Source organism: Providencia sp. PROV076, from assembly GCF_028483405.1.
Taxonomy (GTDB): domain Bacteria; phylum Pseudomonadota; class Gammaproteobacteria; order Enterobacterales; family Enterobacteriaceae; genus Providencia; species Providencia huaxiensis.
Window position 1 is genome coordinate 1 of the sequence record NZ_JAMPRR010000019.1, and the last position, 57,671, is coordinate 57,671.

The 57,671-nt window shown below is 37.9% G+C and carries 49 protein-coding genes (1 of these 49 running past the window's edge); 35 read left to right on the top strand and 14 right to left on the bottom strand.

Features of this window, described 5'->3' with window-relative positions; all coding sequences use genetic code 11:
• Nucleotides 1-108: 108 nt before the first annotated feature.
• Nucleotides 109-456: a RidA family protein gene (locus tag PSF67_RS13430; RefSeq protein ID WP_102140284.1), complete on the bottom strand. Its 348-nt coding sequence runs from the start codon at nucleotides 454-456 to the stop codon at nucleotides 109-111.
• A gap of 151 nt (nucleotides 457-607) precedes the next feature.
• Between PSF67_RS13430 and PSF67_RS13435 the strand changes: the two genes are divergently transcribed.
• The 9 genes from PSF67_RS13435 (at nucleotide 608) to PSF67_RS13475 (ending at nucleotide 14,043) form a co-directional block, all read left to right on the top strand.
• Nucleotides 608-2,533 (top strand): ATP-dependent DNA helicase, encoded by a 1,926-nt coding sequence (locus PSF67_RS13435; RefSeq protein ID WP_272677075.1) that lies wholly within the window; start codon nucleotides 608-610, stop codon nucleotides 2,531-2,533.
• 94 nt (nucleotides 2,534-2,627) lie between these two features.
• Nucleotides 2,628-3,326, top strand: a complete 699-nt coding sequence (gene tsaB, locus PSF67_RS13440; RefSeq protein WP_272677076.1) for a tRNA (adenosine(37)-N6)-threonylcarbamoyltransferase complex dimerization subunit type 1 TsaB — start codon at nucleotides 2,628-2,630, stop codon at nucleotides 3,324-3,326.
• 247 nt (nucleotides 3,327-3,573) lie between these two features.
• A complete protein-coding gene (locus PSF67_RS13445; RefSeq protein WP_102140665.1) occupies nucleotides 3,574-4,176 on the top strand; it encodes a Slp family lipoprotein in 603 nt (200 codons plus the stop codon).
• Between the two features lie 429 nt (nucleotides 4,177-4,605).
• On the top strand, nucleotides 4,606-6,294 hold the full coding sequence (gene fadD, locus PSF67_RS13450) for a long-chain-fatty-acid--CoA ligase FadD (RefSeq protein WP_272677077.1): 1,689 nt from the start codon (nucleotides 4,606-4,608) through the stop codon (nucleotides 6,292-6,294).
• A gap of 85 nt (nucleotides 6,295-6,379) precedes the next feature.
• A complete protein-coding gene (gene rnd, locus PSF67_RS13455) occupies nucleotides 6,380-7,501 on the top strand; it encodes a ribonuclease D (protein ID WP_272677180.1) in 1,122 nt (373 codons plus the stop codon).
• A gap of 436 nt (nucleotides 7,502-7,937) precedes the next feature.
• Nucleotides 7,938-8,681 carry a Slam-dependent surface lipoprotein gene (locus tag PSF67_RS13460; protein ID WP_272677078.1) on the top strand — a complete coding sequence of 248 codons (744 nt, stop codon included), beginning with the start codon at nucleotides 7,938-7,940 and terminating at the stop codon, nucleotides 8,679-8,681.
• Nucleotides 8,682-8,768: 87 nt separating this feature from the next.
• Nucleotides 8,769-10,181: a surface lipoprotein assembly modifier gene (locus PSF67_RS13465; protein ID WP_272677079.1), complete on the top strand. Its 1,413-nt coding sequence runs from the start codon at nucleotides 8,769-8,771 to the stop codon at nucleotides 10,179-10,181.
• A gap of 18 nt (nucleotides 10,182-10,199) precedes the next feature.
• A complete protein-coding gene (locus PSF67_RS13470; protein ID WP_272677080.1) occupies nucleotides 10,200-13,211 on the top strand; it encodes a TonB-dependent receptor domain-containing protein in 3,012 nt (1,003 codons plus the stop codon).
• A gap of 67 nt (nucleotides 13,212-13,278) precedes the next feature.
• Nucleotides 13,279-14,043 carry a TonB family protein gene (locus tag PSF67_RS13475; protein WP_272677081.1) on the top strand — a complete coding sequence of 255 codons (765 nt, stop codon included), beginning with the start codon at nucleotides 13,279-13,281 and terminating at the stop codon, nucleotides 14,041-14,043.
• Between the two features lie 88 nt (nucleotides 14,044-14,131).
• On the opposite strand, the gene minE is transcribed toward PSF67_RS13475, so the two are convergent.
• From minE to minC, 3 genes are read right to left on the bottom strand one after another with little or no spacing between them, the layout of a single operon-like run.
• Nucleotides 14,132-14,416 carry a cell division topological specificity factor MinE gene (minE, locus tag PSF67_RS13480; RefSeq protein WP_102140659.1) on the bottom strand — a complete coding sequence of 95 codons (285 nt, stop codon included), beginning with the start codon at nucleotides 14,414-14,416 and terminating at the stop codon, nucleotides 14,132-14,134.
• Between the two features lie 3 nt (nucleotides 14,417-14,419).
• Entirely contained in the window at nucleotides 14,420-15,235 is an 816-nt protein-coding gene (minD, locus tag PSF67_RS13485) for a septum site-determining protein MinD (RefSeq protein ID WP_125894818.1), read from the bottom strand.
• Nucleotides 15,236-15,258: 23 nt separating this feature from the next.
• The gene (minC, locus tag PSF67_RS13490) at nucleotides 15,259-15,960 is read right to left on the bottom strand and encodes a septum site-determining protein MinC (protein ID WP_102140657.1); all 702 of its coding nucleotides are present in this window, start codon (nucleotides 15,958-15,960) and stop codon (nucleotides 15,259-15,261) included.
• 129 nt (nucleotides 15,961-16,089) lie between these two features.
• On the opposite strand from minC, the gene PSF67_RS13495 reads away from it, so the two are divergent.
• The 11 genes from PSF67_RS13495 (at nucleotide 16,090) to PSF67_RS13545 (ending at nucleotide 26,481) form a co-directional block, all read left to right on the top strand.
• Nucleotides 16,090-16,359 carry a YcgL domain-containing protein gene (locus tag PSF67_RS13495; RefSeq protein ID WP_102140656.1) on the top strand — a complete coding sequence of 90 codons (270 nt, stop codon included), beginning with the start codon at nucleotides 16,090-16,092 and terminating at the stop codon, nucleotides 16,357-16,359.
• Between the two features lie 48 nt (nucleotides 16,360-16,407).
• Complete coding sequence (locus PSF67_RS13500) at nucleotides 16,408-17,496, top strand: lytic murein transglycosylase (RefSeq protein WP_231068996.1); 1,089 nt, start codon at nucleotides 16,408-16,410, stop codon at nucleotides 17,494-17,496.
• Nucleotides 17,497-17,515: 19 nt separating this feature from the next.
• The gene (locus PSF67_RS13505; RefSeq protein ID WP_102140654.1) at nucleotides 17,516-18,172 is read left to right on the top strand and encodes a fumarylacetoacetate hydrolase family protein; all 657 of its coding nucleotides are present in this window, start codon (nucleotides 17,516-17,518) and stop codon (nucleotides 18,170-18,172) included.
• Nucleotides 18,173-18,192: 20 nt separating this feature from the next.
• On the top strand, nucleotides 18,193-18,636 hold the full coding sequence (locus PSF67_RS13510) for a YcgN family cysteine cluster protein (RefSeq protein WP_102140653.1): 444 nt from the start codon (nucleotides 18,193-18,195) through the stop codon (nucleotides 18,634-18,636).
• A gap of 31 nt (nucleotides 18,637-18,667) precedes the next feature.
• A complete protein-coding gene (locus tag PSF67_RS13515) occupies nucleotides 18,668-18,790 on the top strand; it encodes a hypothetical protein (RefSeq protein WP_256372924.1) in 123 nt (40 codons plus the stop codon).
• A gap of 322 nt (nucleotides 18,791-19,112) precedes the next feature.
• A complete protein-coding gene (locus PSF67_RS13520; RefSeq protein WP_102140652.1) occupies nucleotides 19,113-19,322 on the top strand; it encodes a hypothetical protein in 210 nt (69 codons plus the stop codon).
• A 421-nt stretch (nucleotides 19,323-19,743) separates the two neighbouring features.
• Complete coding sequence (locus tag PSF67_RS13525; RefSeq protein WP_102140651.1) at nucleotides 19,744-19,977, top strand: putative hemolysin; 234 nt, start codon at nucleotides 19,744-19,746, stop codon at nucleotides 19,975-19,977.
• 1,602 nt (nucleotides 19,978-21,579) lie between these two features.
• Entirely contained in the window at nucleotides 21,580-22,158 is a 579-nt protein-coding gene (locus PSF67_RS13530; protein ID WP_272677083.1) for a fimbrial protein, read from the top strand.
• Between the two features lie 109 nt (nucleotides 22,159-22,267).
• Nucleotides 22,268-22,969, top strand: a complete 702-nt coding sequence (locus PSF67_RS13535; protein ID WP_102140365.1) for a fimbrial biogenesis chaperone — start codon at nucleotides 22,268-22,270, stop codon at nucleotides 22,967-22,969.
• Nucleotides 22,970-22,978: 9 nt separating this feature from the next.
• Nucleotides 22,979-25,459 (top strand): fimbria/pilus outer membrane usher protein, encoded by a 2,481-nt coding sequence (locus PSF67_RS13540; protein WP_272677085.1) that lies wholly within the window; start codon nucleotides 22,979-22,981, stop codon nucleotides 25,457-25,459.
• Nucleotides 25,450-26,481: a fimbrial protein gene (locus PSF67_RS13545; protein WP_272677086.1), complete on the top strand. Its 1,032-nt coding sequence runs from the start codon at nucleotides 25,450-25,452 to the stop codon at nucleotides 26,479-26,481. Before PSF67_RS13540 ends, PSF67_RS13545 begins: the two co-directional genes overlap by 10 nt.
• Before the next feature lie 101 nt (nucleotides 26,482-26,582).
• On the opposite strand, the gene PSF67_RS13550 is transcribed toward PSF67_RS13545, so the two are convergent.
• Nucleotides 26,583-26,885, bottom strand: a complete 303-nt coding sequence (locus PSF67_RS13550) for a helix-turn-helix domain-containing protein (RefSeq protein WP_102140367.1) — start codon at nucleotides 26,883-26,885, stop codon at nucleotides 26,583-26,585.
• A gap of 486 nt (nucleotides 26,886-27,371) precedes the next feature.
• Nucleotides 27,372-27,962, bottom strand: coding sequence for a DJ-1/PfpI family protein (locus PSF67_RS13555; protein WP_166267495.1), 591 nt, complete (start codon nucleotides 27,960-27,962; stop codon nucleotides 27,372-27,374).
• Nucleotides 27,963-28,161: 199 nt separating this feature from the next.
• On the opposite strand from PSF67_RS13555, the gene grxB reads away from it, so the two are divergent.
• Nucleotides 28,162-28,800: a glutaredoxin 2 gene (gene grxB / locus PSF67_RS13560; protein WP_195698664.1), complete on the top strand. Its 639-nt coding sequence runs from the start codon at nucleotides 28,162-28,164 to the stop codon at nucleotides 28,798-28,800.
• A 70-nt stretch (nucleotides 28,801-28,870) separates the two neighbouring features.
• Here grxB and PSF67_RS13565 read toward each other — a convergent pair whose 3' ends face one another.
• The gene (locus PSF67_RS13565) at nucleotides 28,871-29,308 is read right to left on the bottom strand and encodes an META domain-containing protein (RefSeq protein ID WP_102140370.1); all 438 of its coding nucleotides are present in this window, start codon (nucleotides 29,306-29,308) and stop codon (nucleotides 28,871-28,873) included.
• Nucleotides 29,309-29,322: 14 nt separating this feature from the next.
• Nucleotides 29,323-30,321, bottom strand: a complete 999-nt coding sequence (locus PSF67_RS13570; RefSeq protein ID WP_102140389.1) for a 2-hydroxyacid dehydrogenase — start codon at nucleotides 30,319-30,321, stop codon at nucleotides 29,323-29,325.
• 234 nt (nucleotides 30,322-30,555) lie between these two features.
• Here PSF67_RS13570 and PSF67_RS13575 point away from each other — a divergent pair, with 234 nt between their 5' ends.
• From PSF67_RS13575 to PSF67_RS13585, 3 genes are read left to right on the top strand one after another with little or no spacing between them, the layout of a single operon-like run.
• A complete protein-coding gene (locus PSF67_RS13575) occupies nucleotides 30,556-33,153 on the top strand; it encodes a YdbH family protein (protein ID WP_272677088.1) in 2,598 nt (865 codons plus the stop codon).
• Nucleotides 33,154-33,164: 11 nt separating this feature from the next.
• A complete protein-coding gene (locus tag PSF67_RS13580; RefSeq protein ID WP_102140371.1) occupies nucleotides 33,165-33,377 on the top strand; it encodes a YnbE family lipoprotein in 213 nt (70 codons plus the stop codon).
• Nucleotides 33,374-33,703: a YdbL family protein gene (locus PSF67_RS13585; protein ID WP_125894796.1), complete on the top strand. Its 330-nt coding sequence runs from the start codon at nucleotides 33,374-33,376 to the stop codon at nucleotides 33,701-33,703. Before PSF67_RS13580 ends, PSF67_RS13585 begins: the two co-directional genes overlap by 4 nt.
• A gap of 80 nt (nucleotides 33,704-33,783) precedes the next feature.
• Here the strand turns inward: PSF67_RS13585 and PSF67_RS13590 are convergent, their stop codons facing one another.
• Nucleotides 33,784-34,383 carry an FMN-dependent NADH-azoreductase gene (locus tag PSF67_RS13590; RefSeq protein WP_166267493.1) on the bottom strand — a complete coding sequence of 200 codons (600 nt, stop codon included), beginning with the start codon at nucleotides 34,381-34,383 and terminating at the stop codon, nucleotides 33,784-33,786.
• 214 nt (nucleotides 34,384-34,597) lie between these two features.
• Here PSF67_RS13590 and hrpA point away from each other — a divergent pair, with 214 nt between their 5' ends.
• Nucleotides 34,598-38,497 (top strand): ATP-dependent RNA helicase HrpA, encoded by a 3,900-nt coding sequence (gene hrpA / locus PSF67_RS13595; protein WP_239979184.1) that lies wholly within the window; start codon nucleotides 34,598-34,600, stop codon nucleotides 38,495-38,497.
• Nucleotides 38,498-38,793: 296 nt separating this feature from the next.
• Here hrpA and PSF67_RS13600 read toward each other — a convergent pair whose 3' ends face one another.
• Nucleotides 38,794-40,134 (bottom strand): basic amino acid/polyamine antiporter, encoded by a 1,341-nt coding sequence (locus PSF67_RS13600; RefSeq protein WP_375373121.1) that lies wholly within the window; start codon nucleotides 40,132-40,134, stop codon nucleotides 38,794-38,796.
• 352 nt (nucleotides 40,135-40,486) lie between these two features.
• Nucleotides 40,487-41,437, bottom strand: coding sequence for a DUF1471 family protein YdgH (gene ydgH, locus PSF67_RS13605; protein ID WP_102140376.1), 951 nt, complete (start codon nucleotides 41,435-41,437; stop codon nucleotides 40,487-40,489).
• 385 nt (nucleotides 41,438-41,822) lie between these two features.
• On the opposite strand from ydgH, the gene pntA reads away from it, so the two are divergent.
• Nucleotides 41,823-43,352: a Re/Si-specific NAD(P)(+) transhydrogenase subunit alpha gene (gene pntA / locus PSF67_RS13610; RefSeq protein WP_102140377.1), complete on the top strand. Its 1,530-nt coding sequence runs from the start codon at nucleotides 41,823-41,825 to the stop codon at nucleotides 43,350-43,352.
• A gap of 13 nt (nucleotides 43,353-43,365) precedes the next feature.
• A complete protein-coding gene (gene pntB, locus PSF67_RS13615; RefSeq protein ID WP_102140391.1) occupies nucleotides 43,366-44,754 on the top strand; it encodes a Re/Si-specific NAD(P)(+) transhydrogenase subunit beta in 1,389 nt (462 codons plus the stop codon).
• 93 nt (nucleotides 44,755-44,847) lie between these two features.
• On the opposite strand, the gene uspE is transcribed toward pntB, so the two are convergent.
• Nucleotides 44,848-45,795: a universal stress protein UspE gene (gene uspE / locus PSF67_RS13620; RefSeq protein ID WP_102140378.1), complete on the bottom strand. Its 948-nt coding sequence runs from the start codon at nucleotides 45,793-45,795 to the stop codon at nucleotides 44,848-44,850.
• Between the two features lie 125 nt (nucleotides 45,796-45,920).
• Complete coding sequence (locus PSF67_RS13625; RefSeq protein WP_068443675.1) at nucleotides 45,921-46,676, bottom strand: FNR family transcription factor; 756 nt, start codon at nucleotides 46,674-46,676, stop codon at nucleotides 45,921-45,923.
• A 364-nt stretch (nucleotides 46,677-47,040) separates the two neighbouring features.
• Between PSF67_RS13625 and PSF67_RS13630 the strand changes: the two genes are divergently transcribed.
• The 5 genes from PSF67_RS13630 to PSF67_RS13650 all read left to right on the top strand — a co-directional run bounded on the left by PSF67_RS13630 (nucleotide 47,041) and on the right by PSF67_RS13650 (nucleotide 52,648).
• Complete coding sequence (locus PSF67_RS13630) at nucleotides 47,041-48,051, top strand: NAD(P)H-quinone oxidoreductase (protein WP_102140379.1); 1,011 nt, start codon at nucleotides 47,041-47,043, stop codon at nucleotides 48,049-48,051.
• Between the two features lie 404 nt (nucleotides 48,052-48,455).
• Complete coding sequence (locus PSF67_RS13635; protein ID WP_166267508.1) at nucleotides 48,456-50,396, top strand: pyridoxal phosphate-dependent decarboxylase family protein; 1,941 nt, start codon at nucleotides 48,456-48,458, stop codon at nucleotides 50,394-50,396.
• A 20-nt stretch (nucleotides 50,397-50,416) separates the two neighbouring features.
• Entirely contained in the window at nucleotides 50,417-51,625 is a 1,209-nt protein-coding gene (gene tyrP, locus PSF67_RS13640) for a tyrosine transporter TyrP (protein ID WP_102140380.1), read from the top strand.
• A gap of 275 nt (nucleotides 51,626-51,900) precedes the next feature.
• The gene (locus PSF67_RS13645) at nucleotides 51,901-52,443 is read left to right on the top strand and encodes a PadR family transcriptional regulator (RefSeq protein WP_125894386.1); all 543 of its coding nucleotides are present in this window, start codon (nucleotides 51,901-51,903) and stop codon (nucleotides 52,441-52,443) included.
• A 1-nt stretch (nucleotide 52,444) separates the two neighbouring features.
• The gene (locus PSF67_RS13650; RefSeq protein ID WP_102140382.1) at nucleotides 52,445-52,648 is read left to right on the top strand and encodes a DEAD/DEAH box helicase; all 204 of its coding nucleotides are present in this window, start codon (nucleotides 52,445-52,447) and stop codon (nucleotides 52,646-52,648) included.
• Between the two features lie 223 nt (nucleotides 52,649-52,871).
• Here the strand turns inward: PSF67_RS13650 and PSF67_RS13655 are convergent, their stop codons facing one another.
• A complete protein-coding gene (locus tag PSF67_RS13655; RefSeq protein ID WP_272677089.1) occupies nucleotides 52,872-54,617 on the bottom strand; it encodes an ABC-F family ATP-binding cassette domain-containing protein in 1,746 nt (581 codons plus the stop codon).
• A gap of 413 nt (nucleotides 54,618-55,030) precedes the next feature.
• Between PSF67_RS13655 and PSF67_RS13660 the strand changes: the two genes are divergently transcribed.
• The 3 genes from PSF67_RS13660 to rbbA form a co-directional block, all read left to right on the top strand.
• Nucleotides 55,031-55,507, top strand: a complete 477-nt coding sequence (locus tag PSF67_RS13660) for a GNAT family N-acetyltransferase (protein WP_102140384.1) — start codon at nucleotides 55,031-55,033, stop codon at nucleotides 55,505-55,507.
• Nucleotides 55,508-55,873: 366 nt separating this feature from the next.
• Nucleotides 55,874-56,944 (top strand): HlyD family secretion protein, encoded by a 1,071-nt coding sequence (locus PSF67_RS13665; protein ID WP_166267483.1) that lies wholly within the window; start codon nucleotides 55,874-55,876, stop codon nucleotides 56,942-56,944.
• Nucleotides 56,941-57,671: the start of a ribosome-associated ATPase/putative transporter RbbA gene (rbbA, locus tag PSF67_RS13670; RefSeq protein WP_272677091.1), read on the top strand. 2,026 nt of this gene lie beyond the right edge of the window; 731 of the gene's 2,757 nt are visible here — the first part of the coding sequence; the start codon lies at nucleotides 56,941-56,943; the stop codon falls past the right edge of the window. Before PSF67_RS13665 ends, rbbA begins: the two co-directional genes overlap by 4 nt.

Consider the following 57,671-nt stretch of genomic DNA (forward strand, 5'->3'; position numbering starts at 1 on the left):
TCTAGTCGCATACTTATGTAATTAGTTATATTCTCAAATTATAGCTATTCAAAATAAAATGGGCGCTCATAACTGGCGCCCATTTCAATTAAGTTAAAATTTGCCTAATCAATCAATTGCAGCAACAATCTTAATTTCGACTTTATATTCAGGCTTCATTAGTAATGCTTGGACAGTACAACGGACAGGCGCACTTCCAGCAACAACCCATGCATCCCATGCTTGGTTCATACCTGCAAAATCGGCTTTATCAGCGAGAAAAATAGTCGCATCAAGGATTTTACTTTTGTCTGAGCCAACACGCTCAAGCATGACATCAATCGCTGCAAGCGTGTTTGCTGTTTGGGCAACAATGTCAGCATCAAGGTTTTCAGGAACACTGGTGTAGTAAATTACATCATTGTGAATAACAGCTTCCGACCAACGATTATCTGGGTCAATGCGTTTGATAGTCATAATTATTCCTTATTATACATGTAGCTCAAGAATAACAGTTTGTAGGTAGGATGAAAATCAGTTGTTCAACGAAACAATAATTACCTCAGCAGGGTTAATAAACTCATGGTAAAGTGTGGGCCCTCATTATTACTCATAAATAGGTCTTGTAGTGCACGACGATTTTTCTGCGGATGGCTTTTTAGCCAGAACAATTCCCGGTTTTCAGCCTCGAGAAGCACAAGTTACTATGTCAAACGCAGTAACCGAGTCGATTGAGCAGCAGCATGTGCTAGTGGCGGAAGCTGGTACTGGAACAGGAAAAACTTATGCGTATTTAGTTCCTGCATTGCGTAGCGGAAAAAAAGTTATTGTTTCAACGGGCTCAAAGGCCTTACAAGATCAACTGTATCACCGGGACTTACCAACAATTATTGAGGCCATGAATTACACTGGGCGCACAGCCTTGTTAAAAGGGCGTTCGAATTATTTATGTCTAGAGCGATTAGACCAACAATCCCTCGGGGGTGGTAGTCTTGAGCCTGAGATATCGTCAGCGGTTGTGAGGCTACGCAGTTGGTCCATCGAATCTGAGCTAGGAGATACAAGTACTTGCCATGATATCGCTGAAGATAGCTCAGTTTGGCCATTGGTAACCAGCACTAATGATAATTGCCTTGGCAGTGATTGCCCGCGTTATCAAGACTGTTTTGTTTTAAAAGCACGACGCAAAGCATTAGAAGCCGATATTGTTGTTGTGAATCACCACTTATTTATGGCTGATAGAGTGGTGAAAGACACAGGTTTTGGTGAGCTAATCCCCCAAGCAGAAGTCATGATTTTTGATGAAGCGCACCAAATTCCTGATATAGCCAGCCAATATTTTGGCCAGCAACTTAGTAGTCGCCAATTGCTGGATCTGGCGCGCGATATGATTATGACCTATCGAACAGAGCTAAAAGACCAAGTGCAGCTACAAAAAAGTGCAGATAGACTCACGCAAAGCACGTTAGACTTTCGGCTCAATTTGGGTGAAAACAGTTTCCGTGGCAATTTACGTGATTTACTGAAACGTCCTGAAGTACAAAGGGCGTTGACGCTCCTTGATGATTCCCTTGAACTTTGTTACGAAGTGATTAAAACCACTTTAGGCCGCTCACAGAGCTTAGACTCTATTTTTGAGCGCGTCACAATATACCGAAATCGTTTAAACCGTTTAAAAGATGTGACAATTGCGGGTTACAGCTATTGGTTTGAAAGTTATGGTCGCCATTTTTTATTGGCACTAACACCCTTAACGGTTGCAGATAAATTCAGTGAAATGATTGCAAGTACGCCGGCCAGTTGGGTATTTACATCAGCGACGTTGTCAGTAAATGAGAAACTAAATCACTTCACTGACCGTTTAGGTTTAGTTACTGCAAAAACGTTATTATTAGCCAGTCCATTTGATTATCAAAGCCAAACTTTATTATGCGTTCCTCGCTTTTTACCAGAACCCAATCAACGAGGTTTAGCACAAAAATTGGCAACAATGCTACGACCTATGATTGAAAAAAATCGGGGGCGCTGCTTCTTTTTATGTACCTCACATCTGATGATGCGCGAATTGGCGGAAGAATTTAAATCTTCATTGACATTGCCGGTCTTAATGCAGGGGGAAAGTAGTAAGAATAAACTATTGTCTCAGTTCATTTCAGCGGGGAATGCCGTGTTAGTCGCGACGAGTAGTTTCTGGGAAGGGGTTGATGTGCGAGGGGATGAACTCACTTGTGTCATTATTGATAAACTCCCATTTACGGCACCGGATGACCCGTTATTAAGAGCCCGCATCGAAGATTGTGAATTACGGGGGGGAGATCCATTCTCGGATGTTCAATTACCCGATGCCGTTATTACTTTAAAACAAGGTGTGGGCCGGTTAATTCGTGATACCAGTGACTATGGTGTCATCGTCATTTGTGATAACCGTTTAGTGACTCGCCCTTATGGTGAGGTTTTTTTACGTAGCCTTCCGCCATCACCACGGACAAGAAGTATACAAAAAGCAATTGCATTTCTTGAAGAAAAAAGGCAAGAAGCAGATAGAGCAAGCTAAATCCTATCTTGTTTTTCTGCTATTCCTACAGCCGTTTGTGCTAATATAAACGGCATCTTTTAATCAAAAACTATTAATTTGCCGGAGTTTAGGCATGTCGAGTCGTATTCTTGCTGTTGATACAGCAACAGAAGCCTGTTCAGTCGCGCTTTGGAGTGATGGTGACATTATTTCGCGTTTTGCTATTTCTCCTCGCGAGCACACGCAAAAAATTTTACCAATGGTTGAGGACGTTCTTGCAGAAGCAGGAATGGGGTTGAGCCAGTTAGATGCATTGGCTTTTGGGCGTGGTCCTGGCAGTTTCACGGGTGTTCGTATTGGTGTTGGGATCGCACAAGGGCTAGCATTAGGGGCTAATTTGCCTATGATCGGCATTTCCTCTTTAATGACACTTGCAGAAGGCGCCTTTCGTATTGAGGGCCATGAACAGGTATTAGTGGCTATAGATGCACGGATGTCAGAAATCTATTGTGCCCAATATCAGCGAACAGCTGAAGGTCGATGGCTAGGTGAAGACACTGAAGCCGTTTTACTTCCCGATGATTTTGAAAGTAAATTTGCCAAACTTTCAGGGCGTTGGGGTTATGCAGGCACAGGGTGGGAAGCTTATCCTTCATTATTGAATGCATCAGCTACATTAGCTAACAGCCATATAACGCTGCCTGATGCGCAAGATATGTTACCCATTGCAGCTCAATTATGGCAACAGGGAAAAGTGGTTGCCGTTGAAAATGTCGAACCGATTTACTTACGTAATGAAGTTACATGGAAAAAATTGCCTGGTCGTGAATAAGATACAGGAAGTTAATTGATATCGAATTGGCTATATCTCGTGATATAGCCAATTTTTTTATATTAAACATAAAACCAATCAAATATTGATTATAAAAAATACAAATCGAATCATTTAATAATTTAGGGTATTATTAGGCAGTAATAGAACTATTATGGCGACTTTTAACATATCGTGTTTTTGTTTGCTAAATGCTATTTAAAACTGTATTACCTGAATTTATAATATAGCTAATCGGAGGTGGTCTATGAATATTGAATTAAACTGCCGTAATGCACTTAAAGGCCTTTTTGTTGCAAGCGTATTAGCACTAACAGGGTGTGTTTCTATACCAGCTTCAATTCAAGGTTCGGTTCAAAACCCAACAGATAACTTAACATCTGTACAAAATGCCCCTGAAATGTATATTGGTCAGGAGGCGCGTTTTGGTGGAAAAGTCCTTGCCGTTGAAAATGAAGCTGCAAGAACACGTTTAGAAATTGCGGTGATGGCATTAAATAAATATGATGCAGCGCCAGAACTTAATGCGCCTTCTATTGGGCGTATTTATGCTTATCTAAATGGCTTCCGTGAACCAAGTGATTTTACTAATCGTTATATCACTGTAGTGGGGAAAATCACGGGTGAGCAGCAAGGGAAAGTAGGGCAAGTTCCTTATAAGTACGTCACGTTAGATGTTACTGGTTTCCAACGCTGGAATGTTGCTCAAAGTGTTATGATCCCACCATCTGGCCCGTGGGGTTATGGTTATTACGGAGACCCATATTTTTATAATCACCCATGGGGTTATGGTTATGGATACGGTTACCCTGGGGGACCAGTACCCGTACAAACTTATTTAACAGAATAACACTCCCGTATCTGTTTAAAGGCCCTGCTTATAGCAGGGCCTTTTTGCTAGCACAAAAAAGAATATCCAAATAAGCGTTAATAGATAAAAGTACGCAATAGAAACATTAATTAAAATATAATTCCAATAAAAGTGACTTCGGTTAACGTAATAGGCTAAATCCCTTCTTAAGTGGCTAGATAACCACTCCAAAAATCACGTAACATCATGTATAATTGCGCAATCTTGTACAGATTTACATCTGTTTAACTAATTTAAGACAAACTAGGCGGCTTAGTCCGCCTAGTTTTTTCTTGAAGGAACAAAATTTATTTAGTGATAGACCTCTCAACCTTGACATTGTCTGTTTTTCAAACTGGTACGCTGAGTTAATAATTTGTTAAAAGAGATGTTGAGTATAATAACTTCACTAAATTCAGGAGTAACATTTTGGAAAAAATCTGGCTAAAAAATTACCCTGCTGATGTGCCGGAAGAAATCAATCCTGATAGCTTCGCTTCTCTAGCAGAGTTACTTGAAAATGCGGTCTCTCAATTTGCCGACCAACCTGCATTCATTAACATGGGCGCGGTGATGACTTATCGGAAACTTGAAGAGAGAAGCCGCGCTTTTGCTGCCTACTTACAAAATGGACTTGGCCTTAAAAAAGGGGATCGTGTCGCGTTAATGATGCCAAACCTATTACAATATCCGATAGCCTTGTTTGGGATATTACGTGCAGGTATGGTTGTCGTAAACGTTAACCCACTTTATACCCCAAGAGAATTAGAGCATCAATTAAATGATAGCGGTGCAACAGCAATTGTCATTGTGTCGAATTTTGCGCATACATTGGAAAAAATTGTTTTCAATACCAAAGTGAAACACGTCATTTTAACTCGGATGGGTGACCAGCTTTCACGCCCTAAAGCTACAATTGTTGATTTTGTCGTCAAATATGTAAAACGCTTAGTCCCTAAATATAATTTACCCGATGCGATCTCCTTTCGCCGTGCCATGCATTATGGCTATCGTATGCAATATATTAAACCTAATATTACTGGCGATGACTTGGCCTTTTTGCAATATACGGGTGGAACGACGGGGGTTGCTAAAGGAGCGATGTTAACTCATCGCAACATGCTAGCAAACATTGAGCAGGCAAGGGCAGCTTACGGGCCTGTATTGAAATTTGGCGCTGAATTTGTTGTCACTGCGTTACCGCTGTATCACGTTTTTGCATTGACAGTAAACTGCTTACTGTTTATCACTGTAGGGGGCGTTAACTTATTGATTACCAACCCTAGAGATGTGCCCGATACCGTAAAACAATTAGGACGTTATCCCATTACATCAATTACGGGGGTTAATACCTTATTTAATGCATGGCTGCACAATGAAGAGTTTAAAAAACTGGATTTTTCACGTTTACGCCTTTCAGTTGGCGGCGGCATGCCTGTTCAAAAAGCAGTTGCAGAAAAATGGCAAAAGCTCACAGGAAAACATTTACTCGAAGGATATGGTTTAACAGAATGTGCCCCACTAGTAACCGGTAATCCTTATAATTTAACCAGTTATAGTGGAAGTATTGGTTTACCTGTTCCGTCAACAGATGTTAAATTTCTTGATGATGAAGGCAATGAAGTTGCTATTGGTGAGCCAGGTGAAATGTGGGTAAAAGGTCCTCAAGTCATGAAAGGCTATTGGAACCGGCCTGATTCCACCGCTGATACGATAGTGGATGGTTGGTTAGCAACGGGGGATATCGCTGAAATAGATAGCGAAGGGTATATCCGCATTGTTGATCGTAAAAAAGATATGATTATCGTTTCGGGTTTTAACGTCTATCCTAATGAAATCGAGGATGTTATTTCTGCACATCCTGATGTTATAGAGTGTGCTGCAATTGGCGTACCAAGTGAAAATACCGGCGAAGCGGTTAAAGTTTTCGTTGTAACGAAAAATGCGAATTTAACGGGTGATGAGCTAAAAACCTTTTGCCGTCGTTCATTAACCGCGTATAAAGTCCCTAAGATATTTGAATTTCGTGATGAATTACCAAAATCTAATGTGGGTAAAATTCTGCGTAAAGACCTACGTGATGAAGAAAAATTGCAAAGAGAAAAATCACAAGTATGATTGTGGTTCAGTCTTAAACTATGAATAGATGACGCCGGTTTTAGCCGGCGTCATTGTGATGAAAATAAAAAAAGAGAAACTTGTTTTGAATTATCGTTTAGTAACTACAGATAGCGAATTAGCCCAAGTATGCCAAGAGGCGAGTAATGCACCATGGCTCGCTTTGGATACCGAGTTTGTTCGTACCCGAACATATTACCCACAACTAGGTTTGCTACAACTATATGATGGAAAACAAGTTTCGTTAATTGATCCATTATTAATGACGGATTTTAGCCCGTTCAAAGCACTTCTGACGAACTCTGCGCAACTTAAATTTTTACATGCAGGGAGTGAAGACCTTGAAGTGTTCATGCATGATTTTGATTGTGTTCCTGAGCCGATGATCGATACACAAATTGTAGCGGCATTTTTAGGTTATCCAATTTCTTGTGGCTTTGCGTCATTGGTTGCTGAGCATTTAGGCATTGAACTAGATAAAAGTGAATCACGGACAGACTGGCTTGCGCGCCCACTGAGTGAAAAACAATGTGATTATGCTGCTGCTGATGTGCTGTATTTACTACCATTAGCTGAAATTCTGATGGAAAAAGTGACTGAAGCGGGCTATTTGGAAGATGCTAAAGATGAGTGCCAACGTGTTGTGGCCCGCCGGCAAAAAGCGTTAAAGCCTGAAAAAGCCTACATGAATATTCATAATGCATGGCAGCTACGTGATGAGCAGCTCGCCTGTTTGCAATTATTAGCCCAATGGCGTTTAAATCAAGCAAAAGCCCGCGATATGGCGGTTAATTTTGTGGTAAAAGAAGAGCACCTGTGGAAGATCGCCCGTTATTTACCGGGTTCGCTCGGTGAACTCGATGCGCTTGGTTTAACGGGGCAAGAAATTCGTTGCCATGGTAAGCGCTTATTATCAATTGTCGAACAAGCTAAACAACTCGATGAGAGCCAATACCCAGCTCCTGTGTCGAATATTACTGAACAGAGCCAATACAAAAGCGTATTTAAAGAAATTAAAACAGTAGTCAAAGATATTGCTGAAAACGAAAAATTTAATGCAGAGCTATTGGCCTCTAGGCGGCAAATTAACCAATTACTGTCTATTCATTGGGGATTAAAGTCTTCGGCTACACCTCCTGAGCTGTTGGCGGGCTGGAGAGGGCGGTTACTTGCAGAACCCATCGCAAAGTTATTAGCGAACGTATAATGCATTCAGGTACAAGAAGAGTGCTCCTTGTACCTAATTTAAATACCTGAGTCTATTTATCTTTATCTTTATCTTTATCTCCATTATTCATTCAATAAACTTATAAAAACATATATCTTATTTGTTTTTAAATATGTTTATTTGTTTTTTTAATTAAAAACTGTAATTAGTCTTAAAAATCAAATCAATTATTAATGTAAAAAGTAATAAATAAAACCACTTATTTCAGGGTTTTTAATTAACCAATTAAAAAATAAAAAGTTATTTTATTTTAATGCTTTAATAATGAAAGGTTGAATTATATTTCTTACATTTGTAAATGAAAATTATTTTTATATACTGAATCTCGAGCATTAAAGGAAAGAGTAATCTTTTATTTAATGTGTTCCTTTAATAAACCAACCTAATTCAAACTTCTATTTAAGAGGGTGAATAAATGAAAAAATTATCACTAATTACAGTCGCAGTATCTTTCTCTATATTCTCTGTTGGTGTTATGGCAGAAACGGAATCAGCGCAAAGCTTAAGTTACGTAGATAATGAAACAAATATTATTGTTGATAAAACCCAATCAACCATGGGGCCACACGGCGGTAGTATTGGTGCACCGGGTATCGGTTCTCGCTTTATGAGAGATGGGAAAACGATTTCATTTTCAGGTTTAAAAAACTTAGTCACGCAAAAGCCAGACAATGTTTATGTTTTGGAAAGTGGCGGTAGCCCGCACGGCGGAATGGGTAAGTTCCAATTTAGCCAGGTTGCAGATGCTGAGGTATATTTCGGTGATTGGTCACAAACTGGGGAAGCCGATGACGCAATGCACACGGTTTATTTCTCCGGTGAAAATGCAACGACAGAAGTGCCAACCAGTGGCCAAGCGACTTATACTATAGCGGGTATTAACCAGTTTGCAGGTGAAGCAAAACAGACGGGTTGGTTTAATGCTGATTTTACAGATAAATCATATACAGGTTCATTAGAAGGAACGAATAGCCACTCCATGGCGGGGGATATTAAAGAAGACGGTAAATTTAGCGGTACTGCCATTGCCAATGGAATACACCAAGGTGATAGTATGGGGCAACTCTTTGGGGATAATGCAGAACAAGTGGCGGGTATTCTCTCTTATGAGAATAACCGTGAGTTAGACACGGCATTTGGTGGCCAGAAAGACGAATAATTACTGAACATATAATAAGCTAAAAAAAGTAGGCAAAAGTGATTTTGTCTACTTTTTTATTTTTGTCATTAAAATGGTAGCCTAATCATGTTAATTTTTAATAAAAAAACAGATTTAATATATTTGAGTTTATTATTATTTTTTTCTCTTCCTTCGGTATTGTCAGCTCAAGAGCTAAAAGGAGGAGTTATCGGTAATTTAAAAGATTATAGTAACGAAAAACTTCAATCAGAAATAAATAATATTAAATATAGTAAAAAAAATATCGACGAACTTGGTTTTATTCTTTATGATCTCATTCAGAAAAAAGATTTCGATAAAATAAATGGAATTATTGGTAATTACGTTAACCACAAAGACCACGATAAAGAATTGGTTAAATACATTCATTCTGAGAAGGCAATGTTAAATAAGCAGTATGATTTAGCAATTAGCCTATATAATGAGATTTTGATTCACAAACCTAATATGTTGTTGGTTGAGTTAAAATTTGCACAAGCACTAATCTATGTTAAACATTATGAATCAGCATTGTCAATATATCAAAATATAAAAACAAAATATAAAGGAAGAATATCAATTCGATTAACTGAATTTATTAAAAATAAAATAATAGATTTAGAAAATAAAAATCATTGGCAAGGTACAATTAAGCTAGGTTCAAGTTATGATTTTAATTTAAATGAAGCATCAAATAGCCGTGAGATGTACTGTTTTCGTCGTAAATGTATGAATAGTAGTAACCAGTCTATCGCTGGTGGAAAGTGGCATTATTATACTAAATTATCAAAGCGTTTTCCTCTAGTAGGAAACCACTCAACGGTACTCTCATTAGGTATAGTTGGGGTAGAGCCAATGAAAACAGTCGCGGTTAGAAAAACAAATATATATGCTACTGGGGAGTATCAATTTGATAACGCGAATACAACGTTCCATATACAGCCCACCCTTGAGGCTAAATGGTATGATAACCAATACTATAATTTAAGCCTAGGAGGAAAAATAGCGACAGAATACACGTTAAATCATCGGGTGACCTTGTTAGGTAATATTGAATATAAAAATAAAACTTACCCTTATAAGTATAGTTTTAATAACGGCGATAAATGGGTTTATTCAGTTACTGGTACCTATTTAATAAACCCTCGATTAATGGTTTTTGGCAGTTTTTATGGAGCTAATAGGAAAAAGCAATACGATAGTGATAGCTATGTACAATATGGGGTTAGAGCTGGTTTTTTAAAAGTAACCGAACTGTGTGACCTACTTATTGCAATAGGTTATAAGCAAACAAACTTTGAACGGTTTGATGCATTTTTGAATGTAAAAAGAAAAGATCATAATGGGTATTTAAATAGCCAATTAACGTTTGATAAAAATAAGATATTAACTTTTACGCCTTCTATTTATTTTAATAGCCAAGTGAATAAGAGCACGGCAGATATTATTTATTCTTTTAAGCAAAGTGAAGTCGGTGTCAATTTCACCAAGAAATTTTAATTTTCACCGGAACAGATAATGAAAATCAAAACAGTGATAGCCATTAATATCGCGACAGGGTTATCTATTGGCAGTATTGCAAATTCAGTCTATGGACAACAAAGTGCAAATATTGGCTCTATTGTAGTTAATGATAAAGCAACAACTATCAAAGAGCGTGATAGAAAAGGGGCGGATGACCAATATGATAAAGACGAGTCAAATATTTATATTAGTAAAGAAGAAATTGATCGTTATAAAGGCACTAACCCTGCAGACACCATTAATCATGCAGTAGGGGTATATAGTGGTGACGCCCGTAATAGCGGGGCAATAGACCCCAATGTACGAGGGATACAGGGGCAAGGGCGTGTCCCGGTGACTGTAGATGGTACAGAGCAAGCTATCACTGTTTGGCGTGGTTATAATGGCGCGAATAATCGTAACTATATCGACCCGAATATGATTAGTAGCATTAAGGTAATGAAAAGTGCAACGCTAGACCGCAATGTACGTACATCGACAGGCGGTGGAGTTGCCATAACAACGCTAGGCATTGATGACGTTGTGGATAAATACAGCAAGTTTGGTTTTGATATTAAATTAGAAACATCGAGTAACTCGACAAAACCGAGGGTTAATCAATTAAGCCACGGTATAGATTACCGTGATGATAAGCGGCTATTGAATACGTTAGACATGCAGAAATTTCGTGGGATTTATTTTAAAGATCACGAAATGCTTGTTGATCCTCGGAGTAAAGGTAACGCTAATTTCTTTAATCTGCAAGATAACGCAGCGCGTATTGCCATTGGGACACGGCAAGAAAAGTTTGATTTGATGCTGGCATACAGCTATCGCAACCAAGGTAATTATTTTGCTGGGCGCCGAGGGGCGGGTAAATTTTATGACGACATCATTACTTATGACCCTAATAGCCCAAATAAAGCGATAGACCCATATATGCCCTTCGTTGCTAGGATTTATGGGCCAAACAAAGAGGTGGCGAATACATCAAATGAAATGTCGACATTGTTGGCTAAATTAAACGTGATGCTACCTAATTCACAGGACTTATCCCTTGGTTATATGCATACATCAAGTCATTATGGCGAAATCATGCCATCGCAAATTCGGTATCATGATTTAGAGGGAAAAATTCCACAATGGCCTTTAGCTAACTTGGCGCTAAATACTTTTTACGCCAATTATTCGTTCAAACCTGAGTCCATTGGTTGGATTGACTTTCGATTAGGCTATTGGTTGACAAAAACGGATTTAAATTCAAATACCGCAGGTGGCCAACCTAGGGAACCAATGGAAAGGGATTGGAATTATGAATTTGGTCGAGATAAAAATGTAGCTAAAAATCCTGCTATCAATGGCACCTTAGTTGATGGGATTAAATTAAACCAACTAAACGATCGCTATGGTGTTTCATTATCTAATAAATTTCAAATTACACCTGAATTTAAAGTAACGTTAATGGGGAGCTTAATTGATGAAACCATTGGTAGCCGTGAAGATATCTTTAATTCGGATTCTAGCCCAAAGGGTAACATGTTCCGAGCTATCCCTAGGGAAGGTAAACGTCGGGAATATAATGGGACTATTCGCTTTGATTGGCAGCCTACTGATTGGTTAAGTCTGAATGCAGGCGCTCAATATATTAGCTACTGGTCAAGGGATTTATTAAAAGAGAGACGCATTGTGGCTAAAGATATAAATTATGCACCTTATAGCCATATAACGGCGAGAAATTTTCGACTCTCTCGTGTATTAAGTGAGAAAGAGTACCAAGTCATACAAGAGTATGTTGATGATAAAGGGAAGACATTTAAAGATACAGCAGAAAGACCTTATGAAAGGCGAATTTTTATCGAAAAAGCACTAAATATGAAAGCAGATTCATTAATGTATGCTCGTTATCGAATGGATGTAAATAGAAAAAATTCAGAGTTTAGAATTACAGAAAGAAACAATATAGTAAAATGGAAGGTGGATGAAAATAACCGGTTTATACGAAAAAATAATCCATTCTATAACGGCGAGATTGATTTAAAAGAAGAAATAATTGACCCCGTAACAGGCTTAAAAGCAAAAAAATACCGAAAAGCAGATATTACTAATAACGGGTATGATGAAGTGAAATATTCCAATAAACAAAAATTTAAATCGCCGAAAAGAAATGAAGAATCAGCTTGGGCTCCGGCATTAGGGGCAACAATTTACTTAACAGAGAACGATCGAATATTTGGGCGTTATTTAGAAACCGTTAGGATGCCAAGTATCTTTGAAGACACTATTGGTTTTTCGGGGGGAAGAGAGCCGAATTACACACCACCGGTTTATTTGCCAGAACGCAGCCATACGATAGAACTGGGATATGTGCGTAATTTCCAAGGTCTCGTCGCAGCAGAAAACCATGCTGATTTACGCATAAACTACTATAACACGGTTGTCACAAACGCATTTGATAGGAACGACAGATTAGTCTTTACGCAGGTTGATAAACATAATACGGCCGGTTTGGAACTGTTGGCGCGTTATGATAATGGCTGGGTATTCGGTGACTTAGGTGTGGATTACCGCTTGAAAAATGAGGTTTGTGATGAAGTTTCACTGATGGTAATGGACCCCTATAACAAATTTGGTGGCTCAGAGTGTACAACAGCAGGGTTCCCTGGTGGCTATTTGCGTACTCAACTGCAGCCTAAGTACAGCATCCATGCCAACCTTGGTCTGCGTTTCTTAGATGAACGTTTAGAAGTGGGGAGTCGTTTGCGTTATCACAGCAAAGCAAAAAATGAAGATGAAGCGGAAATGATGGATAAATACCCGTACCAGTATGCGCCATTAAACAATGACCCGATGAGTTGGAATGCTGTTTTTACCGCTGATGCTTATGTTAATTATCAGTTTAATAAAGACCTAGCATTTGAATTATTAGCCACCAATTTATTTGATGAATATTATATAGACCCATTAACCCGCAGTATGATGCCTGCACCGGGTAGGACTGTGCGTTTCAATATCACCAGTCGTTTCTAAAAAGGATCCCCCTTCGCTGATACTGTTGCATTTATGTATTGGTGAGGGGGCTATTAGGGATATTAAAATGATTACTTTACGTTTTAATTTTGCTGTGATGGTTTCTTTATTATTTCATTTTGGCATCGTTTTTTATTGTTTAAATATAGAGAAAACACGCTCTGCACAAATTTACACGCCAATATATGCGGCTATCGTCTCTGTTGCATTGACACAAAATGTAATTGAAAAACAAACAAATGACGTCACATTAAATAATAAGCTAGTGGGAGGCTTACTTGCAGAGTCACAACAAAATGAAAATGCTGTAATTAAAGTTGCTAATAAAAAAAATACGCATAGTGATGAAAATAAAGCGTCAGAAAAACAAAAAAAAATTATCGAGAAAAAAGAACAAAAACAGCCAAATAAAAAAGTGATTAAGCAGAAAGAACAGGAAAAAAAAAGTGATAATGTAAAACAAGAACAGCGTGTAGGTAAAAACGATAGCCAATCTTATGCAGCAGGCCAAGCGGGAGCACAAAGGACGACCTCGGTAGGAAACGCAACAGATTCAAACTACCAAAGTTATATTGATAAACTACGTAGTGAAATTGAACGACATAAACGTTACCCAAGAAAAGCGAGAAATACCAATGTTCAAGGAACGGTTCTGGTGAATTTTACGCTTACGCCATTGGGGGAGATCACAAAGGTGAGTATTGAAAAGTCTTCTATGCATGTTCAACTGGACGAAGCCGCATTAGCTGCAACACTAAAGAGCCGCTCTGTTGGAGTGCCACCGGAAGGTCTAAGAAAACAGCACACGTTGGAAATTAAATTTAAGCTATAAAAGGATTAAAACATAACTTCTGGCTAATCAGGGCAAATTACATAGTAAAAAAGCAAGCCGCCATAATGTATAGCGGCTTCTTTGCGAATTATTTTTCTACTGTCGTGGTTTTAATTTCATCACCTTCAGGAAGTGTGACATTTAATTCCAAAACAGAAATATCATCGTCTTTTTGTTCAAATTGCAATGACAACATTTCAGGGTCAATTTGCACATATTTACAGATAACCTGCAAAATATCGCGTTTCATATCAGCAAGATATGGGGGCTCACTATCACCACGGCGACGTTCAGCGACGATGATTTGTAATCGCTCTTTTGCGATATTCGCTGTCGTTTTTTTTCTCGACAGAAAGAAATCCAATAAAGCCATTATTTACCCCCCAAATAGGCGTTTTAAGAAACCTTTTTTCTCTTCTTCAATGAAACGGATAGGGCGATCTTCACCTAAAATACGCGCAACACAATCATCATAGGCTTGGCCTGCATCAGATTCTGTATCTAAAATGACCGGCTCACCTTGGTTAGAAGAGCGCAGTACAGATTGGTCTTCAGGAATAACGCCAATCAAAGGAATACAGAGGATCTCGAGGACATCTTCCATGCTTAGCATATCGCCACGAGTTACACGTCCAGGGTTATAGCGTGTCAATAATAAGTGTTCTTTAATTGGCGTATCGCCTTTTTCTGCGCGACGTGATTTTGACGCTAAAATACCTAAAATACGGTCAGAGTCACGAACGGAAGAAACTTCTGGATTGGTAGTAATAATGGCTTCATCAGCAAAATAGAGTGCCATTAAGGCACCACTTTCAATACCCGCAGGGGAATCACAAACAATAAAATCGAAACCAAGGTCATCACTCAATTCGTCAAGAATTTTGCCAACGCCTTCGCGAGTTAACGCGTCTTTATCGCGTGTTTGTGAAGCAGGTAAAATGAATAAATTTTCGGTGCGCTTATCTTTGATTAAAGCCTGATTAAGGGTTGCATCACCTTGAATAACGTTTACGAAGTCATAGACTACTCGACGTTCACACCCCATGATAAGGTCAAGGTTACGTAGGCCGATATCAAAATCGATCACTACCGTTTTGTTCCCTTTTTGTGCCAGGCCAGTAGCTATGGCCGCGCTTGAAGTGGTTTTACCAACGCCACCTTTACCTGAAGTCACTACAATTATGCGTGCCATGAATAATTCCTTGTAAATAAGGTCTAATTTAAATATTCGATGTTAAGTTTATTATCAACTAAACAAAGTTTAGCTGCTTTGGCGAGAAATTCAGCAGGGATTTGATCGCTCAGCCAATATTCACCGGCAATTGAGACCAGCTCAGCTTGCAAATGAGTACAATAAATCTGACTTTCAATATCACCAGAGGCTCCAGCTAAAGCACGGCCTCGCATCACGCCATAAATATGGATATTACCATCTGCTAACAGTTCTGCACCTGCACTAACATTGCTTGTGACGATCAGATCACTATTTGGTGCATAAATACGTTGCCCAGAACGAACAGGAGTATTGATAATGCGAGTTTTACGATATAAAGGTTCAGTTTGAACTGTAGCAGTCTGAGGTTCAGGCTGAATTTCAACAGGCTTTTGACTTTTACCTTCATTTAATATCGGTAAACCCGCATCGTTTGCTTTTTGCCGTATCTGTGGGTCAGTACATCCACTGATCCCTACAATACGTAATCCCGCAGAAATAACAGATTTATGAATACTCTGTAAATCGGCATTTGGGGATAATTCAGCAATGTTAATCACGACAGGGGCATTTTTAAAGAAATCAGGAGCCTGATTTACTTTATCTTGCAGCGCTTTTTTGATGAGTTTAGGCTCTTCACTGTATAAGTGAATAACTGAAAGAGTAAAACTGCTGCCTTTAAGTTCTATTGGCGATTGTGGCATCTATCCAGACTCAGCAAATTAAAATTTCCGAAACAATCCTCGGGTGAAGATATTCTGTAAAACAATAGCATGTTATAGTTACTATATACTTCAAGCAAGCTAATGAACTAAGAAAAAGAGTTAAATATAATGATTTGTGCAATTTATAGAAGCCCTAAGCGTGACCAAACTTATCTTTATATTGAGAAGAAAGATGATTTTTCACGTGTTCCTGATGAATTATTAGCTCAATTTGGAACACCTCAATTTGCCATGCTTATCTCATTAGATAAGCGTGAAAGGCTCGCCAATGCTGACTTGGCAAAGGTTAAATTAGACCTCTTAGAAGTTGGTTATTACTTACAATTCCCACCTCCGGTGGAGGATTTGCTTTCAGAACATAAAGAACTGAATAACTAAAGCAAATTAAGAAAATCCTGAAAAGCAAAGATAGTCTGGAGGAGACGAATGAAACCAACGTTATTATATACATTAGTCGCTGGCTTATTTTTAACAAGTTGTTCTGCAACACGGAATGAATCAGTTGTTACTCACCCGATTACCGCAGAACAAAATGCGGCTATAGCTCAAGAAGTCGCTGCTTTAGATAAAGCATTCCCTATTGAACAACGTGAACCATCACAATTTCCTGCTTATGTGGAATTACTGAAAGAACATGCTATTGCTCAGGGAATTAAACCTGCCACCATTGAACGCGCTTTTGCTAATATTCATTTTATTGAGCGTGTTGTGAAAGCTGATAAAGGCCAACCAGAGAAAAGGGCGACGGTTACGTTAGCAAGCTATCTAAAAAATGTACTCCCACAATCGCGTATCAATGCTGGCTATAACAAATATTTAGAAAATAAATCCACTCTAGATGCTATCAGTGATAAATATGGCGTCCCACCTCAGTTCATTGTTTCGTTATGGGGATTAGAAAGTGGTTTTGGGCGCTCGCAAGGTAAAGAAGATGTTGTTTCTGCACTTGCAACACTTTCATTTGAAGGCCGTAGAGAAGCGCTTTTTAGCAAGCAATTATTAGCTGCACTTGAGATAATGGACAAAGGTTATATTCCAGAAGATCAACAGCTCAAAGGTTCATGGGCTGGTGCCATGGGCCAAAGCCAATTTATGCCAACCTCTTATTTGTCTTACGCAGCAGATGGCGATGGTGATGGTAAAATGGACATCTGGAATAATAAATCAGATGTGTTTGCATCTATTGCTAATTATTTATCAACAGAAGGTTGGCAAGCTCAATTACCATGGGGCTACCAAGTTAATTTACCCACAGGTTTTAATAAAACGTTGGAAGGCGTAAAAGCGGAACAAGGGAAATCTGTTCGTGAATGGCAAGAGTTAGGCGTTACATTACCTGCATTTGCTCAATTATCTTCAGACGTAAAAACCTGGGTGGTTATCCCTGATGATCCTGAAGGTAGAGCATTTTTAGTGACTGAAAATTTCCGTACCATTATGCATTGGAACCGCTCATATTATTTTGCATTGAGTGTATGCATGATGGCAGATGGTATCACTAATAAAATACAATAACGATAATAGGAGTACTATTATGTATCAACATCGTGACTGGCAAGGTGCGTTACTTGATTTCCCTGCAAATAAAGTTGTTTGTGTTGGTAGTAATTACGCAAAGCATATAAAAGAGATGGGGTCTGCGACACCAGAAGAACCCGTTATTTTTATTAAACCAGAGACTGCTTTGTGTGATATTACTCAATCAATTGTTATTCCAAAAGATTTTGGTGCTGTGCATCATGAAATTGAGATGGCGATTTTAATTGGTATGCCATTAAAAAATGCAGATGAAGACCGCGTATCACGCTCTATTGCAGGTTATGCAGTTGCATTGGATTTAACCTTACGTGATTTGCAAGCTAAATTTAAAAAAGCAGGTCAGCCATGGGAAAAAAGCAAATCATTTGATGGTTCATGCCCAATTTCCGGTTTTATTCCTGTTAGTAGCCCGAATGACTTACAAAATGTTCAGCTTTCACTGGAAATTAATGGTGAAGTTCGCCAAGAGGGCTCGACGCGTGATATGATCACACCAATTTTACCGCTGATTAGCTATATGTCCCGCTTTTTTACATTACGAGCAGGGGATGTCATCTTAACGGGAACACCTGAAGGTGTTGGCCCATTAGCTTCTGGTGATATGCTAAAATTATCAATTAATGATCACTCGCTGACTACACGGGTTATTTAAGTATAGGATTAATAAGTATTATGTCGCAGTTCTGGCAAGTTAAAACTTTAGATGAGATGACAGATGAAGAATGGGAATCTCTCTGTGATGGTTGCGGGCAATGCTGCTTGCACAAATTAATGGATGAAGATACAGATGAAATCTATTTTACTAATGTCGCCTGTAATCAGCTAAATTTAAAAACTTGCCAGTGTAAGCATTATGAAGACCGCTTCAGCTATGAAGCGGATTGCATAAAGCTTAACCGTTATAACTTAGAAACATTTGAATGGTTGCCAAGTACTTGCGCTTACCGTTTGTTATTAGAAGGAAAATCTCTTCCTGCCTGGCACCCATTAAAAACAGGATCTAAAGCGGCAATGCATAATGAAGGTGTGTCTGTTCGTCATATTGCTGTTAGAGAAATTGACGTGGTGGATTGGGAGGAACATATAATGAATAGACCCATGATAGGAAGAGGCTAGTAGTAATATCTCAAATATACAGTAAATCATTATGGAAATATCTTTGCCAACAGTAGGCTTATTTGCCATTTTAAATATTGCCATTTTGCCTGCAATATTCTCTTTTTTTGAAAAATTTAGCCAAGCTGCATTGATGATGGTCTATACATTTTAATCGCGGTATCATGCTGTTTTATACGAAAATAAATAGTAATAATAATCACACTCAGACTGGGTGTGGTTATTTGCGTTATTAATAATAAGAATTATTTCTAATAAATACTCGATGTTAACCCTCTAATATTATCGTTCCTGACATAAAGTTTGAGTATATGAAAATCTATCTTTAAAACTGTCCACCCACTAATTCTTACGCGTTATAGGCTAAGCTGCAAAGTTTTCATTTAAGAAAATATTATAATTTGTGACTTCTCATTTTGCTTTTCTCAAAATACTTGGCTAATCTGTTTTGGTAAAAGCGACATAAGGGGATAGAAATGAAAACATTTGGGGTGGTGCTCACAATTATTGGTCTCGTTACTGCAATTATTTCTTACAATATGGATGTCAGCATTCCTATTGTATATGGGGAGAGTGTGAAAGATACAGGACTGGCATTTGATAGACAGAATTATATCATTGGTAGTTTGTTAGTCGCATTTTTTGGCGTTCTAATTGTCCTATTTGACAATAAACGACGCAAGTAAAATGGGGGATGTCTTGCCAATAGACGGATGGTCATAATACGTTAGCTAATATGGTTAATATAATCCAGATATTGATAGATATAAGCAGAACACCAATAATTACTCTTAAAAATAAATAAAGTAGCTGATAGCAAAAGCTCTAGGTAATAATGCTGACAAGCTCCAGTATGCTAAACCAGATAAAACTAAGACAAGCAGTAACAAGTAAGTAATGAAATAAATCATATTTTTTAGGGTGTTGAAGTAATAAATAGCTGATAATGATAAAGAATTTTAGGCTAAAGTAATTTATTAGCCGTTGCTGATATAATATTGAACACTTAATGCGATATTGTTTTATTTTCGAATAAAATTGAGTTTATATTAGTTTCACTCAGTTATAATAAATAAATATTTTAATTTAACCTAGAGAATATTTCTTATGAAAAAAATACTTGTGTTAGCTGGTTTGGCTATTATTTCTGGATGTGTTTCCAATGAAACTGAAATGGAGTCAAAGAGTGTAGGCATAGCAAATCCTGCATCAGTATATTGTGAGCAAATTGGGGGGACAGTAGAAATTGAAAATACAGCGGATGGGCAAGTAGGGTACTGTATTTTACCATCAGGTGAAAGAGTAGAAGAATGGGCTCTATACCGCCAGAACAAACACTAGTCAATCTTTCACCTCTTAACTGCCATCAGCAGAAATATTTTGTGAGATTTTTGCTGTAGTTCCCCTCTAATAATTTTTCTATTCTATATTAATCATTTCTTGAAATTAGCCGATATTACTATTATCCAGTATAACTGCCAGTGTTAAGTGTGTTTTCATAGTTTGATCAACGAGATAACTATGTTTATATACATGTAAAATACTTAGTAGACACATCATAAGGCTTTTTTGCGATATTTTGATGGCCTCATATGGATTTGGTAAGGGAGTCATCGTGTTTTTATGGTAAATTATTGATATAAAATATTTTTATCCTTTAATGTCACATAATCGGTAATTTGTAGTACGAAAACAGAAACAGCTACCTTATGTTATGTGATTGCTAAATAAAGTGGGCTTATTAGAACGATTGATTCACTAAAAAGACGCTAAACTGCCTGATAGTAGAAAAATAGCAGAAGGAAAAAGCATCTTTTATTGATGACTTTTTGTATTAGGTCACACTTTAACACACGGAATGAGTGATTTAGGAATATTCCTAATGTCAAAATTTGTAATGTAGATCACCTTTTTATAAAGTGTTCGTTTTAAGAAAATATCATTGATTTCATATGGTTATAAAAAGAGAAAATTGACGTAACGCAGTTTATAGTTTGTACAGTTAATCAAGTTTTCTTATTCTATATCAAAAATAATGATAATTTTTTTTAACATAGGCTCAACTAAATAATTTGATATTTCAGTTTTCACTACAATATCAAGTTGAATGAGTAAAGAATTATATTGCGATTTTATCACTAATTCTTCTATCAGATTTATTTCGTCCGTTTCATTTATTTTGAAATTTTGATTAAAATAGATATTTACCTCGTTAAAAAGCATATTTTAAAATTTTAATAACAACCAAAGCTGACTGTTAATACAAAAGAACATATATACACTCTTGCTGTGTTATTTTGATATTCAAGCATAATAATTCGGAATTCAATATTTGTCATTTTTAGATATGCCATACTCTTATTAAGAATGAATCATTAATTTAATTAATGTTAGTCTCTTGAGTTGATGTTCAGTAATTGATGAATTTCATGGTCATTCTGCAACAAAAAGTATCAAAGTATGAATGAAATTATATATTCAATGTAAATATAATGATTTTTGTTATTTCTAATAATCTGTAATTTCTATTTTGTTAGTTTTTAATGTTATGCAATGGCCAATTTCAATACATTAAAATCTAAATATTAATCTTAGTGCGAGTAAGTTAGTTAAATCTAAACATCAAGCAACCCAATCAATAGATCGCTTTTGATAGCTTGTACCTATCAAAAAATAAATAAGTGATGGAAAAAACGATTTAATAAAACTTAAGTTATTATGTATCCTCTCTTCGAAATCATATAGAGCATATGATTATAAATTCTAAATAGGACTAATTAAGAAAGACATTTACTTGCATTAAATAAATGGTTTAAAAATGAAACATAAATAACTAACTGTATTCAATATACGGTAGAACATCTATTTTCCTTATTTACCAAAATGAAAGCTTAATAAGTTCGTTTAAATGTAAGAATAAAAATCTCATATTAGGAAATGAAAATGAAGAAAGTACTACTGACTGCGGTTGCTACAACAATCATCGGCTTATCAACAGCTAACGCAGCAAATAAAGTTGGCGGTGGCCAAGTTAACTTTAACGGTAAAGTAACTGATGTTTCTTGTACTGTTTCTGTTGACGGTCAAGGTAGCGATGCAAGCGTATACTTAGCACCAATTTCATTAGAAGAAGTTCAAGCAGGTGGTAAAGGTACATTATTAAAACCAAAAACATTTGCAATTGATGTGACTAACTGTTCAGCAACTTCAGCAGATGCTAAGACGATCGGTGTAGTGTGGACTGGCGGTAATTTATTAAGTGGTAGTGAAAAATCAGGTTATTTAGCAAATACTGATATTAATGGTGCAAAAAACATTCAATTCGTTCTGTCTGCTGATGATGCGAAGAAATTCATCGTTCCAGGTACTGCGGCCGGTGAACAACAGCCATCCATGCTAATAAGCAAAATTACTGATGGTTCGCGTTTCCAATATTACGTAGGTTACATCACTGACAAGCCAACAGAAGTTACTGCGGGTGAAGTAAAAAGCTACGCAACTTACGAAATCACTTACCAATAAGAATAGGTTGGTTGTTTTAAATTAGTGTTATTAACGTTGTAGTGAAACACTAATCGATATTATTGCAATAAGCGGTAGAACACTGCCGCTTTTATGTTTTGAGGTTTAAATGAAAGCTATCGTATTAGCATGTTGCTTTATCTTCAGTATTAATTCGTTTGCTAACAATATAATTGTTAATGGTACGAGGTTTATTTACCCTGGAGATGAGAAAGAGATCACAGTACAACTTTCAAATACGGCAGAACGTCCAGCGGTTGCTCAAGCTTGGCTTGATACAGGTAATGCATCAGAAACACCTGATACGATAAAAACCCCATTTCAAATTACCCCTCCTGTTTCTCGAGTAGAAGCAAAGGGTGGTCAAAATTTACGCATAAAGTTGATGGATAAAGGGCAAATTCCTCAAGATAGGGAAAGCTTATGGTGGCTCAATATTCTCGATATTCCGCCTACCGTAAAAGGCAAAGATGGAGAAATGCAGAATGTTTTACAACTAGCAATTCGCTCTCGTTTTAAGTTCTTTTACCGACCTGTTGGGCTAGGTAGCCGAGAATTAGCACCTGAACAGTTAGTTATCAAAACAAATGGTAAGAATATTGTTATTGAAAATCCAACACCTTTTTATATTACGGTTACAAAAATATCCACCGATGGAAAAGTAGGCCTCACAGATAAGACTGTTTTGATAGAACCCAAAAATCAGACATTAGTTGAATTAAAGCAGGCAATTAAGTCAGGTAGTAAGGTTGTTGTTAACAATATTAATGACTATGGTTCAGATGTTGCGGTGACTCTAACTGCAAAATAGGAATATATAATGAAACAGCGAGAGTTAAACAATAAATATAGCAATACACTCTCTGTAGTCTGCTTTATTACGTCATGGATTGTTCCCATATTCTATGCATCAGCGGAAGAAGAAACCTATGAATTCAACAGTGGCTTTATCATGGGAAGTAAAGACAATGTTGACTTAGATCGCTTTAATGCCACAGGGATTAGCCCAGGAAAGTATTCAGTTGATGTATACACGAATAATGATTGGAAAGGGCGTTACGAACTTAATTTTGAAGAACAAAAAAATAAACAATTAGGGGTTTGTTACACCCCAGAGTTACTTTCAAACTTAGGTATTGATACTGAAAAATTTAATTCATCAATTGATAAAAATAGTGACACTTGCCTGCCATTGGATGAGTGGAACAGTGACAAAGAAGTTAAAGATATATTTCATACGTCGACACTTCGTTTAGATATTTCTGTACCGCAAATATATGAACAAAAAATTTCTCGTGGTTATGTCTCTCCCCAATTTTGGGAAACAGGAATTCCTGCGTTAAATATTGGTTATATGGCTAATTACTATGATAGCCATATCAGTGGAAACCAAGGCTCAGACAGCTCTAGCGCTTATTTAGGCGTTAATGCAGGCTTGAGCTATGATGGTTGGCTACTGAAACATATAGGAAATTTGAGTTGGCAGCGCTCTGCGGGGTCGGACTGGAACAGTAATCAAACCTATCTTCAGCGACCCATTGCTGCATTAAAATCAAAAGCGACGGTTGGGCAGTTTTATACGGATGGTAACCTATTTGATAGTTTTGGCTTGAGAGGTGTAAAGCTAACAACTGATGACAATATGTATCCAGATGGGATGACAACTTATGCGCCCGAAATTCGAGGGATCGCTCAAAGTAATGCCTTAGTGACGATTCGGCAAAATGGCAATATTATTTATCAAACAACCGTGTCTCCTGGGCCATTTAGTTTGAATGATGTTTATCCATCGGGTTATGGTAATGATTTGAATGTTACAGTAAAAGAGGCTGATGGTAGTGAGACTAATTTTAGTGTGCCATATTCTTCGTTAGCACAATTATTACGTCCAGGGTTTACGCGTTACCAAATAGCGGGCGGTAAATCTGATTCTGAAAATTTAAAAAATCGTCCTTTTGTTATGCAAGCGACTCTTCAGCATGGGATTAATAATACATTTACTCTTTATGGTGGGGTCACTGCTTTTGATGATTACCAAGCTTATTTGTTAGGAAGCGGTATTAATACTGGGGTTGGTGCGGTTGCAATTGATGTAACGCAATCTCGTATTGTATTTAATCATCGTACAGATTATGGGCAAAGTTATCGTTTTACATTTAATAAGTTATTCACTGAAACAGACACAAACCTTGTGTTAGCAGCATATCGATATTCTACGAAAGATTATTACAATATTAATAATGCACTTTATGCCATTGATAACGATAAACGTGGCGTTGTCGATACATTAGGGCGTGAAAAAAATGGTTTCAGTTACACTATTAACCAAAATTTACCTGAAGGTTACGGTGGAATTTATTTCATGGGGCGTATTTCAAGTTATTGGGATAAGTCAGGAACAGAAAAACAATATCAACTAAGTTACAACAATAGCATCAATCGCCTTTCATATGGTTTGTCATTTATGAGGGTGTATACACAAAATAGTCATGATAAAAAAGATGACAGGATCGGTGTGAACTTGAGTATTCCTCTTTATTGGGGAGAGAATCAGGTATCTACCTTAACGTCAAATACTACATTTAATAATGAAAAGTTCGGAAGTAGCCAAATAGGTACCAGTGGTACGTTTGACCGTGATAATAATTGGACATACGGTATCAATACCTCAGTTGCAAATGGTGGTGCGAAAAATATCGGTCTTAATACTAGTTACCGTACATCGTCAGCCAATACAAATGCGAATTACAGCCAAGGTGAAGGTTATCGCCAATATGGTGTAGGCGCAAATGGGTCATTAGTTTTGCACTCCGGTGGAATAACGCTAACGCCGAATAATGCAACCACAATTGCATTGATTGAGGCGAAAGGCGCAGAAGGTGCATCAGTGGTAGGGGCGATGGGGACGACAATTGATAGTCATGGTTATGCTATTGCGCCTTATGTAAGAGCTTATCGCACTAATAAAATCGAAATTGACCCGAAAGGTAGTTCCGAAGATATTATTTTTGAAAATATGTCATCACAAATAGTTCCTTATGAAGGTAGTGTTGTTAAGGTTAAATTTGGTACTAAGATTGAAAAAAATGTGATTTATAACGTTAAAAGGCCTAATAACAAACCTTTACCATTTGGCGCTAATGTGACAGACCAAAAAGGTGAGTCAATCGGTATTGTTGGGCAAGGTGGTATGGTGTTCATTAGCAGTGAAATTGCAACTAATGCCATTATTACGTGGGATAAAGGTCAATGTACATTCTCATTAGCTGCAGGAAATAGTAAGGAAGTTCTATGTCAATAAAAAATCAATGGTTTTGGTATATTGGGGTAGGGTTACTATTTACCGCAAATGGAGTATCTGCAAACAATTGGTGGACAGAACGTATCAATAGGCATAGTTGCGAAAGAACGAACCAGCCTGCATATAGAGTAGATATGAGGCTAGGAAAAATAGTTGTTGATCCTAACCTTCCGGTTGGTAGTGTAATTAAAACGCAAGATTATACAATGAATACCAATCAAACTTACCTCTGGTGCCGTGGAAAGGTGAATATTGAGGCTGAAGTCGTGATGCCTGACCTACGTGATATTGGTGGAAAAGTGTATCAAACGAATGTTGAAGGTATTGGTTTAAAATTCCACCGCTCATCGGGTCGGCAGCATTCTATGACTTACCCAAGTACTTTTCCTATAGATGTGGGATATTATAGTACCCCAATGTCATTAAATGATTCTACTTTTACGTTAAGTATAATAAAAACGGCTAAATATACAGGAACCGGAACACTCGCAAGTGGTATCTATACTACTTATGGATATAAACCTAATAACAGTCCAATCTTAGTTAGTTATTTAGATGCAAATGCTATTACTATCGTTTCGCCATCCTGCCAAGTGACAAGTGGTGAAAATCAAAATGTAATGTTAGACCCTATAAAACGAGTTCAATTAACAGCGCGAGACCAACCTGCAGGTGAAAAAGATTTTACAATAAAATTGAAATGTAGTGGTGGTACTAGTTTTACAGGAAAAACTAATATTGATGTGACTTTTAGCGGAATTAAAGCAACGGGTACTCAAGTCAATGGTGTTTTAGCAAACCAAAGCACATATAGCCCAGCAAAAGGAATTGGTGTTCAAGTTATACAGCGAAAAGATAAAAGCCCAATCAATTTTGGCCGTCCATATCATGTAGCATCATTAAATAATAATGATACTAAAGATATCGATATAGAACTTACTGCTCGTTATTTTCAATATGAAGATAGAACTACACCGGGAGAGGTTTATGCTCAAATGCGCTTTGATATTACATATGATTAATTATTAAAAATATCTTATTCAATAATAAAGGTTGATTTCATATTTAGACTCAACCTTTATTCTGTCATTCAAAATGATAATACGTAATTATTATAGGAAAATCATTTTAAATCAACGATTATGCTTTCTGCAGTATACTGTCGCTCTTTATTTGATTGTTCAAATTCATCATTTTTTTCAATTTTTAGTCCGCTTGTATAACCTTGAAAAAACCATTCAATCGGGCAATTTAATGCTTCAGCGATATCAACTAAATGATTAATTGGAATTTTGTTAATACCATTTTCATAACGTGATATTTGTTGTTGGCTTAAATTTAATTTCTCAGCTAAATTAGCGCCTGATAGACCGAGTTCTTTTCTCCGGTTTTTTATTTTAATACCAATTATAGTATGAATGTCCATATAACATCCTCAATTTATAGGAAAGATTATTATTCAATGCACTTAATTTAAATTACGCTCGATAGTATATTAAAAAACAAATGAATTTAAAAGTTTTTATGAACATAATTATGATGAGAATCTCTATTTATAACTTGTTCATTTGCAGTATAATAACATTATTTATGATGTGGTTATTATAATTACATAAGTAAAAATATCTATATTTATTGTTCCCCACGGTGAGGTCTTTAAATTTAATTTTTAATATCTTATTTACGCCTCTCAATTTTGTTGGATTTTTTATTTAAAATCAGCTAGTTATAATTTTCATTATAACGCTGGTGTTATAGTGGTAAAGTTAATGCATCGTTTAAAATGTTAATTTTTTGTTTTGTCTGATTTGATCTAAATAATCGTTTTTTAAAAATAAAGGTACAGATCAATAATATTAATCATATACCAATTTAATTGATATTAAATACAATCTTAAATCATCTTAAATGATTACTTAGAGAATGGATCATGTTTAGCATTTTGATTCCATATGTATTCCATTTTAAGTGCGATATTACTTGCAATACTTTGGTCATAAAAATCGCAAATAATCTGTAATGACATATCAATACCTGCACTAATGCCTGATGAAGTATAAAACTTATTATCATGAACCCATCTAGCTTTCGGTTGCCATAACACTTGGTTATTAAGAGAAGTTACCCACTGATAAGATAGCTTATTTGTCGTAGCTTTAAAGCCATTTAAAAGAGACGTTTGAGCAAGAAGTGCGGAGCCAGTACAAACGGAAATGACAGTCTCTGCAAACTCGGCTTGTTTTTTTAGCCACTGAATATACTGATCATTTTTCGATAATGAGCGAGTGCCTTGCCCTCCAGGTATCAAAATACATTGATAGCAAGGGGTCTGAATAGGTAAGGTATTAAGTGTAACTCCCTGAGAACTGCGCATGGGCTCTCCTGAAGGTGAGATAAATACAATTTGGCAATCTTTTAAGCTACCAAATACTTCAACAGGCCCCATGACATCAAGGGTTTCAAAATTATCAAAAAGGATAATTGCGATAGAATTTAGCGACATATTTTTCTCAGATGTTGTCATTGTTGAGTATATTGTGCCACGTTATATATTTTATGATTGGGATTTTGTGCACTCTAATATACTTATATTACTTAGTGATAAACAAAATTTCATAAGCGTGATAAAGCATAAATATGGGCACTGAAGTATACTGTATAAAACCTATTGGGCTTTTAATACCAAACTAGCGAGGTTAACAATGAAATTATATATTTATGATCACTGTCCATTTTGTGTCAGAGCAAGAATGATTTTTGGTTTAAAAAAGTTAGCGGTAGAGCAAATTGTGTTATTCGATGATGACATCGAAACACCGACAAAAATGATTGGTCGGAAAATGCTGCCTATTCTACAAAAAGATGATGGGAGTTATTTACCTGAAAGCTTAGATATTGTGCATTATGTAGATAGCATTAATGAACCTAAATATGCAGGAGGAAACATAACCCCTGAAATAGAGGCTTGGTCTAAAGCGGTTTCTGCTGTGGTATATAAGCTTGTGACACCACGTTTTACACAAACTGATTTCCCTGAAATTAGTACAGCAGAAGCCAGAGCTGCATATATCGCTAGAACATCAAAATCTTATGGTGATTTAAACGAGCTTAAAAAAGAAACGCATACGCTGCTAGTTGAATTAGAGCCCCAACTGTCGTTATTAGATGCGTGGCTAGAAACACGGGGGGAGGTCATTGATATTAATGATTTTATTATTTTTCCAACTTTACGTAGTTTGAGCATAGTTGAGCACTTAGCATTTAGCACAAACATTCGCAACTATATGGAACGAATTGCAAAATCTTCGAATATTAATTTGTTATTTGATAAGGCTAAATAGTCTATCTAGCTGCCAGTTTAGTGTTTTTTGGCAAACGTTTACCGCCTCTAAAAGAGGCGGGTTGTATTCGTTAATTGACGTAGTCGCGTAGTGTATATACTAACTTGTAATGGCCTTGAGTTAACACTAGTTTGTTGTTTTTCAATGAAATTATCGCACCTTCAGACAGTGCTCGATTTATCATTGAATCCCATTTGGATAAATCTTCATCAACGCATTCGAGTTCAGTCCTACTTAAATTTTTTACGGTAATTTTTGCGTTTTTGATATTGCCAAATCCGTTGAAATCATTACACATTGATGCAGAAACAAACATTTTTTCGCCAAAAGCAAGGAAAGGGGCGGTCTGTTTACTGTTAATCGTCTTACCATTTACTTCAGTTAAAATAAAACGGTGGTGCATCAATTTATTTTCAAGTGCTTGGTCATCATTACGCGCATTGACTTGATGAGTTTGGCATGCTGCTAGCAATAAACCCAAAATAGTAAGTGGAATTAGGCGTTTCATAATCCCAGATCCAACTATGCGTTAACAATATTAGGGCAAGTTTCCCCACAACTAATTTGACGGATATTATTTAGCGTAGTTTGACTGATACTTGTTAATGCTTCTTCTGTTAAAAACGCTTGATGCCCAGTAAATAACACATTATGACAAGAAGAAAGTCGACGAAAAACATCATCCTGTATTACGTCATTAGATTTATCTTCGAAGAATAAATCACGTTCATTTTCATATACATCCATACCTAATGCGCCAATTTTTTGTGATTTTAGTGCATTAATGGCGGCAACAGAATCGACTAACGCACCTCGACTTGTATTGATGATCATGACCCCATTTTTCATCTTCTTGAATGCATTTTCATCGAGTAGGTGATGATTTTCAGGTGTTAATGGGCAATGAAGAGAAATAATATCTGATTGTTCATATAGAGTATCTAAGTCAACATATTCAGCACCCAAATCTAAAACAGCTTGGTTCGGGTATGGGTCATGTGCGAGTAAACGCATTCCAAAGCCCTTTAAAATACGTAGTGTCGCTTGGCCAATTTTCCCGGTACCGATAATGCCAGCAGTGCGGTTATGCATATTAAACCCCGTTAATCCCTCGAGAGAAAAATTTGCATCTCGCGTACGCTGGTACGCCCGGTGGATCCGGCGATTAAGGCATAGCATCATCCCAACTGCGTGTTCTGCAACGGCTTCAGGAGAATAAGCAGGGACTCGAACAACTTGGATACCTAATTCTTTAGCTGCTTGTAAATCAACATTGTTAAAGCCAGCACAACGTAAAGCTAAAATTCGAATATTGAGTGCGGCAAGTTCTTCTAAAACAGCACGATTAGCTTCGTCGTTAACGAAAATACAGATAGCGTCGGCACCAACAGCATTTTTCGCTGTCTGAACCGTCAATGGAAAATCAAAATATTCAATACTAAAATTAAATCCAGAATTTTGATTAACTTGTTCCATGTGCTTGCGGTCATACTGTTTGGTACTATAAGAAACAATTTTCATCATAAAGACTCCAATTTTTAGGAACCAATTAGAAAAGAGTAGGTAAAAAGGTGTACCTACAAAATATAAACTCAGAATAAGACAATTAAGTTTGTAAATCACCTATAAATTAAGAAAATAGGTATCTGTTTACGATTGAATGTGGTTTATCTTTGTTAGTATCGCGTTTAATGAGACGATTTTGCTGAAATTTATCATTTGCGCTACAGAACAATTCAGACAAGGGACGTAGTAATGCAGTTAATGAAAAGAGCATTCAGAATATTACTCTGCTTTTTGGGTGGAAGCATTGCTCTCTTAATACTTTTATGGATAACGATATCCCATTGGGCTCCTGTTGTTGCATCATACTATCTTCCTAAGCCATTTAAACTGTCGTTTTCAGAACCAAGAATTAGTCATGGCCAATTGGGTATAGCAAATATCAGTATAACAGCAAATGATTGCACATTAGTTCAGTTGAATAGCACAAGGCTTTCAATCTTTCCCTTGCATGCTATTGTGGATGGCCTTGATGTTAAAACTGAATGTTTGAGTGCTCTTGAGCCAACGAATGAAACAGATAATGATCCGATTAATATTGCAGACGTTATCGATAATATTCCTGTTTTTTCATTAGTCATAAATAATGCCAACATACAGCCATGGAGTGATTACCAAGGCAGTATCTGGTTACGTAAAAATCAGGCTAACCCTCTAGAATTTGATTTTAGCGGCGATAATTTAAGGTTGTCATCTTTAATAAACAGGGAACACCAATTAGTCATTCAAAATTTTTTAGCATTTCTACCAGAACAAAAGCAAACAATAGAATTATTTGGTGATGTGCAACTCCCCTTAATGGCAAATCAGCTTCCAGAAAAAGGCGAGCTGAATGCTTATTTTAAGTTAATCAACCCAGAAAAATTCTTACAAGCTAAATTCAGTTGGTTGAATGACCAAGGCGTCTTTAGTGTCATGGATACAGACACAAAGGAAGAATTGCTTTATTTACCATGGTTACTATCGCCTTCTAGAATACAAATAGCGCAAGGGAAGTGGCAATGGAAAGAAGTAGATATTCCTTTACAAGGCGGTATCAGCCTTCAAGTTGATAACTGGAATAATACATTAAGTGAAATGGTATTTTCAGGGCGTATTAATATGCTCACACAAGCAAAGAAAGGGAAAGCCAATATTGTCTTAACTGTGCCATCTACCCAGATAAATTTACTCGATGCTGATATTAACTTTAGGTTACATGGCCAAGTTAAATATGATGATATGGTGCTGGATATTAATTTACCAGCCAAGGTTTCAGGCCAGTTAGCCACACCAAAAGTTTCTTTTTTATCCAGTTCATTATTAAGAGCTTATGGCCGCCTTTCTGAAACATTGGTTCTTAACGAAGTTAGATTACCACTCGCGGGGACATCGTTAGGTGAAGATGGTATTTCAGGGCGTTTGCAAGCTATTCTAAAAATTAAAGAGCAATATTGGGGGGATTTTGATATTCATTTGGATGGTAAAGCTAATAAATTCACCTTGGATAAAGGAAAATGGTTTTGGAATTATTGGGGAAATGCCAACTTGCCGTCATTATCGGCTAATTGGGATATTAAGGGTAATGGGAGTTGGCAGGACACTTTAATCACATTAAATAGCTTAAATACAGGGTTTGACCAAATACAATATGGGCTCTTATCGATGAGGGCTCCGCGTTTACAACTAAGTAAGCCATTAGTTTGGCAACGTGATCAGAATAAAGCCAATTTTAATGGACAATTACAGCTTACCAGTGAACGAATGCAATTTGGTACTGAAAGTTATCTACCAAAAATTACATTAAATGCGGACCTTAGTGGAAAATCTCCCGCTGAATTTCAACTTAAAGGTGATTTAAGCACTAAAGATGTCGGGCCAATCGTCATATTTGGGCGCTGGGACGGAGAAAGATTAAGAGGGGAAGCGCGTTGGCCTGAACAGTCAGTCACGGCTTTTCAAACATTAATTCCTGCTGATCTTGGAATTGAATTAAAACAAGGAAAATTATTTTCTCAAGCTGCTTTTTCAATAACACCAGAAGATGGTTTTATTGCAGGAGGACACTGGCGTGTAGAAAATACTAGCCTTTGGTTAAAAGATGGTGAGTTATCAGGATTAGACTTTGTTTTACCATGGCGTTTAAAACAAAGTACTTGGACTTTAGGGGGGAAGGCGCCCGTTGAGTTACGTATTAAACAGCTCAATAATTTATTTGAATTGACGGATATTAAAGCCGATCTTTCTGGCTCATATCCACCAACGGAAAATATGCCGTTAAAACTGACTAATGTGGGCTTTAAAACCTTAGGGGGTGAGGTATCGATGGATTTACTGCGCTGGCCACAAATCCATGCCTCCTCGATAAAATTAAGACAGATTGAACTTAGTCAGTTATTTACCATATTAAAAGTGTCACAATTTGCTGTTTCAGGTAAAGTTAATGGTGAGTTACCTTTTTATTTAAATAATCCAGAGTGGATAGTTAAAGATGGGTGGTTAGAAAATAGTGGGCCATTAACGTTACGGTTAGATACTCAATTTGTTGATTCCATCCGAGAGGATAATATATCTGCGGGTTCCGCTATGGGGTGGCTACAATATTTGGAAATAAAACGCAGCCGTACAGACGTTAATGTTACAAACTTAGGGTTGTTAAATATGAAAACAATCCTTGAAGGGTATAACACGCAAGAAAAGAAAAAACGTGAAGTTCATTTGCATTATCAACATGAAGAAAATATCTTTCAATTATGGCGTAGTTTACGATTTGGTAGCTCCTTAGAAGAGTGGTTGGAAAAAAATTTATAATGAGCATAAGAATGAACGTGAAAATATTAAAATTTACTACAGCTATATCGATTGCGTTATTGTTATCAGCTTGCTTACGAGTTGAGGTCGCAACACCGGATAAGCCCATCAATATTAATATGAACGTAAAAATTGAACATGAAATCCAAATAAAAGCGGATAGGCAAGTAGAAGAATTATTAAAAGAAAATAGTGATTTGTTCGGAGAGGTAAATCCCAAATGAGTCGAATTATCAAAGTACTAGCGCTATGTTCATTATTGACTACTTTTCAGGCTGTAGCAATTACAGTGGATGAAGCCAAAGAAACAGGCCTATTGGGGGAAACATTGTCAGGGTATTTAGCTCCAATTAATACAAATAATCAGGAGGCCACCAAGCTAGCAGCGCAAATAAACCAAGAACGGGAAAAAAGATATAGCGAAATTGCTGCAAAAAATAACCTAAAAACTAATGACGTTGCAAGGATAGCAGGACAGAAGCTCGTAGAAAGGGCGAACTCTGGGGAATTTGTACGTGGAATTAATGGTCAATGGCTACAAAAGAAATAAAAAGCGCACTCAGAAAGTGCGCAAAATATAACAATGGTAGTTTTGGGTCTTAATAATATATTACTTAGAAAGTCTAGATCTTAAGCGATAATCGTATTGATATGGCTTTGTGCTTGTTGATGCGCTCGTTCGACTGACTCTTGGCCTAACGACGTGCCTTCAGCAAAAATAAACTCAACGTCGGTAATACCAATGAAATTTAGAAATAGTGTTAAATAAGGCACCATGGTGTCTGTTGGTGTGTCTTTGTAGATACCGCCTCGGCTCGTTAATATATAGGCACGTTTGTCTTTTAATAAGCCGACAGAACCTTGTTCTGTATATTTAAACGTGTGGCCTGAGCGAGCGATAAAGTCGAAGTAATGTTTTAAGTGGGAAGAAATCGTAAAGTTATACATTGGGGCTGCAATAACAATTATATCGTGAGCTTTAATTTCCTCAATTAACGTATTTGACAGGTCCAAATGTGCTTGTTGTTGTTCTGTTTTCGTGTCACTTGGGCCAAAAGCTGCTAAAATTTCACCGTCAATCGCTGGAATTGGTTCTTTGACTAAATCTCGTACAGTTACTGTATCTGCTGAGTGTTTTTCCTGCCATTGTTGAATAAAGTAATCTGCCATTTTATTGCTTTGTGAATAGTCAGCCAGAATACTTGATTTCAATAGTAATACTTTACTCATGTGTTCCTCTATGTTTAGGTGAAATTTTATTGGTAATGATACGTGAGGTGTAACTGATTGATAGGAAAAAAATTAGATAGCCTTCTTCAAAAAAATTGATGGTATTTTCATGTGATAACAACAATTAAAAATAAAAACAAAATTTAGCCCTCACAAATTGCGAAGTGGATTGGCTAGCGTGCATTGAAACTTATTAAAGATAAGGATTTAACAGGTGAAATCCATACTGACAGCATTAACCGCTGATATTGGACAAACTTCATTACGTGACCAATGGTTACTGAAAAAAAGAGTGCAAGGTATTGCAAAGATCCAGAACGAAAAATCGCGCTCTGCGGTACTTGACGCTATTAAAATAGATATTGAGAAAGCCAAACAAAGAGTTGAACTTAAACGATTAAACTCACCTAAAATTGTGTATCCAGATAATTTACCGGTTAGCCAGAAAAAAGACGTTATTTTAGATGCCATTAAAAAGCATCAAGTTGTTATTATTGCAGGTGAAACTGGGTCAGGTAAAACAACGCAGATCCCAAAAATTTGCCTGGAACTTGGCAGAGGGGTTCTAGGGTTTATTGGGCATACACAACCAAGACGCTTAGCTGCACGCTCAGTCGCAACACGTCTTGCTCAAGAGCTTGAATGTGAATTAGGTTCAAATGTTGGTTATAAAGTCCGTTTTAGTGACCAAGTGAGTGAAACGACTCAAGTCAAATTGATGACTGATGGTATCTTGCTTGCAGAATTACAAAATGACAAATTGCTGTTGCAATATGACACTATTATTATCGATGAGGCTCACGAAAGAAGCCTTAATATCGACTTTATTTTAGGTTACTTACGTCAATTATTACCGAGACGTCCTGATTTAAAAGTGATTATTACATCGGCAACCATTGACCCTGAGCGTTTTTCGAAGCACTTTAGTCACGCTCCGATTGTTGAAGTATCTGGGCGAACATATCCCGTTGAAGTTCGTTATCGCCCTATTATTGGAGAGCAAAACGATAGTGACCGTGACCAAATTGATGGGATCATAGATGCGGTAAATGAACTGTCGGTTGAAGGTAATGGCGATATATTGATTTTTATGAGTGGTGAGCGGGAGATCCGTGATACTGCTGATGCGTTATCAAAACTTTCTTTACGTCACACTGAAATTTTACCTCTTTTCGCAAGGCTCTCTAATAGTGAGCAGAATCGCATCTTCCATCCTCATGGGGGGCGGCGGATCATTCTTGCAACAAACGTAGCAGAAACATCATTAACTGTACCGGGTATCAAATATGTCATTGATACCGGTTATGCGCGAATTAGTCGTTATAGTTACCGAACAAAAGTGCAACGCCTTCCTGTTGAAGCTATTTCTCAGGCTTCAGCTAACCAACGTAAAGGGCGCTGTGGCCGTGTTTCTGATGGGATTTGTATTCGTTTATACTCAGAAGATGACTTTCTATCACGTCCAGAATTCACGGATCCTGAAATTTTACGGACGAATTTGGCATCAGTTATATTACAAATGACTTCTATTGGTCTTGGTGATATCTCTGCATTTCCATTTGTGGAGGCTCCAGATAAACGTAACATCCAAGATGGTGTGAAATTACTGGAAGAGCTAGGTGCAATTAAGTCCCACAAACAGGCGGATAAAGGCTATCAATTAACGGATACAGGTAGGCAACTAGCCCAGCTTCCTGTTGACCCAAGGCTCGCTCGGATGGTGATTGAAGCTCGTAAACATGGTGCAGTACGTGAAACAATGGTGATTGTTTCTGCATTATCAATTCAAGACCCGAGAGAGAGACCGTTAGAAAAACAGCAAGCTGCTGATGAAAAACATCGGCGTTTCCATGATAAACAATCAGACTTCTTAGCCTTTTTAAACCTTTGGGATTATTTAAAAGAACAACAAACGCAGCTTTCTAACGCCCAATTTAGAAAAATGTGTCGCCAAGATTTTCTAAATTACTTACGTATTCGAGAATGGCAAGATTTGTATACCCAATTGAGACAAGTGGTGAAAGAACAAGGTTTTGCCATTAATAGCTCTGAGGCTGATTTTCGGAGTATTCATGTTTCGCTATTGGCTGGTTTGCTTTCACATATTGGCCAAAAAGACGCGGATAAACACGAGTTCACTGGGGCTAGGAATGCACGTTTTACTATTTTTCCAGGGTCGGGTCTATTTAAAAAACCACCCAAATGGGCAATGGTAGCGGAACTTGTTGAGACATCGAAATTATGGGGAAGAATTGCCGCATCCATCGATGTTGAGTGGGTTGAACCCTTAGCTGAACATTTAACTAAACATAGTTATAGTGAACCTCATTGGTCAAAATCTGAAGGTGCGGTAATGGCATCAGAAAAAGTGACGCTATATGGGCTACCTATTGTTGCATCAAGGCAGGTTAATTATGGGAATATTGACCCATTACTGTGCCGTGAATTGTTTATTCGTCATGCATTAGTTGAAGGGGATTGGGCTACTCGTCACGCATTCTTTAAAGAAAATCTGAAGTTATTATCTGAAGTTGAAGATTTGGAGCATAAATCACGTCGGCGTGACATTTTAGTTGATGATGAAACATTATTTGCATTTTATGACCAACGGATCCCGAATGATGTGATTTCCTCCCGTCATTTTGATAATTGGTGGAAAACGGCATCTAAGCAACAATCTGACTTGTTAAGCTTTGAAAAGAGCATGCTGATTAAGGAGGACGCCAGTAATGTTTCGGCACTTGATTATCCTAACTATTGGCATCAAGGGGATTTAAAATTTCGGTTGAGTTACCAATTTGAACCTGGAACTGATGCTGATGGTGTGACGGTACATATACCTCTTGCTGTATTAAATCAGGTTCAGAATATTGGCTTTGATTGGCAAGTTCCTGGGCTGCGTCATGAGCTAATCGTTGCTTTAATTAAATCATTACCTAAACCAATTAGACGAAATTTTGTCCCTGCACCTAATTATGCTTCTGCATTTTTAGAACGAGTGCCAGAGCCTGAAGGCAGTGTACTGGATAAACTTGAACGTGAATTACGCCGTATGACGGGTGTTACTGTTGAACGCGGATCATGGCAACTAGCGCAGCTTCCAGCCCATTTAAAAATGACGTATCGTGTTGTAGGCGACAAAAATAAAACCGTTGCTGAAGGGCAAAATCTTGATGAGCTAAAAAATAGCTTAAAAGAAAAAGTGCAAGAAACGTTATCTGAAGTTGTGGATGACGGTATTGAGCAACACGGGTTACATATTTGGAGTTTTGGCGAATTACCTCAACGTTATGAACAAAAAAGAGGCGGATATTCCGTTAAAGCTTATCCTGCATTAGTTGATGAGAGAAATAGCGTAGGTATCAAGGTATTTGAAACAGAACTGGAACAACAGCAAGCAATGTGGGCCGGAGTGCGTCGATTGTTGCTGTTAAATATTCCATCGCCAATTAAGTATTTGCATGAAAAACTACCAAACAAATCAAAATTAGGTTTGTATTTTAACCCTTATGGCAAGGTGTTAGAGTTAATTGATGACTGTATTGCTTGTGGTGTTGACCAATTAATTGCTAATTTTGGTGGTGCAGTTTGGAATGAAGTGCAGTTTGAAAAATTGAAAGAGTTTGCACGAGCAGAATTAAATGATGTGGTTGTTAATATTGCTAAGCAAGTTGAACAAATATTAACAGCGGTGTTTGCTATCAATAAACGTCTAAAAGGGCGGGTCGATTTTTCGATGGCAATAGCATTATCGGATATAAAAACACAAATGTCGAATCTCGTGTTTAAAGGCTTTGTGACCACTCATGGTTGGAAACGCTTGCCTGATATCCTTCGTTATTTAAATGGGGTAGAGCGGCGATTAGAAAAACTGGCTATTGATCCTAACCGAGATCGTGCACAACTGAGTAAGGTAGAGCATGTTCAGAATATGTGGCAACAATGGTTAGCTAAATTATCTCCAGTTCAGCGAAATATGCCAGAAGTGCAAGAAATTCGTTGGATGATTGAAGAACTGCGTGTCAGCTTGTTTGCCCAACAATTGGGAACTCCGTACCCAATATCGGATAAGCGGATCATACAGACGATGGAGCACTTGTCTCAACAACTGTAAGGATGATTATTTTACTCGTTGACGCTTCACATATTATTTATGTGAAGCGCTTTTCCTTTTTTAGTCAGTTTAGGTTTTTTAGTTACAACATGCAAATAGATTGTAAAAATATAAGCATCTGAGATCGTACAACAGTAATTTTCACCAGTATAAGGGAAGTGAAATGGTAATAGAGGATTAATGCTAGAAGATTATTGAAGTATTGAGATCTTGAGGTTTTGAGTGTGTGGAAAATAGGAAATTACAGTAAATAGGGCTTAAATTTACGCATCAAAATTAAGCCCTTTGGTACAAAGCTAAACAACTAAATAATAGAGTGCTGGAATAGCAGCGATAGCAATTGCATAAGCCATGATTTTTTCAATCATCTTTAATGGTACTTGGTTGGTTTGTTGCTGACGAGCATAGAAAAATATCAAAATACCAGGGGCATACAAAACAACGGATAATAGTAAATTAATTAACCCTGAAGCATAAATCAGCCATAAACCATAAAGGCTAGCAATAGCTCCAACCGCAAATAATGCTTTATTATGACGCTCAAAAGCCACTTTGACTAAAAATGCACCGACAAGGAAATAGGGGACTAAAATCATTTCGGAAGCTATAGTAAGTAATGTATTGTAATTACTTCCACTAAGCCAAATAAGAACTAAAGAGAGTTGCACAGCACCATTAGTGAGCCATAAAGAAGAGGATGGCGCATCATTTTTATTTAGTTTGTTGAATATTTTAGGAAATGATTGATACTGCGCGGCGATATAAGGCACTTCAGCGGCCATAATGGTCCAACTTAGATAAGCTCCACAAACAGAGATAATGAGGCCAGCCGCAATAATAATATCACCACTCGAACCAATTAAATCTATCATGAGAGGAGCCATGGATGGATTTTTTATTTCTGCAAGTTCAGCTCTAGGCATGATACCAAGAGAAAGTAAGGTAACGAGTATATAGATAATTAAGGCGGAACTGACAGCAAAAATTGTTGCTAAGCCAACATCACGGCGGTTTTTAGCTCTAGCTGAAACGACAACAGCCCCTTCAATACCAATAAATACCCACAGGGTAATCAACATAGTATCTTTGACTTGCTCCCAAACAGGAACGCCAAATTCGATACCACTGAAATCTGCATTGAAAATATCAAGTCTAAATGCCAAAAAAGCTAATACAATAAATAAGCCAAGGGGAACTAATTTTGCCATTGTAGCGAGTTTATTAATTCCAGCGGCTGTTTGTACTCCACGAAGCACTAAATAGTGAACAAACCAGAGAAGTATTGATTCTCCGATTAGGGCTTGCCATGTGTTCCCATCACCAAAAATGATGTTATCAGGGGTATCAGTAAAAAAACTGATTGCTGCGAATACGATAACAAGATAAGACACATTGGCAACTACCGCACATAGCCAATAACCCCACGCAGAGCAAAAACCAATTAATTCCCCAAAGCCGACTTTGGCGTAAGTAAATATCCCACCATCAAGGTCAGGTCGTATACGAGAAAGCAACAATAAGGCAAATGCTAAAAAAAGGATGCCCACACCAGTAATTGACCAGCCGATTATTAATGCGAGAGGGCTAGCCACTTCAGCCATATTTTGAGGGAGACTAAAAACACCGGCACCAACCATCGAGCTAAGAACTAGCGCCGTTAGAGCGGTAAGACTCAAAGTATTTTTCAAAGTAAATCCTGAACGTTCAGAAATCAAAAGTTAAAATGACGTTAAAATGCCATTACAATAATTAGTTTAACTAGAAGCCATAAAAAAAGTAGACAGAATGACTGCATGTTTTCAGTGTGTGGATTCTACGAACGAAATGAGAGATATGCAATGGTAATGTATGCATTTTTTAAGGTGTTTTATGCACTTTCTTAAAAGAATGAAGGTGGATAGTGTGTGAGATGTGATTTAACGGAAACGAAGTGAATAAAAACAAAAAAACCAGCCGAGAAGGCTGGTTTTAGTATCACAGAATATTGAACTATTTAAACAAGTCAGCACTAATGGTGACACTTCCACCATTAGATTGCCATTCTCTTGTAATATGGAAATATTTAGCCCCTTTTGCTTCCGCACGTTTTGCTATTTGGTAACGTACTTCAGGCGTATTGGTGTAATATCCAGAGAATGTTATAGAGTCAAATGGAACCATTTGAGCCGCGGCTGTTTTGTTGACTTCTTCGATAACATAACCACTTGGCAGGGTCACACTAGTACGACCCGGTTGACTGCTAGAGGTTTCAAAGAAGCGTCCGACTGCGGTTGTTGGTTCTTCAGAAGATGCAACACCAGGAATGCGAACTTTTTTAGCAGCTTCACCACCTTCAGCTAATAGAGCACGGCCAGCATCTGAATCAGCAGGAACCACTGCGTCTTCATTCAGTACTTGTCGCTTCGGCGCATCTTTCTTATAGATATAAGCTGTCGCTAATGTGTTTCCACCATCATTCATTGCGATATTACGAACCACATAGAACGAAGCTGCATTTTTCTCAAGGGCTTTTTTTGCAATAGCCTCATACAGGTCTGGTTGAGAAGGGTAAAAACCACTTACCGTAACAGTATCAAAAGGTTCATATTCGGTTGCATCCGCTTTTGACATTTCCTCAACACCACCGAATACACGACGCTTCGGTGAATCAACTTCTGGTGCATCTTTTGCGTAGACGTCTGCAACAACACGCATGTTGCCACTATCACCTACATCATCAAGGCTTTGAATGTAAAAGGCATACGCCCCCATTTTATCAGCCCTACGGGAAACTGCATCAGATGCTTCATAAATAGCATTAAAGCGCCCGGTAACTGTTATACGCTCATAAGGTTTTAATTCAGTAGCCTGTTTTGGCGTCAATTCAACAGCCGCCTGAGTAGCAGTTATACTAGTTAATGACAGCACCGCGGCTGCGATGACCGTAGTTTTCAGCTTCATACAAAATCCTTCCGCCTTGCGCAATTTATTATAAACATGCTGAATCTTAGTTGTATCACATGTACGTGATTATTACACGTAACAGAACCTGTTGTCTCATGATTTTATTTTTATGAGAAATAAATAATTATTGACTAGTTAAATTTACCAGATTTTTTAAAGTATCCAGTATTTTATTGACCTAAAACTAAGATTTTCACTGCGAATTCCATTTACTGTCTAAGAATCGAGATCAATTATGGATCAAGACGCTTATTTTCAGTAGGTTATTAGAACATTAAAAATCTGTTTATGCACAAAATAAGACTTTTCTCTGTGATGATGGTCATTATTTTAGCAAACACCCTATTAACAACATTACTTCAGGCATTAAAAAGGGAACATTATGCGTATTGGTATACCAAGAGAACGACTTGCCAATGAAGCGCGTGTTGCAGCTACGCCATCAACAGTGACTCAACTACTTAAATTGGGTTTTTCTGTGTGTGTAGAGCAAAATGCGGGTCATTTAGCCAGTTTTGATGATGTAGCATATGAGCAAGTGGGTGCCGAAATCGTTGATCGTGATACTGCATTTGCTGCGGATATTGTTTTTAAAGTCAACGCACCTCTGGATGATGAAATTCCTTTGTTAAAAGAAGGAGCAACATTGGTGAGTTTCATTTGGCCAGCACAGAATGCTGAGCTAATGGAAGCTTTAAAGGCTAGAAATATTAACGTGATGGCGATGGATGCGGTACCACGTATTTCACGTGCTCAGTCACTTGATGCGCTTAGCTCAATGGCAAATATTGCAGGTTACCGTGCAATTGTTGAAGCTGCTCATGAATTTGGCCGTTTCTTTACGGGGCAAATCACCGCGGCAGGTAAGGTGCCACCAGCGAAAGTCATGATCATTGGTGCTGGGGTTGCTGGCCTTGCTGCAATTGGTGCTGCGGGTAGCTTGGGTGCCATTGTACGTGCCTTTGACACTCGCCCTGAGGTAAAAGAGCAAGTTCAGAGTATGGGTGCTGAATTCCTTGAGCTAGATTTCAAAGAAGAGGCTGGCAGTGGCGATGGTTACGCCAAAGTGATGTCAGAAGCATTTATAAAAGCGGAGATGGAGCTGTTCGCTGCACAGGCGAAAGAGGTCGACATTATAGTGACCACGGCACTTATTCCAGGCAAACCAGCGCCTAAATTGATTACCAAGGAAATGGTTGAATCAATGAAGCCGGGAAGTGTGGTTGTCGACTTAGCGGCTCAAACGGGTGGTAACTGCGAATTAACCCAAGCTGACAAATTAGTCGTGACCGACAATGGTGTGAAAATTATTGGTTACACAGATTTGCCAAGCCGTTTGCCAACACAATCATCCCAGTTATACGGTACCAACCTTGTTAACTTGATGAAACTACTGTGCAAAGAAAAAGATGGCGAAATTAATATTGATTTCGACGATTTGGTTATTCGCGGTGTAACGGTGATTAAACAAGGTGAAATCACGTGGCCAGCGCCCCCAATTCAGGTATCTGCTCAGCCGCAGGCGAAACCGCAAGCGGTGGAAAAAGTTAAAGCACCTGAGAAAAAGATGTCACCGACGGTAAAATATGGCTTGATGGCATTAGCTATCATCTTGTTTGGTTGGTTCGCTAATTCAGCGCCAAAAGAGTTTTTATCGCACTTTACTGTATTTGCATTAGCTTGTGTGGTTGGTTATTACGTGGTGTGGAATGTGACTCATGCATTGCATACACCGCTAATGTCAGTCACTAATGCTATTTCAGGGATCATCGTCGTGGGCGCCTTGCTTCAGATTGGAAGCGGTGGCTGGGTAAGCTTCTTATCCTTTATCGCCATATTGATCGCGAGTATCAATATTTTCGGTGGGTTTACTGTAACTCAACGCATGTTAAAAATGTTTCGTAAAGGATAAGGGGTAACTTATGTTGTCGAGTGGAATTGTGACAGCAGCTTACATAGTTGCTGCTATCCTGTTTATTTTCAGCCTTGCGGGGCTATCACGTCATGAAAGCTCTCAACGAGGGAATACTTACGGCATCATCGGGATGGCTATTGCATTGATAGCCACCATTTTAGGTCCTCACAGTGCTAATGTGGGCTGGATGATCGTTGCGATGGTCATTGGTGCTGTCATTGGTATTCGCTTAGCGAAAAAAGTTGAAATGACAGAAATGCCTGAGCTGGTGGCTATTTTACATAGCTTTGTCGGTTTAGCTGCAGTGCTGGTTGGTTTTAACAGCTTTATTGCCAGTGAAGGGCATGCTGATGTTGTGATGGAAAACATTCATTTAACTGAAGTTTTCTTAGGTATTTTCATTGGTGCGGTGACCTTCACCGGTTCAGTAGTCGCTTATGGTAAATTATCAGGGAAAATGTCATCAAAACCGATGATGTTACCTAATCGCCATAAACTGAATTTAGCAGCGTTAGTTGTTTCATTTATTCTGTTAGTCATTTTCGTTAAAACAGAAAGTGTCGGCTTACAAGTCTTCTTGATGCTAGTCATGACCGCGATAGCTTTAGCTTTTGGCTGGCATTTAGTGGCATCAATTGGTGGAGCGGACATGCCAGTGGTTGTTTCAATGCTGAACTCGTATTCAGGTTGGGCTGCTGCAGCGGCAGGTTTCATGTTAAGTAATGACTTGCTGATCGTTACAGGGGCATTGGTCGGTTCTTCAGGTGCGATTCTGTCTTATATTATGTGTAAGGCGATGAACCGTTCATTCATCAGTGTTATTGCAGGAGGCTTCGGTACAGATGGCTCTTCAACAGGCACAGAAGAAGAAATGGGCGAATACCGTGAAAGCACTGCAGAAGAAGTCGCTGAAATGTTGAGAAATTCAACATCAGTGATTATCACTCCAGGCTATGGTATGGCAGTGGCACAAGCACAATACCCTGTTGCAGATATCACGACTAAATTACGTGAACGTGGCGTCAAAGTGCGTTTTGGTATTCACCCTGTCGCTGGGCGTTTGCCAGGGCATATGAACGTATTACTCGCAGAAGCTAAAGTGCCTTACGATGTCGTATTGGAAATGGATGAAATTAACGATGATTTCTCTGATACCGATACCGTTCTTGTCATTGGTGCTAACGATACGGTTAACCCAGCGGCTCAAGAAGATCCAAACAGCCCAATAGCGGGGATGCCAGTTCTTGAAGTTTGGAAAGCAAGCAATGTCATTGTATTTAAACGTTCAATGAATACAGGCTATGCAGGGGTGCAAAACCCGTTATTCTTCAAAGAGAATACACAGATGTTGTTTGGTGATGCGAAAGATAGCGTTGATGCGATCTTACGTGCATTGTAATTTAATGAATCACTAATTCATGTCAAAATGATATAAATAAGAATGGGTTACTGGTTAATATCAGTAACCCATTCTTGATTTTTAAGTCACTAGTTAATCATCATCAGCAGGAGTGATAGGGCAGACAAAACCGTCAGGTTTAATTGCTAATAAATCACATTTTAGTTTATCGATGACATGTTCCGCAGTATTCCCTAAAAAGGCGGCTGAAATGCCTGTACGGCCTAAAATACCGAGTACGACAACCCCCGCATGTAACTCTTCACACATATCAGGAATAATTTTCTCAGGTAGGCCCTCTCGGACATGGGTGTACTTTTCATCAATACTAAACTTTTGCCGTAACTCTTTCATGGCAATTAAATGTTGGCCGCGTAGTGCGTTGTTATATAGGCTCGGGTCGAAATCAGGTAACTCTATGGCAATATTCATAGGGGCAACAGGATACGCACTTACTAAATGGATTTCCTGCTCTTTAATAATACGTGTTGCTAAATCTTTTGTTTTTTCAACCAATTTGATATTGAGGTCATCATGATAAGATTCCTCATTCGATAGGTTAACAGCAACAACAACTGAACCATGGTCAGGCCATACTTTATCTTTTACCATCCAAACGGGAGCGGGGCATTTTCGGAGTAAGTGCCAGTCAAGTGGGGTAAAAATAATAGATTCAAAATTATCTGTTTGATGTGCCATTTTGAGTAATAAGTCATGTTCACCACTTATCACTTCTTGAATAATGGCTTCATATGGCTTGTTATGCCAAATAACTTTAATTTCAATATCAATGCCCGCTTCAAGATAGAAATGAGCTTGTTGTTTGATCCAAGCCGCTTTTTGGCTTATTACACCTTTGCGCATGGCATTACGTTCTTCAGGCGAAAGTAATGTTGTCATGTCATAGGAAAGGTCGTAAATAGGTAAAAACGCTTTTATCCGTCCACCATTACGCTGCACGATGTAGACAGCACGTCTTAATGCAGGTTGATCATCCTGATTTGGGTCAATTGCAACTAGCAGGTTTTTATAGTTTGCCATATTGAAATCCTCTTGATACACGGATGTTTCCATATAGATAAACTATGATATTGGGATTAAATAGGCAAGAAATCTGGGAAAAAAAATGAAAACGGATCACCGATAACGTGATCCGTTTAGGGATATTAACATGTAATAGCTGAAACTTTACCTGCAATATCAGTCAGTTTTGTCATATCTTCGATAGTGATATACTTACCTTTAACACTCAGCATGCCACTTTTCTGGAAACGGCCTAAAAGGCGGCTAATGGTTTCAACGGTTAATCCAAGATAGTTACCGATATCTCCACGCGTCATTGTTAATCTAAATTCTCTTGGTGAAAAACCACGCTCTGCAAAGCGATGAGATAGGTTAAGAATAAATGCAGCTAAACGTTCTTCAGCGTTTTTCTTGGATAATAAAAGGATCATTTCTTGATCGCCTTTAATTTCACCGCTCATTAAACGCATAATTTGCTGACGTAAATTAGGCATTTTGCCTGACAAATCATCTAAGGTCTCAAATGGTATTTCACAAACCATTGATGTTTCAAGGGCTTGTGCAAAACTCGGGTGCTGTGTATGAATGATAGCGTCAAAACCAACAAGGTCTCCGGCTAAGTGAAAACCGGTAATTTGCTCATCGCCTTCTTCGGTTATTGTATAGCTTTTTATTGTACCTGAGCGGATGGCATACAATGAACGCAATTCATCACCAGCTTTAAATAAAGCTTGGCCTTTTTGAATGGGTTTTTTGCGCTCGATGATATTATCAAGTTGATCCAGTTCATGTTCATTCAGCGTAAAAGGAATGCAAAGTTGGCTAATACTGCAGTCCTGGCAATGAATAGCACAACCACCAGACTGGATGCGACGAACAACTCTTTTTTCTGGGATCATATTTAAGGCTCAATCAAGTTAAAATTATTGATATGAGTCAATTTTAACATAAGATAATGCAACTGGTAAGTAGTAAAGTATGACAGAATCGACTTAATAAACAAAAAAGCCAATCAGAGAAACTGCAAGAGATTAGTGAATTTAGATGTTCATGCTAATTTAAAGAACATTACTAAATATAAAATTTGATATAGGTTAAATTTTGGTCTTTAAACGATAAAAAGCGATATGTACGACCCATTGTAATTAATACTTAAAATTATGCTAATTAAGCACGAAACATTAAACTAATTAGCATTAATTTAACACGAAAATAAATTTATGAATATCAATTTTTCAAATTAACCTCAAAAAGGAGAATATAATGACACTTACTCAACAGTCTTTACCCACTTCGATGACGGTTGTTGACATTATAGAACCTGGTGGACCAGAAAAACTGCGATTAATTGATAAACCACTACCTAGAGTTTCTGCAGGATATTTGCTTGTTAAAGTGGAAGCCGCTGGAGTTAATCGTCCTGATATTTTTCAACGTAAGGGGTCTTACCCTCCACCGGCAGATGCATCACCGATTATGGGACTTGAAATCGCAGGAACGATTGTTGCCAAAGCGGATGATGTAGATGAATGGCAGATAGGCGACAAAATTTGTGGGCTGGTGGCTGGGGGAGGTTATGCAGAATATTGTTTAGTACATAAAAATATCGCATTACCATTAGGGAGCCTTTCTTTTATCGAAGGGGCTGCGATACCTGAAAACTTTTTTACTGTTTGGGCAAATGTTTTTCAAATAGGTAAGCTTAAGAAAGATGAAACGGTACTTATTCATGGTGGGACATCGGGTATTGGCAGTGTGGCGATTATGTTAGCGAAAGCCTTTGGTGCAAAAGTATTAACAACCGTTGGTTCTGAAGAAAAAGTGGATGCAGCAAAACGACTCGGTGCGGATTGTATTATTAACTATAAAAAAGATGATTTTGTTGAGGCGACGCTCAACTACACCTCTTCACTAGGTGTTGATATGGTTGTCGATATTATTGGTGGAGATTATGTCGCGAAAAATTATCAAGTTGCCGCTAAATTTGGGCGGATCATCCAAATTGGGATGATGAAAGGTAACCCTAAAGAGTTAAATATGATGCCTTTAATGGTAAAGAGATTGACTCATACAGGCTCAACCATGCGCTCTCGTACTATTGAAGAAAAAGCATTGATCGCTCAAGAACTGAAAGAACAAGTTTGGGATTTGTTACTAAACGGTAAAATGAAACCTATTATTAACAAAGTGTATCGTTTATCACAGGTAAAAGAAGCTCATGAGCATATGGAATCTGGAGATCTTATCGGCAAAATTGTTTTATTAAACAATTAATTAGATGTTATTTCTGTGGTTTTTACTATTCTTCTTTAGTCATTTTTGAATAGTAAAAATCGCATTCAATATAACAATTTTTTCACATATTCAAGCTTTTTTAGCGTAAAAATCTCTTTACAGTTGACTAAATTTTGATTTTTTGTGTTTGTCCACAAATCAGAACGAAATTAGACGGAGTTTGTTAATAATTTAATAGAGATCGATTATACCTATGAATAAGTTGGCCATTAACGGTTTGTTTATCAATAAATAATGTTTAAATGATATTTTTAAATGCATATCATTAATATATTGATATCTCTTATATAAACATAGCCCGTTATGCACTTTCCAATGATATTAAGTTAAGTGACTTAAGTGCAATTAGCACGCGTTAATTGTAGTTTGAAGGTGTAGTAATGATAAATAATTTTAAAAATTCAAAAATAAATGTTGATGCATTATTTTTAGGCCCTAAATCTGAAAATGCTGTCTTTTTCAAAGAAATGATGGAGTATTCAGTTAGTGAACATATGCATTGGCGCTCTAGCTACCATCCTGAAGATCCTGATCTTATCTCTACTGTTGACCGTTATGCTCCCGAGTACCGAGATACGCTTTATCGTACTGAAGGCATTCTTAATCAACTCTCTTCAAAATTAAAAACAACGTCGGTCCCCTGGTTCTCTCCCCGTTATATGGGGCATATGAATGCAGATACACTGATGATTTCTAATTTGGCTTATGTCATGGCAATGATGTACAACCCCAATAATTGTGCACAAGAATCTTCACCAACGACAACCGTTTTAGAAATAGAGGCTGGGTTAGATTTATGTGCCATGTTTGGTTATGACGTACAACATGCATGGGGGCATATTACATCTGGTGGAACAGTAGCTAACTACGAAGGATTATGGGTAGCTAGAAATATTAAAACACTACCGTTGGCGATTATGCAGCATCCACAATCCAAATATCTACTGCAGGGCAAAACCGAAAAAGAGTTACTCAATCTCTCTGTTTCTAAGGTGTTAGATTTAATTGATGAATTAAAGAAAATGCATATTTTCGAAGAAATTCGTGATTTGACCTGCCGTGGTGTTGGAATAAAGCAAGGAAAACTCGGTAAGTTATTGGTACCGCAGTCTAAACACTATTCATGGATGAAAGCGATGGATATTCTTGGTTTAGGCCAACAGAATATTGTGCAACTCCCCGTTGATGCAAGTTATCGAACGGATGTGCATAAAATGCGGGAAACTGTATTTGCATTGATTGAGCAAGGGGAGCCAATTTTAGCCGTAGTTGCTGTTGTTGGAACTACAGAAACTGGCGCGATAGACAATGTAAAAGAAGTCATTGAGCTACGACGTGAATGTGAGCAGCGTTTTGGGGTTTCCTTCTATGTGCATATTGATGCCGCTTATGCGGGATACGCTTGCGCGATGTTTCGTGATGAAGAAAATCAATTTATGGAGTATGAGAATTTACTCCAACGTTATCATAGTGAAGGCATTTTTCCTGAAAATATGGTGTGGCCAAAGCGCGATGTTTATGAAAGCTTTAAAGCATTAAGCCAAGCTGACTCTATTACTGTTGATCCTCATAAAGTGGGGTTTATTCCGTATGCCGCAGGTGCAATCTGTATGAAGGATAAGCGGATTGTGGATTTAGTTTCTTATCATGCCGCATATGTATTTGAAGAAGTACAAGAAAAACAGCGTACAACAGAAAAAGCGCAGAATGTGTTACTTGGCTCTTCTATTATGGAAGGATCAAAAGCAGGGGCAACTGCAGCAGCGGTATGGGCTGCACATCGTTTAGTCCCGTTAAATATTTTAGGGTATGGAAAAGTGATTGCGGCAGGGGTCACCACAGCGAATTGGATGATCGACAAGATAAATCAATGTGAGCCCTTTATTATTGAAGATCGCCAGTTTTCAATTATTGCGATGCCTACACCGGACTTTCACATGATTAATTTTATGTTTCGTGAAATCGGTAACACATCTTTAGAAAAACAAAATCAATTAAATAAACGGTTATATGAATTATGTTCTTATGCCGCAGGGCGAAGTTATTCTAATGATTTTCTCACCTCATCAACCTCACTAACACATGAAGAGTATGGCGATAACCCATTGAGCTTATGTCGAGATGCACAATTTTCTGATAATGAATGGCATAAAGTACGGTCAATTTATGTGCTACGGGCAGCGATAATGACGCATTGCTTGCGTGATAGGGCTCATTTTGAAACCTATTGGATGGAATTAAAAAATATCTTTGAAGACAAACTGCAACATCTCATTAATGAAGAAAATAAGTTAAATCATTCCAATTATAAAATTAAAATTTAATTACTTGTTAGGATCTCAATATGAAAAATCGCACACTTGGTAGTGTATTTATTGTTGCAGGTACTACGATTGGCGCAGGTATGTTAGCTATGCCTATCGCTGCCGCTGGTAATGGCTTTTTAGTTAGTTTGGCTATGTTATTAGTATTGTGGGCATTGATGTGTTACACAGCATTGCTTTTGGTTGAAGTTTATCAACATGAATCTCACGAAACTGGGATCGGTAGTGTTGCTCAACGGTATTTAGGGCCTAGCGGTAAATTTATTACGGGCTTTAGCATGATGTTCCTTATGTATGCATTGACAGCGGCTTATGTGAGTGGCGCAGGGGAAATTATTACTTCAAATTTAAAAAGTAGTTTTGCCATTGATATGGCTGATTGGATGGGAATTGTTGTATTTACCATCATTGGTGGGGGAGTTGTATGTTTTGGGACTTCATCAGTAGATTTCATCAACCGTATTTTATTTGCTGCAAAAATTGTTTTCTTAGTCATTATATTGGCGTTAATGATACCTCATGTTGAGCAACAGAATTTATTAGCAGCACCAACTGAAAAAGTCCTCATTTTATCGGCTATTCCCGTATTTTTTACCTCCTTTGGTTTTCATGGCAGCGTCCCTAGTATCGTCAAATACATGGGGGGAGATGTCAAAAAACTTCGTGTTATCTTTATCATCGGTAGTGCTATCCCGTTAGTTGCTTATATTTTATGGCAAATTGCAACATTAGGGAGTATTGGCACAACAACATTTGTTGGTATTCTGGCTGAAAACGCAGGGCTTAACGGGTTGCTCGATGCAATTAAGGATGTAGCTCAATCAGGAAAAACAGAGTTAATAGCACAGATGTTCATGAGTTTGGCTTTAGCAACCTCTTTCCTTGGGGTCGCTTTGGGGTTATTTGATTTTTTAGCCGATTTATTTAAACGCCAAGATAATGCTTCAGGGCGCATACAAACGGGTTTACTTACCTTTGGACCACCACTAGTTTTTGCTTTATTTTATCCTAAAGGGTTTGTAATGGCGTTAGGGTATGCCGCGATTGCACTTTCAATACTCGCCTTATTATTACCTAGCGCAATGGCATTCAAATCAAGAACATTGAATCAACGGAAATATCAAGTCCTAGGTGGTGGGTTAGGCCTATCATTGGTATTTATTTGTGGAATTATTGTTATTGGTGTTCAGTTAGGGATTGTCTTCAATATATTACCTAATATTGGTTAATAAAATACGTGTATACAAGCCAGCCGTATCTTGATGGCTGGCTTGCTCAATTCCTAAAAGCCTTTCCTAAATTTACTGCATAATTTACTCAGCTAGACAATTCACCGCACATTTTTACTGTTGTATCGACAGTTAGTCGGTATAATCCATATAAGAATGATTATCATTAGCACGTTATGCACAAAAACAGATATATCTAAAGCTAGCATTTTCTGTAAAAGTAACTATTATATTAGATATATCGGTTTTAGTACGAATAACCACTGAGAATTTTAATGGCAAGTGAACAACAACTAGACCCGTGTTTGTGTAACGGTAAAAGTGTTAGCCGTATGTTTAACCCTAAACAGTTAAGGATTTATATCCTGCATTTACTGACAGGGGGAATTAATTACGGTTATGAGCTAATAAAAAAAATTGCAGAAGAGACAGCGGGTTTTTATTGCCCGAGCCCTGGGGTGATATATCCGACTCTAACGTTGTTAGAGGAGCTAGGGTTTATTTCAGCGGGTAAAGATAATGGAAAAGGGCGAAAGTGTTATGTCATTACCCCCGAAGGTCGCTGTTTTTTATTACTCAAAGCTGAAATATTGGCAGAAGTTCAACTAAAATTAAAATATGCACAGGAATTAAAAGCAGGTAATCAATTTGCTAATGAAATTGAATGTGCCGTAGACAAATTTAAGTCATTGTTGAGACACCAAATAGTGATACAACAGTTGACGAAAGAAGAGACAACAAGAGTCGTTGAGATCATTAACCGAGCAGTAGAACGAATTGAGCAAGTCAATGCCGTGTTAGTGGCAGAGGAAAAATAAAATGGCTAAAACGAATGATATTATACAAGCAAAAGAGCGTTTATATATGAAAGAAACAAGCAAAATACCACAAACCGACGCCCCGGTTTCATCTGAAAATGAACCGCCTATAAATACGAATAAAGAGGTTAAGTTTAAAGAAGTTGTATGCCCAAGTGTCCCAACTTCATATTTTAAGCGGGCTAAGAAACAGAAAATAAAATAACAATTTGGATAGTTTACAAAATCTTTATTCACATAAAATGCATAAAGAATAAACTTTATTTATTTTCATTATTGATGAACAACGGTACTCATTTCTATTATGTCGTCAATAAGGTAAATTTTAGGGTGCATATAATTATTTTGTAAACTGTAACTATCATCCTATATTAATATACAGCTTCTTAAGAAAATCCCCTGATCACTAACGTTACCAGGGGTATCGGTTACAAGCCCAATTTAGCGTGTATTTGGGCTATTTCGTTGCTCCACTGTTGTTGTAACTGTGGTTTTTGGTGGCTTAGTTTGCGTTTTTGGTCCGCAAGTAATTTTTGCTCCAATATAAGCAATGTTTCTAACAACTCATCTTCATGGGTAGTTTCCTTACTGGGAATTTCAACCATCGATTTAACAGGGGCATTTCCCCCAATTGTAGACGCTAATAATGGTTGTGTTTGCTGTTCAATTTTATGATAGATATCATCAAGATTAAGGTATTCCTCTAACCGATTATCATCGATAAACCAGAATCGTTGGCAACTATTTTCAATGAGCCACCTATCATGGCTGACGACCAACAATGCTCCAGAAAATAAGCTAATTTGCTCGCAAAGTGCTTCCTTACCTTCTAGATCAAGGTGATTGGTTGGTTCATCCAACAAAATCAACTCGTACTGGGCCAAACTTAAACCAATAAACAATAATCTAGCGCGTTCGCCACCGCTCAGCGTAGCGACTTTTTGTTGATGACGAGTGTAGGTAAAACCCGCACCAATCAATGCCATTTTTCGTTGTTCATCGGTTAAAGGTGCAAAATGACGTAGTGCATCCAATAGACTATCATTATCATTTAGCTGCTCTAATTGTTGGTCATAATATCCAACACTAATTGCAGGATGAAACTTCAACTGTGCGCTATAGCGTAAGTCTTGCTGATAATGTTGCCAAAGTAGGCGCAGAAGTGTTGATTTACCACAGCCATTGGCCCCCATGATAGCGATACGCTCACCACTTTTGACTTGATGAAATGCCGTTTTAAATAACGAATTTCCATTCGGTGTTGAGACAACGGCGCCTTCCAATTCCAAAACTCTATCTGCAGGAATGGCTTTACCATTTAAGGCAAGCCGCCATTGATAGCCTTCAGTTAACTCTGTTTGGGCATCTTTAAGGCGGTCAATCTGTTTTTCCATTTGCTTAGCTTTGCGTGATAAGGCTTCATTGTCATACACATGCCCCCAAATGGCTAAGCGTTTGGCACTTGATGCAATACGGTCAATTTCTTTTTGCTCTGCTTGGTTACGGCGTGCGTCGGTGACGTCTTTTTCACTCAATGCTTGTCGTGCTGCACTGCAAGGTAACCGATAAAAATGCAGTGATTTATCTCGTAAGATCCAAGTGCAGTTACTGACTTTATCTAATAACGATTGGTCATGAGAAACTAGCACAAAACTGCCTTTCCATGATTGTAAGAAGTTACCTAACCAAATAAGTGTGGGTAAATCTAAATGATTACTAGGTTCATCGAGTAACAGTAAATCGGGTTGTTCAATTAAAGCACGGCCCAGAAGCAAACGTGTATGTTGTCCGCCACTGATTGCATTCGCTTTTTGTTCCCATTGTTCAGGTGTAAAACCTAATTCTGATAATATAACCTCAGCTCGCCAACATTCAGTGACTTTATCTTGTTCGGGTAACTTTTGAACAAGTGCATCAAGCAGTGTCAAACTGGCAACATCATCGGGTAAGTGTTGTTCAATATAAGCAGTTACACAATGATTCGAATAAGTGATACTGCCACTATTGGGGGAGAGTTGTTGGGTTATTAGCTTCAACAATGTACTTTTGCCACTTCCGTTATGGCCAATTAAACCAATACGGTCACCTTGTTGAACAGTAAAAGAGATGTCATTCAATAAGGTAGAGGTTGAGGTATCGTAATTTAATGATTTTACAGTTAATAAAGTGCTCATAGCTTACTCAAATTTTAGGCATAAAAATACCAGGGCATAGTCGTAACGACAACCCAGTAAGCTGAGGGAAGGTTTTCTTTAGTAGCTTCGCTCAGGCAGGGTTATCGCAGTATAAAACTGTGAAAGCCTGAGCTTTGGCGATTACCAAAGAAGTGTGAATATTCAATAAGATCACACAACAACATAAATTAGCCTCCTTAATATTCATCTAGTTAATCGATGAGACAATTATAGCTAATATGTTATTTAACCAACAAGGTCCGAAAATGCGCTCTCTGATTATTATGGGAAAAAGCATATAAAGGTATAAATAATACTTATATCATGCACGAATAGATGAATAATATTGCTGCGAATTGGGTTCTTGTTATGTAACGTTTAAAATCATGATTCAAATAACAAGAGAGCCCCAAATGAATGTAGAAATAAAACCCGCAACCCGTGATGACGCTGCTTTGATATTAGATATGATCATTGAATTAGCAGATTATGAAAAAGCACGTCACGAAGTTAAAGCCTCGGTGGCTGATATAGAAAATTCCCTATTTGGAGCGAACTCAAGCACAGAAGCTTTAATCTGTTATGTGGATGGGAAGCCAGCAGGATATGCCGTATTCTTTACTAGCTATTCAACATGGTTAGGCAACAATGGTATTTATTTAGAAGATTTATATGTTTCCCCTGATTTTCGTGGCGCGGGAGCAGGAAAAAAATTATTAAAGCATATTGCCGTGTTAGCCGTAGAACGAAAATGCCAACGGTTGGAATGGAGCGTTTTAGATTGGAATCAGCCTGCAATTGATTTTTATAAAAGTATTGGAGCAGAGCCTCAGGATGAATGGGTTCGCTATCGAATGGATGAAAAAATAATTGCCGAATTCGCAAGCTAATATTTAGTCACTGTTCAAATATTGCTGAATAAAGCCAGTAAGTTAATTTGCTGGCTTTATTTTTTGAATTAAATATATACAAATGATGCCTTATCCTGATTTTTGTAAGTTTATTCTGTTTTTTTGTGACATAAGGCAACTAAACTTAAGCCAAACGTTGATAAACTATCATTAAATTAAATAGATAGCCAATTTAATGATAGTGGTAACACTTACTTGGCCGAGTTTATAATAAATAATATTATTTTTAGTTTTAATGGTATTTATTTCGTATAGAGACAGTTATGTCATTTTATTAATAATCACCAGGTTAATAATCAAAATAATTGTTGTTCCTTGTTTTCTCATTTAATGGAAAGGGATGGTATGAAAATAAATAAGCAAAAAATATCTTTTTACATCATTTTAATATTAATTATTGTTGCGGGTGGTCTTTATTACTGGAATGTTAATTCAGGTGGGCTACCTGCTGGGTTCGCGCAAAGTAATGGTCGTATAGAAGCAACAGAAATTGATATTGCCACTAAGACGGCAGGGCGTATTGAAACGATTAATGTAAAAGAAGGCGATTTTGTTAAAGAAGGGCAAGAACTTGCTCGTATGGATACGCGAGCACTCCAAGAGCAGCTACATGAAGTACAGGCTCAATTACGCCAAGCTATTAGTGCAGTGACGACGGCTGAATCAGCTTTAGCACAGCGTAAAAGCGAAAAAGTTGCAGCTCAAGCTGTCGTTCGTCAACGTGAAGCTGAGTTAGATGCTGCACAAAAACGACTAAATCGCTCTAGAGCTTTGGTAAGAACAAACGCCGTTTCTCAACAACAAGTGGATGACGATACCGCCCAGATGCAAGGTTCTCGCGCAGCCCTGGAAGCGTCGAAAGCCCAAGTGGCTGCAGCGACATCAGCGATTGATTCTGCCAGCGCTGGTATTGTTCAAGCTAAAAACCGAGTTGACGCAGCGACAGCAACGGAACGTCGTATTATAGCGGACTTAGATGACAGTATTCTAAAAGCGCCAAGAAATGGGCGTATTCAATATCGTGTAGCTGAGCCCGGTGAGGTACTTGGGGCAGGTGGACGGGTTTTGAATATGGTCGATTTAAGTGATGTATATATGACCTTTTTCTTACCAACTGAAGACGCAGGTAAAGTTGCCTTAGGTAGTGATGTTCACATTATACTCGATGCTGCACCAAACATCGTGATCCCAGCGAAAGCCACTTTTGTAGCAAGTGTCGCACAATTCACACCGAAAACCGTAGAAACACAAAATGAACGCTTAAAATTAATGTTCAGAGTACGTGCGCGTATTTCTCCAGAATTATTAGAGCAACACCTCGAATATGTGAAAACAGGGTTACCTGGAAAAGCATATGTGCGTTTAGACCCTAACGGATCTTGGCCTGCTGAACTTGAGGTGAGATTACCACAATGACCAATAAACTGATGGATGATGTGATTATTGATATACAGCATGTCAGCCAGCATTATGGTGATAATTGTGCGTTGGATGACATTGTGCTTTCCATCCCAGCGAGAAAAATGGTTGGGTTGATTGGCCCCGATGGCGTAGGGAAATCAAGCCTGATCTCCCTGATTGCAGGAGCAAGAGTGATTCAACAAGGCCAAATAACGGTACTTGATGGTGACATGAATGATATTGAACACCGTAGAGCAGTTTGTCCTCGCATCGCTTACATGCCTCAAGGGTTAGGAAAGAACCTTTACCATACGTTATCTGTTTATGAAAACGTTGATTTTTTTGGCCGGTTATTTGGCCAATCAAAAGCTGAGCGTGAATATCGCATTCAAGATTTGCTTGAAAGTACCGGGCTTGCGCCATTTAAAGACCGTCCGGCTGGCAAATTATCAGGCGGTATGAAACAAAAACTTGGGTTATGTTGTGCGCTAATTCATGACCCTGACTTATTGATTTTAGATGAACCTACCACTGGGGTTGACCCGTTATCTCGCGCACAGTTTTGGGATTTGATTGATCGCATTCGTTTGCGACAAACCAATATGAGTGTTTTGGTCGCAACCGCGTATATGGAAGAGGCGGAGCGCTTTGATTGGCTAGTGGCAATGGATGATGGCAAGGTGCTCGCTACAGGCCATGCATCTGAATTAAAAGCTCAAACGCAATGTGATGACCTTGAAGC

What these genes read in the sequence shown, in the direction of transcription:
- PSF67_RS13430 (WP_102140284.1), bottom strand. Translation starts at nt 456, where the DNA reads ATGACTATCAAACGCATTGACCCAGATAATCGTTGGTCGGAAGCTGTT.
- tsaB (WP_272677076.1), top strand. Translation starts at nt 2,628, where the DNA reads ATGTCGAGTCGTATTCTTGCTGTTGATACAGCAACAGAAGCCTGTTCA.
- PSF67_RS13445 (WP_102140665.1), top strand. Translation starts at nt 3,574, where the DNA reads ATGAATATTGAATTAAACTGCCGTAATGCACTTAAAGGCCTTTTTGTT.
- PSF67_RS13460 (WP_272677078.1), top strand. Translation starts at nt 7,938, where the DNA reads ATGAAAAAATTATCACTAATTACAGTCGCAGTATCTTTCTCTATATTC.
- PSF67_RS13465 (WP_272677079.1), top strand. Translation starts at nt 8,769, where the DNA reads ATGTTAATTTTTAATAAAAAAACAGATTTAATATATTTGAGTTTATTA.
- PSF67_RS13470 (WP_272677080.1), top strand. Translation starts at nt 10,200, where the DNA reads ATGAAAATCAAAACAGTGATAGCCATTAATATCGCGACAGGGTTATCT.
- PSF67_RS13475 (WP_272677081.1), top strand. Translation starts at nt 13,279, where the DNA reads ATGATTACTTTACGTTTTAATTTTGCTGTGATGGTTTCTTTATTATTT.
- minE (WP_102140659.1), bottom strand. Translation starts at nt 14,416, where the DNA reads ATGGCTTTATTGGATTTCTTTCTGTCGAGAAAAAAAACGACAGCGAAT.
- minD (WP_125894818.1), bottom strand. Translation starts at nt 15,235, where the DNA reads ATGGCACGCATAATTGTAGTGACTTCAGGTAAAGGTGGCGTTGGTAAA.
- minC (WP_102140657.1), bottom strand. Translation starts at nt 15,960, where the DNA reads ATGCCACAATCGCCAATAGAACTTAAAGGCAGCAGTTTTACTCTTTCA.
- PSF67_RS13495 (WP_102140656.1), top strand. Translation starts at nt 16,090, where the DNA reads ATGATTTGTGCAATTTATAGAAGCCCTAAGCGTGACCAAACTTATCTT.
- PSF67_RS13500 (WP_231068996.1), top strand. Translation starts at nt 16,408, where the DNA reads ATGAAACCAACGTTATTATATACATTAGTCGCTGGCTTATTTTTAACA.
- PSF67_RS13505 (WP_102140654.1), top strand. Translation starts at nt 17,516, where the DNA reads ATGTATCAACATCGTGACTGGCAAGGTGCGTTACTTGATTTCCCTGCA.
- PSF67_RS13510 (WP_102140653.1), top strand. Translation starts at nt 18,193, where the DNA reads ATGTCGCAGTTCTGGCAAGTTAAAACTTTAGATGAGATGACAGATGAA.
- PSF67_RS13515 (WP_256372924.1), top strand. Translation starts at nt 18,668, where the DNA reads ATGGAAATATCTTTGCCAACAGTAGGCTTATTTGCCATTTTAAATATT.
- PSF67_RS13520 (WP_102140652.1), top strand. Translation starts at nt 19,113, where the DNA reads ATGAAAACATTTGGGGTGGTGCTCACAATTATTGGTCTCGTTACTGCA.
- PSF67_RS13525 (WP_102140651.1), top strand. Translation starts at nt 19,744, where the DNA reads ATGAAAAAAATACTTGTGTTAGCTGGTTTGGCTATTATTTCTGGATGT.
- PSF67_RS13530 (WP_272677083.1), top strand. Translation starts at nt 21,580, where the DNA reads ATGAAGAAAGTACTACTGACTGCGGTTGCTACAACAATCATCGGCTTA.
- PSF67_RS13535 (WP_102140365.1), top strand. Translation starts at nt 22,268, where the DNA reads ATGAAAGCTATCGTATTAGCATGTTGCTTTATCTTCAGTATTAATTCG.
- PSF67_RS13540 (WP_272677085.1), top strand. Translation starts at nt 22,979, where the DNA reads ATGAAACAGCGAGAGTTAAACAATAAATATAGCAATACACTCTCTGTA.
- PSF67_RS13545 (WP_272677086.1), top strand. Translation starts at nt 25,450, where the DNA reads ATGTCAATAAAAAATCAATGGTTTTGGTATATTGGGGTAGGGTTACTA.
- PSF67_RS13550 (WP_102140367.1), bottom strand. Translation starts at nt 26,885, where the DNA reads ATGGACATTCATACTATAATTGGTATTAAAATAAAAAACCGGAGAAAA.
- PSF67_RS13555 (WP_166267495.1), bottom strand. Translation starts at nt 27,962, where the DNA reads ATGTCGCTAAATTCTATCGCAATTATCCTTTTTGATAATTTTGAAACC.
- grxB (WP_195698664.1), top strand. Translation starts at nt 28,162, where the DNA reads ATGAAATTATATATTTATGATCACTGTCCATTTTGTGTCAGAGCAAGA.
- PSF67_RS13565 (WP_102140370.1), bottom strand. Translation starts at nt 29,308, where the DNA reads ATGAAACGCCTAATTCCACTTACTATTTTGGGTTTATTGCTAGCAGCA.
- PSF67_RS13570 (WP_102140389.1), bottom strand. Translation starts at nt 30,321, where the DNA reads ATGAAAATTGTTTCTTATAGTACCAAACAGTATGACCGCAAGCACATG.
- PSF67_RS13575 (WP_272677088.1), top strand. Translation starts at nt 30,556, where the DNA reads ATGCAGTTAATGAAAAGAGCATTCAGAATATTACTCTGCTTTTTGGGT.
- PSF67_RS13580 (WP_102140371.1), top strand. Translation starts at nt 33,165, where the DNA reads ATGAACGTGAAAATATTAAAATTTACTACAGCTATATCGATTGCGTTA.
- PSF67_RS13585 (WP_125894796.1), top strand. Translation starts at nt 33,374, where the DNA reads ATGAGTCGAATTATCAAAGTACTAGCGCTATGTTCATTATTGACTACT.
- PSF67_RS13590 (WP_166267493.1), bottom strand. Translation starts at nt 34,383, where the DNA reads ATGAGTAAAGTATTACTATTGAAATCAAGTATTCTGGCTGACTATTCA.
- PSF67_RS13600 (WP_375373121.1), bottom strand. Translation starts at nt 40,134, where the DNA reads ATGGTTGGTGCCGGTGTTTTTAGTCTCCCTCAAAATATGGCTGAAGTG.
- ydgH (WP_102140376.1), bottom strand. Translation starts at nt 41,437, where the DNA reads ATGAAGCTGAAAACTACGGTCATCGCAGCCGCGGTGCTGTCATTAACT.
- pntA (WP_102140377.1), top strand. Translation starts at nt 41,823, where the DNA reads ATGCGTATTGGTATACCAAGAGAACGACTTGCCAATGAAGCGCGTGTT.
- uspE (WP_102140378.1), bottom strand. Translation starts at nt 45,795, where the DNA reads ATGGCAAACTATAAAAACCTGCTAGTTGCAATTGACCCAAATCAGGAT.
- PSF67_RS13625 (WP_068443675.1), bottom strand. Translation starts at nt 46,676, where the DNA reads ATGATCCCAGAAAAAAGAGTTGTTCGTCGCATCCAGTCTGGTGGTTGT.
- PSF67_RS13630 (WP_102140379.1), top strand. Translation starts at nt 47,041, where the DNA reads ATGACACTTACTCAACAGTCTTTACCCACTTCGATGACGGTTGTTGAC.
- tyrP (WP_102140380.1), top strand. Translation starts at nt 50,417, where the DNA reads ATGAAAAATCGCACACTTGGTAGTGTATTTATTGTTGCAGGTACTACG.
- PSF67_RS13645 (WP_125894386.1), top strand. Translation starts at nt 51,901, where the DNA reads ATGGCAAGTGAACAACAACTAGACCCGTGTTTGTGTAACGGTAAAAGT.
- PSF67_RS13650 (WP_102140382.1), top strand. Translation starts at nt 52,445, where the DNA reads ATGGCTAAAACGAATGATATTATACAAGCAAAAGAGCGTTTATATATG.
- PSF67_RS13655 (WP_272677089.1), bottom strand. Translation starts at nt 54,617, where the DNA reads ATGAGCACTTTATTAACTGTAAAATCATTAAATTACGATACCTCAACC.
- PSF67_RS13660 (WP_102140384.1), top strand. Translation starts at nt 55,031, where the DNA reads ATGAATGTAGAAATAAAACCCGCAACCCGTGATGACGCTGCTTTGATA.
- PSF67_RS13665 (WP_166267483.1), top strand. Translation starts at nt 55,874, where the DNA reads ATGAAAATAAATAAGCAAAAAATATCTTTTTACATCATTTTAATATTA.